The sequence below is a fragment of the Bacillus sp. IT-79MI2 genome (genome assembly GCF_949768135.1).
Taxonomy (GTDB): Bacteria; Bacillota; Bacilli; order Bacillales; family Bacillaceae_G; genus Bacillus_A; species Bacillus_A pseudomycoides.
On sequence record NZ_CATKPV010000062.1, the window covers coordinates 173,015 to 230,685 of the forward strand.

General features: G+C 37.8%; 60 protein-coding genes (1 of these 60 cut by a window edge). 58 read left to right on the forward strand and 2 right to left on the reverse strand.

Annotation, left to right across the window (positions count from 1 at the left end):
- From prfA to ACM6HU_RS14540, 7 genes are all read left to right on the forward strand, one after another.
- On the forward strand, nucleotides 1-498 hold the 3' portion of the coding sequence (gene prfA, locus ACM6HU_RS14510; protein WP_016112697.1) for a peptide chain release factor 1. The gene continues 570 nt to the left of window position 1, outside the view; the window shows 498 of its 1,068 coding nt (coding positions 571-1,068); the start codon falls outside the window, past its left edge; it ends in the stop codon at nucleotides 496-498.
- Entirely contained in the window at nucleotides 498-1,349 is an 852-nt protein-coding gene (prmC, locus tag ACM6HU_RS14515) for a peptide chain release factor N(5)-glutamine methyltransferase (RefSeq protein WP_016112696.1), read from the forward strand. The genes prfA and prmC overlap by 1 nt, the downstream gene beginning before the upstream one ends.
- 309 nt (nucleotides 1,350-1,658) lie before the next feature.
- A complete protein-coding gene (gene spoIIR / locus ACM6HU_RS14520) occupies nucleotides 1,659-2,534 on the forward strand; it encodes a stage II sporulation protein R (protein ID WP_016112695.1) in 876 nt (291 codons plus the stop codon).
- Nucleotides 2,535-2,584: 50 nt separating this feature from the next.
- Complete coding sequence (locus ACM6HU_RS14525) at nucleotides 2,585-3,043, forward strand: hypothetical protein (RefSeq protein WP_016112694.1); 459 nt, start codon at nucleotides 2,585-2,587, stop codon at nucleotides 3,041-3,043.
- A 107-nt stretch (nucleotides 3,044-3,150) separates the two neighbouring features.
- The gene (locus tag ACM6HU_RS14530) at nucleotides 3,151-4,194 is read left to right on the forward strand and encodes an L-threonylcarbamoyladenylate synthase (RefSeq protein WP_016112693.1); all 1,044 of its coding nucleotides are present in this window, start codon (nucleotides 3,151-3,153) and stop codon (nucleotides 4,192-4,194) included.
- Between the two features lie 540 nt (nucleotides 4,195-4,734).
- Complete coding sequence (locus ACM6HU_RS14535) at nucleotides 4,735-5,283, forward strand: manganese efflux pump MntP family protein (protein WP_016112692.1); 549 nt, start codon at nucleotides 4,735-4,737, stop codon at nucleotides 5,281-5,283.
- 245 nt (nucleotides 5,284-5,528) lie between these two features.
- On the forward strand, nucleotides 5,529-5,804 hold the full coding sequence (locus tag ACM6HU_RS14540) for a DUF3935 domain-containing protein (protein ID WP_016112691.1): 276 nt from the start codon (nucleotides 5,529-5,531) through the stop codon (nucleotides 5,802-5,804).
- 306 nt (nucleotides 5,805-6,110) lie between these two features.
- Here ACM6HU_RS14540 and ACM6HU_RS14545 read toward each other — a convergent pair whose 3' ends face one another.
- Together ACM6HU_RS14545 and ACM6HU_RS14550 are read right to left on the reverse strand one after the other, a co-directional pair.
- Nucleotides 6,111-6,722 (reverse strand): flavin reductase family protein, encoded by a 612-nt coding sequence (locus ACM6HU_RS14545; RefSeq protein ID WP_000949053.1) that lies wholly within the window; start codon nucleotides 6,720-6,722, stop codon nucleotides 6,111-6,113.
- 365 nt (nucleotides 6,723-7,087) lie between these two features.
- A complete protein-coding gene (locus ACM6HU_RS14550; RefSeq protein WP_016112690.1) occupies nucleotides 7,088-7,474 on the reverse strand; it encodes a DoxX family protein in 387 nt (128 codons plus the stop codon).
- Between the two features lie 389 nt (nucleotides 7,475-7,863).
- On the opposite strand from ACM6HU_RS14550, the gene ACM6HU_RS14555 reads away from it, so the two are divergent.
- From ACM6HU_RS14555 to ACM6HU_RS14805, 51 genes are all read left to right on the forward strand, one after another.
- Nucleotides 7,864-8,361, forward strand: coding sequence for a PTS glucose transporter subunit IIA (locus ACM6HU_RS14555; protein ID WP_016112689.1), 498 nt, complete (start codon nucleotides 7,864-7,866; stop codon nucleotides 8,359-8,361).
- Nucleotides 8,362-8,625: 264 nt separating this feature from the next.
- A complete protein-coding gene (locus ACM6HU_RS14560) occupies nucleotides 8,626-9,066 on the forward strand; it encodes a low molecular weight protein arginine phosphatase (RefSeq protein WP_016112688.1) in 441 nt (146 codons plus the stop codon).
- Nucleotides 9,067-9,204: 138 nt separating this feature from the next.
- Nucleotides 9,205-9,648, forward strand: a complete 444-nt coding sequence (gene rpiB / locus ACM6HU_RS14565; protein WP_003202270.1) for a ribose 5-phosphate isomerase B — start codon at nucleotides 9,205-9,207, stop codon at nucleotides 9,646-9,648.
- A gap of 57 nt (nucleotides 9,649-9,705) precedes the next feature.
- The gene (locus ACM6HU_RS14570; RefSeq protein WP_016112687.1) at nucleotides 9,706-10,278 is read left to right on the forward strand and encodes a TIGR01440 family protein; all 573 of its coding nucleotides are present in this window, start codon (nucleotides 9,706-9,708) and stop codon (nucleotides 10,276-10,278) included.
- Nucleotides 10,279-10,529: 251 nt separating this feature from the next.
- Nucleotides 10,530-11,771: a serine hydroxymethyltransferase gene (gene glyA, locus ACM6HU_RS14575; RefSeq protein ID WP_016112686.1), complete on the forward strand. Its 1,242-nt coding sequence runs from the start codon at nucleotides 10,530-10,532 to the stop codon at nucleotides 11,769-11,771.
- A gap of 602 nt (nucleotides 11,772-12,373) precedes the next feature.
- Nucleotides 12,374-13,003, forward strand: a complete 630-nt coding sequence (gene upp / locus ACM6HU_RS14580) for a uracil phosphoribosyltransferase (RefSeq protein ID WP_003202275.1) — start codon at nucleotides 12,374-12,376, stop codon at nucleotides 13,001-13,003.
- Nucleotides 13,004-13,376: 373 nt separating this feature from the next.
- Entirely contained in the window at nucleotides 13,377-13,490 is a 114-nt protein-coding gene (locus ACM6HU_RS14585; RefSeq protein ID WP_003202277.1) for a DUF4024 domain-containing protein, read from the forward strand.
- Between the two features lie 26 nt (nucleotides 13,491-13,516).
- Nucleotides 13,517-13,741: an AtpZ/AtpI family protein gene (locus ACM6HU_RS14590; protein WP_016112685.1), complete on the forward strand. Its 225-nt coding sequence runs from the start codon at nucleotides 13,517-13,519 to the stop codon at nucleotides 13,739-13,741.
- Nucleotides 13,741-14,133: an ATP synthase subunit I gene (locus ACM6HU_RS14595; protein WP_016112684.1), complete on the forward strand. Its 393-nt coding sequence runs from the start codon at nucleotides 13,741-13,743 to the stop codon at nucleotides 14,131-14,133. The genes ACM6HU_RS14590 and ACM6HU_RS14595 overlap by 1 nt, the downstream gene beginning before the upstream one ends.
- A gap of 7 nt (nucleotides 14,134-14,140) precedes the next feature.
- A complete protein-coding gene (gene atpB, locus ACM6HU_RS14600; protein WP_016112683.1) occupies nucleotides 14,141-14,860 on the forward strand; it encodes a F0F1 ATP synthase subunit A in 720 nt (239 codons plus the stop codon).
- A gap of 61 nt (nucleotides 14,861-14,921) precedes the next feature.
- Nucleotides 14,922-15,140 (forward strand): F0F1 ATP synthase subunit C, encoded by a 219-nt coding sequence (atpE, locus tag ACM6HU_RS14605; protein WP_000052064.1) that lies wholly within the window; start codon nucleotides 14,922-14,924, stop codon nucleotides 15,138-15,140.
- A gap of 127 nt (nucleotides 15,141-15,267) precedes the next feature.
- On the forward strand, nucleotides 15,268-15,774 hold the full coding sequence (gene atpF / locus ACM6HU_RS14610) for a F0F1 ATP synthase subunit B (RefSeq protein ID WP_016112682.1): 507 nt from the start codon (nucleotides 15,268-15,270) through the stop codon (nucleotides 15,772-15,774).
- Complete coding sequence (locus ACM6HU_RS14615) at nucleotides 15,771-16,313, forward strand: F0F1 ATP synthase subunit delta (protein ID WP_016112681.1); 543 nt, start codon at nucleotides 15,771-15,773, stop codon at nucleotides 16,311-16,313. The genes atpF and ACM6HU_RS14615 overlap by 4 nt, the downstream gene beginning before the upstream one ends.
- Before the next feature lie 11 nt (nucleotides 16,314-16,324).
- Nucleotides 16,325-17,833, forward strand: a complete 1,509-nt coding sequence (atpA, locus tag ACM6HU_RS14620; RefSeq protein WP_016112680.1) for a F0F1 ATP synthase subunit alpha — start codon at nucleotides 16,325-16,327, stop codon at nucleotides 17,831-17,833.
- Between the two features lie 296 nt (nucleotides 17,834-18,129).
- The gene (atpG, locus tag ACM6HU_RS14625) at nucleotides 18,130-18,990 is read left to right on the forward strand and encodes a F0F1 ATP synthase subunit gamma (RefSeq protein ID WP_003202288.1); all 861 of its coding nucleotides are present in this window, start codon (nucleotides 18,130-18,132) and stop codon (nucleotides 18,988-18,990) included.
- A 236-nt stretch (nucleotides 18,991-19,226) separates the two neighbouring features.
- Complete coding sequence (gene atpD, locus ACM6HU_RS14630) at nucleotides 19,227-20,621, forward strand: F0F1 ATP synthase subunit beta (protein ID WP_016112679.1); 1,395 nt, start codon at nucleotides 19,227-19,229, stop codon at nucleotides 20,619-20,621.
- Between the two features lie 20 nt (nucleotides 20,622-20,641).
- The gene (atpC, locus tag ACM6HU_RS14635; RefSeq protein ID WP_016112678.1) at nucleotides 20,642-21,043 is read left to right on the forward strand and encodes a F0F1 ATP synthase subunit epsilon; all 402 of its coding nucleotides are present in this window, start codon (nucleotides 20,642-20,644) and stop codon (nucleotides 21,041-21,043) included.
- 195 nt (nucleotides 21,044-21,238) lie between these two features.
- The gene (locus ACM6HU_RS14640) at nucleotides 21,239-22,027 is read left to right on the forward strand and encodes a DUF975 family protein (RefSeq protein WP_016112677.1); all 789 of its coding nucleotides are present in this window, start codon (nucleotides 21,239-21,241) and stop codon (nucleotides 22,025-22,027) included.
- A gap of 393 nt (nucleotides 22,028-22,420) precedes the next feature.
- Nucleotides 22,421-22,789 (forward strand): NADH-quinone oxidoreductase subunit A, encoded by a 369-nt coding sequence (locus ACM6HU_RS14645; protein WP_003202297.1) that lies wholly within the window; start codon nucleotides 22,421-22,423, stop codon nucleotides 22,787-22,789.
- Nucleotides 22,780-23,298 carry an NADH-quinone oxidoreductase subunit NuoB gene (nuoB, locus tag ACM6HU_RS14650; protein WP_018764931.1) on the forward strand — a complete coding sequence of 173 codons (519 nt, stop codon included), beginning with the start codon at nucleotides 22,780-22,782 and terminating at the stop codon, nucleotides 23,296-23,298. The genes ACM6HU_RS14645 and nuoB overlap by 10 nt, the downstream gene beginning before the upstream one ends.
- Nucleotides 23,295-24,464, forward strand: a complete 1,170-nt coding sequence (locus tag ACM6HU_RS14655) for an NADH-quinone oxidoreductase subunit C (RefSeq protein ID WP_414848243.1) — start codon at nucleotides 23,295-23,297, stop codon at nucleotides 24,462-24,464. Before nuoB ends, ACM6HU_RS14655 begins: the two co-directional genes overlap by 4 nt.
- Before the next feature lie 4 nt (nucleotides 24,465-24,468).
- A complete protein-coding gene (nuoD, locus tag ACM6HU_RS14660; protein WP_016112673.1) occupies nucleotides 24,469-25,569 on the forward strand; it encodes an NADH-quinone oxidoreductase subunit NuoD in 1,101 nt (366 codons plus the stop codon).
- Nucleotides 25,569-26,570 (forward strand): NADH-quinone oxidoreductase subunit NuoH, encoded by a 1,002-nt coding sequence (gene nuoH / locus ACM6HU_RS14665; protein WP_016112672.1) that lies wholly within the window; start codon nucleotides 25,569-25,571, stop codon nucleotides 26,568-26,570. The genes nuoD and nuoH overlap by 1 nt, the downstream gene beginning before the upstream one ends.
- A 25-nt stretch (nucleotides 26,571-26,595) precedes the next feature.
- Nucleotides 26,596-27,015, forward strand: coding sequence for an NADH-quinone oxidoreductase subunit NuoI (gene nuoI, locus ACM6HU_RS14670; protein ID WP_003202066.1), 420 nt, complete (start codon nucleotides 26,596-26,598; stop codon nucleotides 27,013-27,015).
- On the forward strand, nucleotides 27,012-27,536 hold the full coding sequence (locus ACM6HU_RS14675) for an NADH-quinone oxidoreductase subunit J (RefSeq protein WP_016112671.1): 525 nt from the start codon (nucleotides 27,012-27,014) through the stop codon (nucleotides 27,534-27,536). Before nuoI ends, ACM6HU_RS14675 begins: the two co-directional genes overlap by 4 nt.
- Entirely contained in the window at nucleotides 27,529-27,843 is a 315-nt protein-coding gene (nuoK, locus tag ACM6HU_RS14680) for an NADH-quinone oxidoreductase subunit NuoK (protein WP_016112670.1), read from the forward strand. The genes ACM6HU_RS14675 and nuoK overlap by 8 nt, the downstream gene beginning before the upstream one ends.
- A 29-nt stretch (nucleotides 27,844-27,872) precedes the next feature.
- A complete protein-coding gene (gene nuoL / locus ACM6HU_RS14685) occupies nucleotides 27,873-29,735 on the forward strand; it encodes an NADH-quinone oxidoreductase subunit L (RefSeq protein ID WP_016112669.1) in 1,863 nt (620 codons plus the stop codon).
- Nucleotides 29,732-31,234, forward strand: coding sequence for an NADH-quinone oxidoreductase subunit M (locus ACM6HU_RS14690; protein ID WP_016112668.1), 1,503 nt, complete (start codon nucleotides 29,732-29,734; stop codon nucleotides 31,232-31,234). Before nuoL ends, ACM6HU_RS14690 begins: the two co-directional genes overlap by 4 nt.
- Nucleotides 31,235-31,241: 7 nt before the next feature.
- A complete protein-coding gene (nuoN, locus tag ACM6HU_RS14695) occupies nucleotides 31,242-32,756 on the forward strand; it encodes an NADH-quinone oxidoreductase subunit NuoN (RefSeq protein ID WP_016112667.1) in 1,515 nt (504 codons plus the stop codon).
- 262 nt (nucleotides 32,757-33,018) lie between these two features.
- On the forward strand, nucleotides 33,019-33,255 hold the full coding sequence (locus tag ACM6HU_RS14700) for a DUF1146 family protein (protein ID WP_003202077.1): 237 nt from the start codon (nucleotides 33,019-33,021) through the stop codon (nucleotides 33,253-33,255).
- A gap of 52 nt (nucleotides 33,256-33,307) precedes the next feature.
- On the forward strand, nucleotides 33,308-34,015 hold the full coding sequence (locus ACM6HU_RS14705; RefSeq protein WP_016112666.1) for a YwmB family TATA-box binding protein: 708 nt from the start codon (nucleotides 33,308-33,310) through the stop codon (nucleotides 34,013-34,015).
- Nucleotides 34,016-34,050: 35 nt separating this feature from the next.
- Nucleotides 34,051-35,355, forward strand: a complete 1,305-nt coding sequence (gene murA, locus ACM6HU_RS14710; protein ID WP_016112665.1) for a UDP-N-acetylglucosamine 1-carboxyvinyltransferase — start codon at nucleotides 34,051-34,053, stop codon at nucleotides 35,353-35,355.
- Between the two features lie 248 nt (nucleotides 35,356-35,603).
- On the forward strand, nucleotides 35,604-36,617 hold the full coding sequence (gene spoIID, locus ACM6HU_RS14715) for a stage II sporulation protein D (protein ID WP_006096642.1): 1,014 nt from the start codon (nucleotides 35,604-35,606) through the stop codon (nucleotides 36,615-36,617).
- 241 nt (nucleotides 36,618-36,858) lie between these two features.
- Nucleotides 36,859-38,475, forward strand: coding sequence for a long-chain fatty acid--CoA ligase (locus ACM6HU_RS14720; RefSeq protein WP_016112663.1), 1,617 nt, complete (start codon nucleotides 36,859-36,861; stop codon nucleotides 38,473-38,475).
- 169 nt (nucleotides 38,476-38,644) lie between these two features.
- Complete coding sequence (locus ACM6HU_RS14725; protein WP_016112662.1) at nucleotides 38,645-39,652, forward strand: LytTR family transcriptional regulator DNA-binding domain-containing protein; 1,008 nt, start codon at nucleotides 38,645-38,647, stop codon at nucleotides 39,650-39,652.
- Between the two features lie 189 nt (nucleotides 39,653-39,841).
- Nucleotides 39,842-40,684, forward strand: coding sequence for an ATP-binding cassette domain-containing protein (locus ACM6HU_RS14730; RefSeq protein ID WP_016112661.1), 843 nt, complete (start codon nucleotides 39,842-39,844; stop codon nucleotides 40,682-40,684).
- Nucleotides 40,684-41,391, forward strand: coding sequence for an ABC transporter permease (locus ACM6HU_RS14735; protein ID WP_016112660.1), 708 nt, complete (start codon nucleotides 40,684-40,686; stop codon nucleotides 41,389-41,391). Before ACM6HU_RS14730 ends, ACM6HU_RS14735 begins: the two co-directional genes overlap by 1 nt.
- Before the next feature lie 162 nt (nucleotides 41,392-41,553).
- Complete coding sequence (locus ACM6HU_RS14740; protein WP_414848244.1) at nucleotides 41,554-42,657, forward strand: peptidoglycan DD-metalloendopeptidase family protein; 1,104 nt, start codon at nucleotides 41,554-41,556, stop codon at nucleotides 42,655-42,657.
- A gap of 141 nt (nucleotides 42,658-42,798) precedes the next feature.
- Nucleotides 42,799-42,933 carry an ABC transporter ATP-binding protein gene (locus ACM6HU_RS14745; protein ID WP_077294197.1) on the forward strand — a complete coding sequence of 45 codons (135 nt, stop codon included), beginning with the start codon at nucleotides 42,799-42,801 and terminating at the stop codon, nucleotides 42,931-42,933.
- A gap of 328 nt (nucleotides 42,934-43,261) precedes the next feature.
- Nucleotides 43,262-43,534, forward strand: a complete 273-nt coding sequence (gene spoIIID / locus ACM6HU_RS14750) for a sporulation transcriptional regulator SpoIIID (protein ID WP_016112657.1) — start codon at nucleotides 43,262-43,264, stop codon at nucleotides 43,532-43,534.
- Between the two features lie 162 nt (nucleotides 43,535-43,696).
- Nucleotides 43,697-44,698, forward strand: a complete 1,002-nt coding sequence (locus ACM6HU_RS14755) for a rod shape-determining protein (protein ID WP_016112656.1) — start codon at nucleotides 43,697-43,699, stop codon at nucleotides 44,696-44,698.
- A gap of 364 nt (nucleotides 44,699-45,062) precedes the next feature.
- The gene (tagD, locus tag ACM6HU_RS14760) at nucleotides 45,063-45,458 is read left to right on the forward strand and encodes a glycerol-3-phosphate cytidylyltransferase (RefSeq protein ID WP_003202099.1); all 396 of its coding nucleotides are present in this window, start codon (nucleotides 45,063-45,065) and stop codon (nucleotides 45,456-45,458) included.
- A gap of 6 nt (nucleotides 45,459-45,464) precedes the next feature.
- Nucleotides 45,465-46,631 carry a CDP-glycerol glycerophosphotransferase family protein gene (locus tag ACM6HU_RS14765; protein WP_140385959.1) on the forward strand — a complete coding sequence of 389 codons (1,167 nt, stop codon included), beginning with the start codon at nucleotides 45,465-45,467 and terminating at the stop codon, nucleotides 46,629-46,631.
- 132 nt (nucleotides 46,632-46,763) lie between these two features.
- Nucleotides 46,764-49,268 carry a glycosyltransferase gene (locus ACM6HU_RS14770; protein WP_080119020.1) on the forward strand — a complete coding sequence of 835 codons (2,505 nt, stop codon included), beginning with the start codon at nucleotides 46,764-46,766 and terminating at the stop codon, nucleotides 49,266-49,268.
- A 133-nt stretch (nucleotides 49,269-49,401) separates the two neighbouring features.
- On the forward strand, nucleotides 49,402-50,409 hold the full coding sequence (locus tag ACM6HU_RS14775) for an NAD(P)H-dependent glycerol-3-phosphate dehydrogenase (protein WP_016112653.1): 1,008 nt from the start codon (nucleotides 49,402-49,404) through the stop codon (nucleotides 50,407-50,409).
- Between the two features lie 46 nt (nucleotides 50,410-50,455).
- Complete coding sequence (locus ACM6HU_RS14780) at nucleotides 50,456-51,655, forward strand: CDP-glycerol glycerophosphotransferase family protein (RefSeq protein WP_016132442.1); 1,200 nt, start codon at nucleotides 50,456-50,458, stop codon at nucleotides 51,653-51,655.
- Between the two features lie 2 nt (nucleotides 51,656-51,657).
- Nucleotides 51,658-52,461, forward strand: coding sequence for an ABC transporter permease (locus ACM6HU_RS14785; RefSeq protein WP_016112651.1), 804 nt, complete (start codon nucleotides 51,658-51,660; stop codon nucleotides 52,459-52,461).
- Nucleotides 52,462-52,476: 15 nt separating this feature from the next.
- Nucleotides 52,477-54,150, forward strand: a complete 1,674-nt coding sequence (gene tagH / locus ACM6HU_RS14790; RefSeq protein ID WP_016112650.1) for a teichoic acids export ABC transporter ATP-binding subunit TagH — start codon at nucleotides 52,477-52,479, stop codon at nucleotides 54,148-54,150.
- An 86-nt stretch (nucleotides 54,151-54,236) separates the two neighbouring features.
- Complete coding sequence (gene galU, locus ACM6HU_RS14795; protein ID WP_016112649.1) at nucleotides 54,237-55,118, forward strand: UTP--glucose-1-phosphate uridylyltransferase GalU; 882 nt, start codon at nucleotides 54,237-54,239, stop codon at nucleotides 55,116-55,118.
- A gap of 1,010 nt (nucleotides 55,119-56,128) precedes the next feature.
- Nucleotides 56,129-56,827 carry a YveK family protein gene (locus ACM6HU_RS14800; protein WP_016112648.1) on the forward strand — a complete coding sequence of 233 codons (699 nt, stop codon included), beginning with the start codon at nucleotides 56,129-56,131 and terminating at the stop codon, nucleotides 56,825-56,827.
- On the forward strand, nucleotides 56,817-57,476 hold the full coding sequence (locus tag ACM6HU_RS14805; protein WP_088093743.1) for a CpsD/CapB family tyrosine-protein kinase: 660 nt from the start codon (nucleotides 56,817-56,819) through the stop codon (nucleotides 57,474-57,476). Before ACM6HU_RS14800 ends, ACM6HU_RS14805 begins: the two co-directional genes overlap by 11 nt.
- Nucleotides 57,477-57,671 lie beyond the last annotated feature (195 nt).

Below are 57,671 nucleotides of genomic sequence, written 5' to 3' on the forward strand. Positions count from 1 at the left end.
TCTGGAGGACGTATCCATACTTCTACAGCAACTGTAGCTGTATTACCGGAAGCAGAAGAAGTAGAAATCGATATTCATGAAAAAGATGTTCGTGTTGATACATTTGCTTCTAGTGGTCCTGGTGGACAAAGTGTTAATACAACGATGTCAGCGGTACGTTTAACGCATTTACCGACTGGTGTAGTTGTATCTTGTCAGGATGAAAAGTCGCAAATTAAGAACAAAGAAAAAGCAATGAAAGTATTACGTGCACGTGTTTATGATAAATTTAGACAAGAAGCGCAAGCTGAGTACGATCAAAACCGTAAACAAGCTGTTGGTACGGGAGACCGTTCAGAGCGTATTCGTACGTATAACTTCCCGCAAAACCGTGTTACAGACCATCGAATCGGTTTAACGATTCAGAAGCTAGATCAAATCTTACAAGGTAAGTTAGATGATTTCATCAATGCCTTAGTGATGGAAGATCAGGCGCAAAAGATGGAGGCAGCTGAGTAATGCGTGTCTATGAAGCCCTGAAATGGGCTTCTTCTTTTTTACAAGAAAATGGGCGAGATGAAAATGCGGGAGAAATTGTCCTTTGTCATGTATTAAAGACGAATCGAACAGGCTTAATGATGAACATGCGTGAAGAAGTGTCTGAGGAACAACAGAAGACGTTTACGAGCTTTATCCACAAACATGTAGGTGGGATTCCTATTCAATATATGATGGGATATGAAATGTTTTATGGTCGTTCGTTTTTCGTAAATGAAGAAGTATTAATACCAAGACCAGAAACAGAAGAGCTTATAGTAGGTGTATTAGATAGAATCCAGCGTATGTTTGGTAAGCAGGAACTGCATATAGCTGATATTGGTACGGGAAGTGGAGCAATTTCAATTACGCTCGCTTTAGAAAATCAAAATCTTCATATGTATACAGTAGATATCGCACAGGAATCTATTGAAGTTGCGAAAGAAAATGCAAAAGCATTAGGTGCAAATGTAACGTTCTATCATGGTGATTTATTATCACCGTTTTATGAAACGGGGCAAAAATTAGATGTTGTTGTTTCAAATCCCCCATATATTCCAGAAGAAGACTGGAGAGGTCTTTCTCCGGTTGTGAAAGAGCATGAACCGAAGCGTGCGCTTGTTGGCGGGGAAGATGGGCTTGATTTTTATCGCCGTTTTATGGAAGAGTTGCCAAACGTCTTGCAAAGAAAAGCAATTGTTGCTTTTGAAGTAGGCATAGGGCAAGGTGAAGATGTTAAAAGGTTATTGCAGCAGACATTTCCGCATGCCCATGTAGAAGTTGTATTTGATATTAACGGAAAAGATCGTATGGTATTTGCGGAAATGGAGTAAGGATAGAACCTTACTCCATTTTTCTATATAAATCCATTTTGCCTTTTCAACATATAAGTCGCGACTATGAAAAATAAAAGGTGACCTGCCGTTTTCTCCTTCTGTTTTCACGTAGCATGGGGCGAAAAAAGACCCTGACCGCATCTATGCATGGCTAGATGCTCTCTTCCATCCAAAAAGAAAGGTTTTAAATCGTTTTTTTCAATTTGTATTTACATACACTCGAAGGTTTTTCTATAGATTTAGAATTTAATAGTTTAGAAAGAGGTAAGAGTGTCTACACTGTTTACAGAAGGGACGGTGTAGGAGATGAAAAAACAAGCGATTGCCTATTTTCTTTTATTATTAATTGGTGCACAGTTACTTGTGCAGTTTGGATATATGAAAGTTGATGCGAAGGGAAAAACTGTTATTCCGAAAGAAGCTGTTCGATTACGTATTTTAGCAAATAGCGATTCGAAGGAAGATCAGGCGCTAAAACGTAAAGTGCGCGATGAAGTAAAGACGCAAATTGATGGTTGGGTAGCAGATTTGAAATCGTTTGAACACGCACGTCGCGTTATTCAGAGTCACATCCCAGAAATTGAAAAAACGGTTGCTAATACGTTAAAACGCGAAGGAAGTAAAGAATCATTTCAAGTTACATTTGGCAAAAACATTAAATTTCCTACAAAAGTATATGGGAATTTTATTTATCCAGCAGGGGAATATGAAGCAGTACTCATTTCAATTGGAAAAGGTGAAGGGGCAAATTGGTGGTGTGTGTTATTCCCGCCAATGTGTTTTCTAGATTTCTCTAGTGGATCGGCTGTAAAAAAAGAAGAGCATGTTGTAAAAGCAGAATCAATGGATGGGGAAGAACAGCCAGTAAAAATACAGGAAGAAAAAGAAGAGGTATCGGAAAAACAAAATCAAGATGTTCTGTTGAAACAAAAAAAGGGACAAGAAACATCGAAAAAAGAGGTTGTTTCAAAAGTACAAACTACTGTGAAAGAAACAAATGAAAAGATTGCACAAGAAAAAAGCGTAAAACAGGAAGAAAAACAACTTGTGGAAAAAATAGAAAAACCTCTGGAGAAGAAACAAAAACAAACAATTGAAACAGTAGAAACAGAAGAGCAAGAGGAAAAACCGAAAGTGAAATTATTTATTGTAGAAGCATTCACATCGTTATTTTCTAAATAAGTACTATTTTGGAATCCTTCCTCATATATAGAAATGAGGGGGGATTTGTTGTGAAAAAGACTTATTTTGCTACAAGCGCTGATGTTGAGAGATTACATTCTTTTTTCGGACAAGCTAATAAAAAAGATGATAAAATAAATGAGTTATACGAGCAATTTATGATATTGGAAGATGACGGAGAGATACAAGCTGTAATTGGTTATGAACAAAAAGGAGAAAATGCACTCATTCGTTCTTGTTTGTTCACACCCATTGTGGATAACAAGACTTTCTTATATTTTTTTGAAATGTTTTTGCAGTATATGAAAGAGAAAAGTATCGGGCAAGTATATTTACTCACAAATCATCCACAATCTGTGACGGTCTTTCAGTTTTTCAACTTTATAACTGTGGAAAAACATAAAGTTCCAGAGGGTATTCAGCAGTTAGAACATTTTTGTGAAAATATAAAACAGCAGAATGTAATAATACTAAATTGTCAGCTATTCACAAAGTTATCCACTGATTAATCGGGTTTATCCACATTTTGTGGATAAACCTTATTTGTCTTTTGGATAAATCTCATAGTAAACTAAATATAACAAGTATTTCATGGGAAAAAAGGACGTGGGAAAAAATGCATACAAATATGTGGACTGTGGATAATGTTGTGGAAATAAAAAAAGATTATCCACAATTACAAAAAGCAGCAAAATTACTAAGGGAAAATGAAGCGATTGCTTTTCCGACAGAGACGGTATACGGGCTAGGAGCAAATGCGATGAATGATGAAGCAATTGCGAAAATTTTTGAAGCGAAAGGCAGACCGAGTGATAATCCGCTGATTGTCCATATTGGTTCTAAATCGCAGTTAAAAGGAATTGTTAGAGAAATACCAGAGGTTGCAGAAGTCTTAATGAAGCACTTTTGGCCGGGACCATTAACAATTATTTTACCGAAAAAAGAGGGGATTTCTGAAAAGGTTACGGCTGGTTTAGATACAGTTGGAGTTAGAATGCCGGATCATCCAGTGGCGCTAGCTCTTATTGAAGAGGCGAATGTACCTGTTGCAGCACCCAGTGCCAATCGTTCTGGGCGTCCGAGTCCAACACTAGCATCTCACGTATATGAAGATTTAAATGGAAAGATTGCTGGTATTGTTGATGGTGGTGCGACTGGCGTTGGGGTTGAATCAACGGTAATTGATTGTACAAGTGAAGTACCGACGATTTTACGTCCAGGTGGGATTACGAAGGAACAGCTGGAAGAAGTGATCGGAACTGTTTCGTTAGATCCTGCGCTAAAAGATGAGAAAGAAAAACCGAAGGCACCAGGGATGAAATATACACATTATGCACCGAAAGCACCACTTAGTATTGTTGAAGGGTCTCGTGATTTTATTCAACAGCTTGTAGATCAGAAGAAAGACGAAGGGTATACGGTAGGTGTATTAACGACAGAAGAATATCAACATGAATATAAAGCGGATGTTGTATTGTCTTGCGGAGTGCGAAGTGATTTAGCAAGCGTTGCAACTAAATTATACGATGTACTGAGAACATTTGATGCCAGCAAAGTAGATGTGATTTTTAGCGAATCATTTCCGAATGAAGGAATTGGAAATGCAATCATGAACCGTTTAACGAAAGCGGCAGGGCATCATATTATTATTGAAGAGTAGGCGAGTTGAAAAATTAAAGCCTATTTTTTAGGGTGGAAGAGAGGATCCGCTCATGCATAGAAGCGGTCAGTGACTTTTTTGGCCCCATGCCGAGTGAAACCAGAAGGAGAGAACGAGTGTGGGTTACCTTTTGTTTTCATGGCCCTAATGTGAGTGTTGGATAATGAAAATGGGAGTAGGCGGTGAAGGTTTTAGTTTGTGTAAATACAAATTGAAAAACGAGGTATTCCATTTTTTAAGTTGGAAGAGAGGATCCGTTCATGCATAGAAGCGGTCAGTGATTTTTTTGGCCCCATGCCGAGTGAAACCAGAAGGAGAAAACGAGTGTGGGTTACCTTTTGTTTTCATGGCCCTAATGTGAATGTTGGATAATTGAAATGGATGTATCCTGTAAAAGCCCGATTAGTGGGGCTAATAATCAGTCGGGGATGAAGAAAACCCCCACTGATTAAAGTTTCATTTTATATAGAAAAATTTCGTAGATTCTATTTCTCCTCGGATGAGCATATTGTGAAGTAGCAAGTCCGAGGAGGGACATGGATGACGGTTGAACAACTAGTACCTTTGATTATAATGGCATTTGCCTTAGGGATGGATGCATTTTCTGTAAGCCTCGGCATGGGTATGGTAACGCTCAGAATGCGACAAATCATTTATATCGGTATGACAATAGGACTATTTCATATTGTTATGCCGTTTCTCGGTATGATACTAGGTCGTTTTTTATCAGAGAAATTTGGGCATATTGCGACTGTTGCTGGGGCTATTCTGTTAATTGGATTAGGATTTTATATTGTGTACTCTTCCATCTTAGAAAGCGAAGAAACTAGGTCTGCTCCGGTAGGAATTAGCTTATTGGTATTTGCATTTAGTGTAAGTATAGATAGCTTTTCAGTTGGGCTCAGCCTCGGGATTTACGGAGCACAAATGGTTGTAACAATATTGCTGTTTGGATTAGTCAGTATGATATTAGCGTGGGGTGGTTTACTTATTGGAAGACATGCAAAGCATATGCTCGGTACATATGGTGAAGTACTCGGTGGTATCATTCTTGTCGGGTTTGGACTCAGCCTGCTCTTTTCGATATAATCTTGTTATCATGTAAGGAAATGGAAGGCTGGAGAAATGATATATTCGGTTTTTAATGTTTTTTCTAAGATGGTTACGCCGGCTTATTGTTTGGAGAATTATTTTACAAATAGCGGTACTTGACTGGCTGAAGTTAATTCGAGAATGGTAACGGAAGACTCTTTCCTGTACAACCTTACTGTTTCTATCATTGCTTGTCGTACTAAAAACAACTCTAACTCTTATACATAGAAGGGATGGTACAAGTGACAAGAGTAAAACAAATTTTTGGTATTATTATTAGCTTTTTCGTATTTTGGTTTAGTATGCTCGGTGTACAAATGTTTGCTGAGTTTTTAGATATAAGTTCTTTAAAATTTATTGAGGGAAAAACAGAGGCGGCTCGTATGTTTTATTCACCGTATCCATTTTTTATCGTTTTTCTTATTACATTGCTCTCTTTATATTTCTTTGTTGTGAAACTTGGAAAGACGAAGAAGGAAAAGGCGCCTACGCTAGAAGAAAAGCGTGAGGAAATATAAAAAATCCCCCGCTTATAATGGCGGGGGATTTTTTGTTGTGGAATGAACGAGCCGCTTTCGCTTTTGAATATATCCAGCTCCAGCGGCAAGAATGGTCGGTGGCTTCGCATCTTCCTGCAAGGCAAAGAGCGCCTCTACGTCAGAAGCTCCATCCTCCTCCCATTCTGAACGAGCCGCTTCCGCTTTTAGTTGTATCTAGCTCTGCCTCCTAGGCCCTAGAGTCTAAGAACCTTCCCCACAAGAAGGTAAAAAGCACCTTCTGTGGGAAGCACCTTAGCCACCGGGCCTGAACAGTCGGCTCCGCTTTTAAATAGGCCTTACAAGCTCAAATTGTTCGCCTAATTTCGCGTAGTTGTGCCCTGCTAATCGGCTTACTGGTTTTAGTTCTTCTGCATGAATTCGTCCGTTTTCATATAAATGTTCTGCGACGTGGAACCGGACAACGCGGCCGATTAGTAGGTCACATGCTGGAGAGTCTTCTGTTCCACCTAGTGGAATGGCACGTTCTAATATGCACTCCATTCGAATATTCGCTTCTTTTACGCCTGGTACGGAGATGACATCACTTTCGATCGGGGTTAGTTTCGCTAATTCAATTTCACTTTGATTTGGAGGAAGGTTTGCGGCAGTTTCATTGATGGCCTCCACATAGGATTCATCGGAAATATGTACAACAAATTCACCTTTTTCAATGGCGTTTCGAGAAGTATCTTTTCTTTCTCCTCCTTTACGTTGTACGGAAACAGAAATGAGCGGCGGATTAGCAGCAACGATATTAAAATAGCTATATGGAGCCCCGTTTAAAACACCATCTTTTGTTACAGAAGTTACAAATGCTACAGGGCGCGGAATGATACTCCCTGTTAATAATTTGTAATTATCTTTTTCTGTTTGTTCATTTGGATTGATTGAAAGCATATTTGTAATCTCCCTTCCTCTATATGAATACTTCCTTGTTTGTTTACAAGATAATGGAGAGAAACTCCTGCTAAAAAAATATTTTTTTGACGCTTTTTGTAAATGAGAAAAAAGAATAGGAGTAGATTCCAGCTTGGAATCTACTCCTATCACTAATAAATATATAAATACATTTTGATTTTTCAACATATAAGTCGCGGCTATGAAGAATAAAAGATGATCTGCACTCATTTTCTCGCTTTGTTTTCACCTGGCATGGGGCAGGAAAAAGATCTGACCGCTGCTATGCATGGCCGGATGCTCTCTCCCACCTAAAAAAGTTTTTTTCAATTTGCACTTATATATCTTGGAATTGAGATAACTGATTAAAGTAAAACGTAAGCGCCAGGTCCAGTTAATGCAACACCAACTGCAATAGCGATTAAGATCATGTTATATTCAAACCCGTTTTGTGTTACCCAGTAGCCATTTTTTCCGTGTACAGTAAAGATTGCAACTAGCATTGTACCAACGATAAATAATGAGCCAACCCAAGTGAAGATACCTGCAGCGAATAAGAAACCACCTAATAGCTCAGTTGCGCCAGCCATAAATGCCATGAATACGCCAGGGCGTAAGCCGATTGATTCCATCCAGCCGCCTGTTCCTTTCAGGCCGTGACCACCAAACCAGCCAAATAATTTTTGAGTACCGTGACCCATGAATGTAATTCCGATAATAAGACGAATAAGAAGAAGACCGATGTTCATCATTTATAAAACCCCCAAAAAGTTATTTACTTACCTTATGTAAGTTATAATAAATGAGTTACTTACTTTAGTCAAGTAACTTTCTTGTGAAATTTGAAGAAAATTTTACAAATCAATAATAAAAAATAAATATGTAGTAAAGACCTTTAGACGAGTGGGAGAAAAAAAGAGAAAATACAAGTAAGAAGTTAATTCTCATTATTGTTATTCAGACAATCTGAATTGACTGGAATTTTGCAAAGCGATACAATAAGGGTCTATTGGTAATAACGTAATTCTTTTCGAAAGCGTTTTTACAATATAATATTTGAAGTATGAAGTCTTACATGTAGATTAGTTATTACTAGGGATTGCCCTATACATTTTCACCCTAATTATGAGGAGGATATCCTATGTTTAAAAAATTATTTGGCCTTGGCTCAAAAACAAATGCAGAAACAATCTTAGCTCCATTAACTGGAGAAGTGAAAAATATTGAAGAAGTACCAGATCCAGTATTCGCTGGTCGTATGATGGGTAACGGTGTTGCAATCGTTCCAACTGAAGGTGTAGTTGTATCACCAGTAGACGGTGAAATCGTACAATTATTCCATACAAAACACGCTGTTGGAATTAAAGCGAAAAACGGTACAGAAATTTTAATCCACATTGGTTTAGAAACTGTAAAAATGGGAGGCGAAGGTTTCGAAGCTCACGTATCTGAAGGACAAGCTGTGAAAGCTGGCGATAAATTAATTTCTTTCGATTTAGAATTAATTCGCGAAAAAGCAAAAAGTACAATTACTCCAATTGTTATTACAAATACAGATGCAGCTGAATCTATTAATACAACTGTAGGTGTTTCAGCTACAAAAGGTTCAACAGAAGTAATGAAAGTTACAATGAAATAATGATTTTTTGTAAGGAATCCATTTTATATGAAATGGATTCCTTATTTTATTTAGTCGTAAGTTTTTTTCGTGGGATGTTTTAGTGATGTATGATGTTATATTGAAGGTACTTGGGACTAGGGTTTTACATATATGTGGATAAGGCGTATTTCTCTTAGAAAAAATAAAAGGGAAATGCGCCTTTTGTATGTTCACATTTCTTTTGTTCCATTGTAATGTACGTTATGATGAATGTAAGACATTCACCATAAGGAGTGGATTTGGATGAAGCGAGTGTTGTTTGTTTGCACTGGAAATACATGTCGTAGCCCAATGGCAGAAGCGTTGCTTCGTCACTATGGAGAAGGGAAATTTGAGGCGAAGTCTGCGGGTGTTTTTGCCAGTTTTGGAAGTGATGCATCTTTACATGCAAAAGATGCATTAGCAGAAAAGGGGATTAAAGTAGAGCATGCTTCGCAGCAAATAACGGATGGATTACTTGAGTGGGCTGATATGGTACTCACGATGACGGAAAGCCATAAACAACTTGTGGTTGGATATCACCCGAGTGCTAGGGAGAAAGTGCATACATTCTATGAATTTGTAGAGGGTACAAGTAAAGATATTTCAGACCCGTTTGGCGGTTCTCTTTCCATTTATCAATCAACATTAGTAGAGATGGAAAAACTTGTACAAACTTTATTGGAAAAATATTCAGAGGGTTAATGTTTCGTGTATAATACGATATTGGAGATGATCTTGCTTGGAATGAGCAAGTGAGTATCAAACTTTTGCAATCATTCATCAGTGGGGATAAGTAATCCTACTTGATAGAAGTTTCACTAAAATTTTGGAGGGGTCAAAATGAAAGTAGTAGTAGCATCTGATCACGGTGGAATGAATATCCGCAAAGAAATCGTAAGTTTATTAGAAGAATTGAATATTGAATATGTTGATTTAGGATGTGAATGTGAAGCAGGTTCTGTTGATTATCCTGATTTTGCATTTCCAGCGGCAGAAATGGTTGCAAATGGTGAAGTAGACCGTGGTATTTTAATTTGTGGAACAGGCATTGGTATGTCAATTGCAGCAAATAAAGTACACGGTATTCGCTGTGCGTTAGTACATGATACATTTAGTGCAAGAGCAACAAGAGAACATAATGATACGAATATGTTAGCGATGGGTGAGCGGGTAATTGGTGCTGGTTTAGCGCGTGATATCGCAAAAATTTGGCTAACAACTGATTATGAAGGCGGACGTCACGAAAATCGCGTAGGGAAAATTAAAACATACGAAGCGAAGTAATCTTCTATTAGGACATACTATAATTTGTTGAACCAATCTGTGAAAGGAAGAGGCGTCATGACGGAAATAGTAAAAATGAAAGAGCAGCTACAAATATCGCTTTCTGATTTTCAAGAGCAAGCTTCTTTACAAAGCGGGCAAATTTTTGTAGTGGGCTGTAGCACGAGCGAGGTGCTCGGAGAGAGAATTGGGACATCAGGAACGATGGAAGTGGCGGAAGCGATTTTTTTTGAGCTAAAACAATTTCAAGAGCAAACTGGTATAGAGTTGGCATTCCAATGTTGTGAGCATTTAAATCGTGCTTTAGTAGTAGAGAGAGAAGTAGCAATGAAGTATCAATTTGAAATTGTAACTGTTACGCCTGTTAGATCAGCTGGTGGTGCATTAGCAACATATGCCTATCACAATCTAAAGGATCCTGTAGTCGTGGAATTTATAAAAGCAGATGCGGGCATGGATATCGGTGATACATTTATTGGTATGCATCTAAAACATGTTGCGGTTCCAATTCGTACACGTGTAAAAGAGATTGGAAGTGCACACGTAACGATGGCTAAAACACGTGCGAAACTTATTGGTGGGGCACGTGCTGTATATGCGGCAGTAGAAGAAACAGTTACTTGTAGCTAAAAATAAAGAAGAAACAGAAATACTGTATCCTTTATATAACATGTAAAGAGGTATGTAGTCTGACTTTCTATATCATAAAAGAAAAGACCGAACGCGGTCTTTTTTTCTTTTATGATATAGAAAGTCATGTTAGAATGTAGTTGAAAACATGAAGGTTCTAAAGAATTACAACTTGAATTTTCGTTTTTTCTCAACAAATAAGAAAAAACTATCGGGAATCAGTGTAATTCGTTCAGAAAAGGGGGATTTTGGTGGATCATTTAAAACGTCAAGATGAAAAGGTATTTGCTGCAATTGAAGCAGAACTAGGAAGACAACGTTCAAAAATTGAATTAATTGCTTCAGAAAACTTCGTAAGTGAAGCTGTAATGGAAGCACAAGGTTCTGTTTTAACAAACAAGTATGCAGAAGGATATCCTGGTAAACGTTACTATGGCGGTTGTGAGCATGTAGACGTAGCAGAGGATATTGCACGTGATCGCGCAAAAGAAATCTTTGGCGCAGAGCATGTGAACGTTCAACCACACTCTGGTGCACAAGCGAACATGGCTGTATACTTCACGATTTTAGAGCAAGGCGATACAGTACTTGGTATGAATTTATCCCACGGTGGTCACTTAACACACGGAAGCCCTGTTAACTTCAGTGGGGTACAATATAATTTCGTAGAATATGGCGTTGATGCTGAATCACACCGCATCAATTATGATGATGTGTTAGCGAAAGCAAAAGAACATAAGCCAAAATTAATCGTTGCAGGTGCAAGTGCGTACCCTCGTGTTATCGATTTCAAGAGATTCCGTGAAATCGCAGACGAAGTTGGTGCATACTTAATGGTGGATATGGCACATATCGCAGGTTTAGTTGCAGCAGGTTTACATCCAAACCCAGTACCACATGCACATTTCGTTACAACAACAACACATAAAACATTACGTGGCCCACGTGGCGGTATGATTTTATGTGAAGAAAAATTTGCAAAGCAAATTGATAAATCAATCTTCCCTGGTATTCAAGGTGGACCACTAATGCACGTAATTGCTGCAAAAGCTGTTGCATTTGGTGAGGCACTTCAAGAAGACTTTAAAACATATGCACAAAATATCATTAATAATGCACAGCGCTTAGCAGAAGGTCTTCAAAAAGAAGGACTTACACTTGTTTCTGGTGGAACAGACAACCATCTTATCTTAATCGATGTTCGCAACCTAGATATTACAGGTAAAGTTGCAGAGCATGTATTAGATGAAGTTGGTATTACTGTAAACAAGAACACAATCCCATTTGAAACAGCAAGCCCATTTGTAACAAGCGGCGTACGTATTGGTACAGCGGCGGTAACATCTCGTGGCTTCGGATTAGAAGAAATGGATGAAATTGCAGCAATTATTGCTCATACGTTAAAAAATCATGAGGATGAAGTTGCATTAGAAGAAGCACGTAAGCGTGTAGAAGCATTAACAGATAAGTTCCCAATGTATACAGATCTATAATAAATTAGATGAAGACTGCTGAAGCATATATTGTTTCAGCAGTCTTTTTATTTCTAAAAGTATTTTTTAATATATAGTTTTTTAGAATATTGTTTATTTAATATTTTAAAGGAAGAATTATTTCTATTGAAAAAGGAAACACTGAAAATATTGGTTCTTGGTCTGTTGTTCATATAATGGATGATGGTGGACAGTCTTATCAAATTATTATGTTGAAATCAGCCGGAGAAAATGTTTCTGGTGGAACAACAAATGTACAATTCTTTGTTGGTTCTCACGTAGAAAAGTTATAATTTTATATTTTAAAAACTAGAGAGAAAGCAGCCTAAGTAAAAAATGGCTGCTTTTTTTATAAAAAATAATAACAGTGGTTTATAAGGGCACATATCACTTCTTAAGTATGTATACAAATCATGAATAAATTTTGGATATATAATGAAGGATATGACTTCCATAATTGGTAAAGGTATTAGGTGGGTTCATAATGAAATTGAAACTTTTCCAAATTTGCCCTTGAATATTAGTAGCGTTTTCTTTACAATCGTAAATAGTGTAAAACGGCGTGTACGCACGCATGAATATCATCTGAAGGAGAGATTCACATGGGAAAACTGTATGTATTTGATCACCCGTTAATTCAACATAAGATTACATATATTCGCGATAAAAATACAGGCACAAAAGAATTTCGTGAATTAGTGGATGAAGTAGCAAGCTTAATGGCATTTGAAATTACACGCGATCTTCCACTTGAAGAAATCGAAATTGAAACACCTGTAAGCAAAGCGAAAACAAAAGTGATCGCTGGTAAAAAGCTTGGTCTAATTCCGATTTTACGTGCAGGTTTAGGGATGGTAGATGGAATTCTAAAATTAATTCCAGCAGCAAAAGTAGGACACGTTGGTTTATACCGTGACCCGAAAACATTGCAACCGGTAGAATACTATGTGAAACTTCCAACGGATGTAGAAGAACGTGACTTTATCGTACTTGATCCGATGCTAGCAACAGGTGGTTCGGCAGCTGAAGCAATTAACTCTCTGAAAAAACGCGGTGCGAAGCAAATTAAATTAATGTGTATCGTAGCTGCACCAGAAGGAGTAAAAGTAGTACAAGAAGAACATCCTGATGTTGATATTTATGTAGCGGCATTAGATGAGAAATTAAATGACCATGGTTATGTTGTTCCAGGTCTTGGCGATGCTGGTGACCGTTTATTTGGAACGAAGTAAGACAACAGACGAGAGGGAATTCCCCACTCGTCTTTTTTGTGTAAATATTGAGGGTAGGGGAGGAGTGTGGTATTTTTTGTATATGCAACATAACTTGCATATTTTTCACATATAATATAGAAGTCAAACGTCTAATAAGTCCTATATTATAGAAGAAAAACGTTATATCGTAAAAATATAATCGTGACAAACTTGTGAACTTTTTCTTCTATTATAAGGAGAAAACTTGAAGGAATCAGATATCTTTGACCAGTATTTAGAAGGGGAACGTTTTCATTTTTGGCAAGAAATTACTAATACTCAAATTTTTTGATTTTTTACGATTTCTCGTTGACAGTGCTAATACCCTATTGTATGCTAACTACGGGGATGGATGGTAGGGCTTTCAGTGACAAATTTGCATCTATTCCGTGACGAAAAAGTAAACTTTTTATTTTGTATAGAATTTATGCAAGAAAATGAGTTATTATTAACACATCGTGAATGAGGGTTACATATTGGAGGGATGAATCCTTGCAAAAAAACGATCGCAACCCGGTAAAAGCTTATGCTTTAATGTCAGGTATTCTTGCTCAGTTAGTTGGTTCGATTCTTGTTGGAATCTTTGGTGGGCAATGGATTGATAGTAAGGTTGGAACGTTTCCGTTGTTTCTTATTGTAGGCTTATTGCTTGGATTAGGAACAGGGATTTACGCAATGATTCGACTCATTCGACATTACTATTCGGGAGAGCAATGATGATAGACGTACATGGACTTGTCCAAAGACAAAAGAAATATATGTACTACTTGCTTGCGCTTCTTGTGCTAGGATGGGGATTTACCTCTTACAAGGATGTATTTCTTGGGCTGATTATCGGAACGATTTTCAGTTTTCTTAGTTTGCGCATCATTGCACGTAGAACAGACAAGCTATTAGATCGCGTTACAAATGGAGAAAACGTGAAATTTAAAGCAACGGCTGTAAGTACATATTCGAGATTTGCTACGATTGGGTTATTAATTTTATTTGCAGCGAAATATCAGCATTTAATTGCGATGTGGAGCTTAGGTGTGGGATTGCTGACAGGATATCTTGTCATGATCATAGATTATCTTTATTTAGAGTATAAGAGCAGGGAAGAGAGGTGAATTACTAGTGGAACACGGTAAATTAGTTGAATTTCTAGGTTTAACGTTCGATTTATCCTCAGTCATGATGGTTACTGTGGCAGCAGTTATTGTTTTCTTAATCGCTGTTATCGGGACTCGCAGCTTAGCTCTTCGTCCGACAGGAATGCAAAACTTCCTTGAATGGGTGTTAGACTTTGCGAAAGGGATTATTAACAGTACGATGGACTGGAAAACAGGTGGACGCTTCTTAACATTGGGCGTGACACTTATGATGTTTATTTTCGTATCAAACATGCTCGGTCTACCATTCATGTACTCAACAACTGAGGCTGGCGAACACATTGCATGGTGGAGATCACCAACGTCTGACCCAGCAGTTACATTAACATTAGCCGTGATGGTAGTTACCCTCACCCATTATTATGGAATTAAAATGAAGGGTACGAAAGAATACTTAAAAGGGTTTTTCCAACCTATGAAATTCTTGTTTCCTTTAAAGGTTATTGAGGAATTTGCGAACACATTAACGTTAGGTCTTCGTTTATTCGGTAACATTTATGCAGGTGAGATTTTATTAGGATTACTTGCTAAATTAGGCGGAAGTACAGTACTTGGAGCATTCGGTGCTATTGTACCAATGTTAGCATGGATGGGATTCAGTGTGTTCGTTGGTTCAATCCAAGCATTTATCTTTACAATGTTAACGATGGTTTATATGGCTCATAAAGTAAGTCATGACCATTAATATACTTTAATAAGTAAGTAAAAAAATCTATTTTTTTATAATACAAAGGAGGACAAATTAAATGAGTTTAGGTGTAATCGCAGCTGCAATTGCAATTGGTTTATCAGCATTAGGTGCAGGTATTGGTAACGGTCTTATCGTATCACGTACAATCGAAGGTGTTGCTCGTCAACCAGAATTAAAAGGCGCACTTCAAACAATTATGTTCATCGGGGTTGCATTAGTTGAGGCACTTCCAATCATCGGTGTAGTTATTGCATTCATCGTAATGAACAAATAAGGGAGACTCCCCTTACATAGATGGCGAAGAGTGTTTTTGGACTTTCTTCGCCATTGCTTTATGAACGAAATGGTTGTCTTTTTTTTTCATATAGTAAATTTAGATATCACGAAGGGAGTGAATCCTTGTGCCAACTTTAATTTTAGGAGCTGCCATTCCATTTGGAACGATTGCTTATACATTGTTAGTTTTCCTAATTTTATTAATCATGCTACGTAAATTTGCTTGGGGTCCTTTGATGGGAATTATGAAGGAACGTGAAGAGCATGTTGCTAGTGAAATCGACGCTGCAGAAAAGAACAACGTAGAGGCGAAAAAATTAGTGGAAGAACAACGTGAAATGTTAAAACAATCACGTGTTGAAGCACAAGAGTTAATCGAAAGAGCGAAAAAGCAAGCAGAAGATCAAAAAGATGTTATTGTTGCTGCTGCAAAAGAAGAAGCAGAATCTATTAAAGCATCTGCTGTACAAGAAATTCAACGCGAAAAAGAGCATGCGATTGCTGCTCTGCAAGAACAAGTTGCTTCTTTATCTGTTCAAATTGCTTCTAAAGTAATTGAGAAAGAATTAAAAGAAGAAGACCAAGTGAAGTTAATTCGCGAGTATATTAAAGAAGTAGGAGAAGCGCGATGAGCAATGAGATTGTAGCAAAACGTTATGCTGTCGCTCTTTTTCAAATTGCAAAAGAAAAACACGTATTAGAAATGTTTGAAGAGGAATTACGCCTTGTACAAAACGTTTTTGTAAAGAACGGAGAACTACATAGCTTTTTAACACAACCAAACATTTCAAAGGAACAGAAAAAAACGTTTCTTTCTAACGTGTTTGCTTCTGTTTCTGAATCAATTTTAAATACGCTATATATTTTAGTTGATAACAAACGTATTGAAATTCTACCTGAAATTGCAAATGAATATGTTGTTCTTGCTAATGAAGAACGCAACGTTGCTGATGCGACTGTATATTCAGTTCGTCCTCTATCAGAAGATGAAAAGCTTAGCATTGCAGAGTCATTTGCAAAGAGAACAGGAAAAGATGCAATTCGTATTAAAAATGTTGTAGATGAAGATTTACTAGGCGGCATTAAAGTACGCATTGGAAATCGCATTTATGATGGCAGTTTACAAGGAAAGTTAGCACGTATTCAGCGTGAACTTATGAAGAATAGATAGGGGTGAAGCACATGAGCATCAGAGCTGAAGAAATTAGCGCACTGATAAAGCAACAAATCGAGAACTATCAGTCTGAAATCGAAGTTAGTGATGTTGGTACAGTTATCCAAGTTGGTGATGGTATCGCACGTGCTCATGGTCTTGATAGCGTTATGGCTGGTGAACTTGTAGAGTTCTCTAACGGCGTTATGGGGCTAGCACAAAACTTAGAGGAAAACAACGTAGGTATCATTATTTTAGGACCTTACACAGAAATCCGTGAAGGTGACGAAGTTCGTCGTACTGGCCGCATCATGCAAGTACCAGTAGGGAAAGAACTAATCGGTCGTGTTGTAAACCCATTAGGTCAACCAGTAGATGGTTTAGGCCCAATTAATACAACAAACACTCGTCCAATCGAAAGTCCAGCACCAGGTGTAATGGATCGTAAATCTGTTCATGAACCACTTCAAACAGGTATTAAAGCGATCGATGCGCTTGTACCAATTGGCCGTGGTCAACGTGAGTTAATCATTGGTGACCGCCAAACTGGTAAAACAGCAGTTGCACTTGATACAATCTTGAATCAAAAAGATGAAGATATGATTTGTATCTACGTTGCAATTGGACAAAAAGAATCTACAGTACGTAACGTAGTAGAAACACTACGTAAGCATGGTGCATTAGAATACACAATCGTTGTAACAGCATCAGCTTCTCAACCAGCTCCATTATTATACTTAGCTGCTTACGCTGGTGTAACAATGGGTGAAGAGTTCATGTACAACGGAAAACACGTATTAGTAGTATATGATGACTTATCAAAACAAGCAGCTGCTTACCGTGAGCTGTCATTACTATTACGTCGTCCTCCAGGTCGTGAAGCATATCCAGGGGATGTATTCTACTTACATTCTCGTTTACTAGAACGTGCAGCAAAATTAAGCGATGCAAAAGGCGGCGGTTCTTTAACAGCTCTACCTTTCATCGAAACACAAGCAGGGGACGTATCAGCTTACATCCCAACAAACGTAATCTCTATCACAGATGGACAAATCTTCTTACAATCTGATTTATTCTTCTCTGGCGTACGTCCAGCAATCGATGCAGGTACTTCAGTATCTCGTGTTGGTGGATCTGCTCAGATTAAAGCGATGAGTAAAGTATCAGGTACACTTCGTCTTGACCTTGCATCTTATCGTGAGTTAGAAGCGTTCGCTCAGTTCGGTTCTGACCTTGATAAAGCAACACAAGCGAAATTAAACCGTGGTGCTCGCACAGTTGAAGTATTAAAACAAGGATTACACAAACCGTTACGAGTAGAGAAGCAAGTTATCATTCTTTACGCTCTAACACGTGGATTCCTAGATGATATCCCAGTAGCAGATATCACTCGTTTTGAAGAAGAATTCCATGCTTGGTTAGATTCAAATGCAGCTGAATTATTAAGCGAAATTCGCACAACAAAGAAACTTGCGGATGACGACAAATTTGCAGCAGCAATCAACGGATTCAAAAAAGTATTCGTAGCTTCTGAATAATAAAAAGCGGAGCCGACTGTTTAGCCCCGCCGGCTAAGGTTCTTTCCCACAGAAGGTGCTTTTCACCTTCTTGTGGGGAAGGTTCTTAGACGAAATGGGCTAGGAGGCAGAGCTAGATTATATAAAAAGGCAACTCTTACAGGAATTGCTGACGGTTATGTAGAGGAAAAGAGTAGGTGCACCTATTCTTTTCCTTCAATCATGAGCAAGAATATCTTGCAACGTAGATTAGGAAGATGAATCAAAAGGATTCTTACTAATCGTGCCAACTTCCGGAAAAAAGGTGGTGAAAACCTGTGGCATCTTTACGCGATATAAAAGCGAAAATTAACTCGACAAAGAAAACGAGTCAAATTACGAAAGCGATGGAGATGGTATCTGCATCGAAGTTAAGTCGTGCAGAGCAAAATGCTAAATCTTTCGTTCCGTATATGGAAAAGATTCAAGAAGTGGTAGCGAGCATTGCGCAAGGTAGCAAAGGGATCAATCATCCAATGCTAACAGCGCGTCCTGTAAAACGTACAGGATACATCGTTATTACATCTGATCGCGGACTAGCAGGTGGTTATAACAGTAACGTATTACGTACGGTAAGTAATGTAATTCGTGAACGTCATAATATGGATTCAAACCAATATTCAATTATTGTGCTTGGACGACTAGGACGTGATTATTTAAAACGTCGCGGCTTTAACATTATTGATGAAGTAGTTGGATTATCTGATCACCCATCATTTACAGATGTTAAAGACCTTGCTTCTCGAGCAATTGCGATGTTCGCAGATGGTGCTTATGATGAGTTGTATATTTACTACAACCATTTTGTAAGTAAAATTTCACAAGAAGTAACGGAAAATAAAATTTTACCGCTTACGGAAGTGACGTCGGACAAACCGACGACAGCTTATGAATTCGAACCTTCTGAAGAAGATATCTTAAAAGTATTATTGCCACAATACGCAGAAAGCTTAGTGTACGGTGCATTACTAGATGGTAAAGCAAGTGAACACGCAGCGCGTATGACAGCAATGAAAAGTGCTACAGACAACGCAATGGAAGTTATCGATTCACTTACACTTTCATTCAACCGTGCTCGTCAAGCAGCGATTACGCAAGAAATTACGGAAATCGTTGGTGGCGCAGCAGCGTTAGAATAGTAATAAAAGGCGGAAGCGGTTTGTTCAGAATGAGAGGGGGATGGAGCTTTTGACGTAGAGGCGTTTTGTGCCTCGCAGGAAAAAGCGAAGCCACCGATCCTTCTAGCCGCTGCAGCTAGAGTAATAAAAGGCGGAAGCGGCTCTTTCGGAAGAGTCGCTCAAGCTACACTAATAAAAAATGAAAGCCGACTCTCATAGAAAGTTGGCTAATTTAAAGAAAGCTAGGAGGGAACCCGATGAATAAAGGGCGCGTTACGCAAATCATGGGTCCGGTTGTAGACGTTAAGTTTGACGGCGGAAAGCTACCTGAAATCTACAATGCCCTTAGAATTAAACAAGACGCAGTTAACTTAACTTTAGAAGTTGCGCTTCACTTAGGTGATGATACAGTTCGTACAGTTGCGATGTCTTCCACAGACGGACTTGTTCGTGGTACAGAAGTAGAAGATACTGGTAAACCAATCTCTGTTCCGGTTGGTGATGCAACACTTGGTCGTGTATTTAACGTATTAGGTGATGCAATTGACTTAGATGGTGAAGTTGCAGCGGATGTACGCCGTGATCCAATTCACCGTCAAGCACCTGCATTCGAAGAGTTATCTACGAAAGTAGAAATTCTTGAAACTGGTATTAAAGTAGTAGACTTACTTGCACCATACATTAAAGGTGGTAAAATCGGTCTATTTGGTGGTGCCGGTGTAGGTAAAACAGTATTAATTCAGGAATTAATTAACAACATCGCACAAGAGCACGGTGGTATCTCTGTATTCGCTGGTGTAGGTGAGCGTACTCGTGAAGGTAACGACTTATACCATGAAATGAGCGATTCTGGCGTAATCAAGAAAACTGCGATGGTATTCGGACAAATGAACGAGCCACCTGGTGCACGTCAACGTGTTGCATTAACAGGTTTAACAATGGCTGAACATTTCCGTGATGAGCAAGGACAAGACGTACTATTGTTCATCGATAACATCTTCCGTTTCACGCAAGCGGGTTCTGAAGTATCTGCCCTTCTTGGTCGTATGCCATCTGCGGTAGGTTACCAGCCAACACTTGCAACAGAAATGGGTCAATTACAAGAGCGTATTACATCTACAAATAAAGGGTCTATCACGTCTATCCAAGCGGTATATGTACCAGCCGATGACTATACTGACCCAGCACCAGCTACAACGTTCGCTCACTTAGATGCAACAACAAACTTAGAGCGTCGTTTAACACAAATGGGTATTTACCCAGCGGTAGATCCATTAGCATCTACATCTCGTGCACTTTCTCCAGAAATCGTAGGAGAAGAGCATTATGAAGTAGCTCGTAAAGTACAGCAAACTCTTCAACGTTATAAAGAGCTTCAAGATATCATCGCTATCTTAGGTATGGATGAGATCTCTGAAGAAGATAAGTTAGTTGTACAACGTGCCCGTCGCATTCAGTTCTTCTTATCACAGAACTTCCACGTAGCAGAGCAATTTACAGGTCAAAAAGGTTCTTACGTACCTGTAAAAGAAACAGTTCGTGGTTTCAAAGAAATTCTAGAAGGAAAATATGATGACCTTCCAGAAGATGCATTCCGTCTTGTTGGTAGTATCGAAGAAGTTATTGAAAACGCGAAGAAAATGATGGCGTAAGGCCTTAGGAGGGACGAATTATGAAGACATTTCCAGTCAGTATTGTAACTCCTGATGGACCGGTTTACGAAAAAGAAGTAGAAATGGTAAGTGTAAAAGCAGAGAGCGGGGAAATGGGGATCTTACCAGGTCACATTCCAACTGTTGCACCGCTGAAAATTAGTGCGATTCGTTTGAAGAATGGCGGTCACACTGATTATATAGCAGTAAGCGGTGGCTTTATCGAAGTTCGTCCAGATAAAGTAACAGTATTAGCACCATCTGCTGAAGAAGCAAACCATATCGATATTCATCGTGCAAACGAATCGAAGCGCCGTGCTGAGCAACGTATGCAAGATAAACAAGTACATGTTGACTTCAAGCGTGCAGAACTGGCGCTGCAGCGTGCAGTAAACCGTTTGAACGTTTCCGATATGAAATAAGAAAATCCGTAAAGGTTCATTCCTTTACGGATTTTTTTGTTTTATAACTTATGGGTAACAACACTTTCTTTTTTTAGACATTGTTGATTCGTTGTATAATTATATAACGAAAAAATATTTCCAAAAATGGTATAATTATTCTGATTCTATCTAGGAAAAAGCTTTACAAGTTTGATTAGAAAAGGAGATGAGAAAGTGATTAGTGAAATGAAACGAGAAGCTTTACAATCATTAAGGGGAAAATGGGGGCTTGGCGTAGGTTCAACACTCTTATATGTTATTTTAAGTTATATTATATCAACAGTTGCAACTCTTATTGTCATTATTCCTTTTGTTCTTTTATTTATGTCACTTGGTAGTTCTATCGATTTATTTGAAGTGGAAACGGCGACAATCGGTTTTATTGTTACTTTCGTTATTTTGTATGGGCTTATAATGGTTATGAATCTTGGAACATATGGTATTACAGCGTATGGTTACACGAATGTGTTTTTAAATATTAGCAGGAGAAAAGGTGCTACAATAGATGCTTTATTTGAAGGTTTTCGTGGTTTTAGAAGAATGATGAATGCTGCAAAGGCGATGCTTTTAATCTTTTTATATTCTGGAATATGGATTCCCTTCGTGCTAATGATTATTGTTGGTTTGTTAGGAGATGAGACAGGGGGTGCTGGGGAAGGGTCAGCAATCGCATTTTTTGTTTTATTACTTGTTTCATTTATTGTCATTATTATTGCGTACTTTTCATATACGATGACTTATTATGTTATGATAGACAATCCGGAATATGGTGTTTTACAAGCGATGAAAGAAAGTAAAAAAATAATGAAAGGACATAAAATGGATTTATTCCTTTTATGGCTTAGTTTCATTGGTTGGGGAATATTAGCGATGATTCCTTTCGGGTTTGGGTTGCTTTGGCTCTGTCCATATATTAGTACAACGACTGCTCATTTTTATCAGTATGTATCAGAGAAAGCATAGCATCTTTATTTAGGAATTGGTTTTCTATGGTTAGCTCCATATTTTTACACGACATTTGCTGCGTTTTATAAGGAAATTTCAAAGAAATATTATAAAAAAGAAGATACTACTTTTTAAAAAACCGACTAGCATGAAATTAATCATTCATGCTAGTTTTTTTATGAGAATGAAATTAGTTACAATTGCTGTACACCAAGTAACATAGGGGGGGAAGTCATCCTCTAGTTACTTGGTTTTTCTTTTTCCCAATATATCGACATAGGAATTTGAAGTTTGTTATAATGAGAATAATAGTCTCATTATTTAGAAAAATTTAAAAATAATAAATAATGCAGGTTAGACATATTGTTTACTAAGTGAACTTGTTCTTAATTTAGGGGGGAGGGTTTCAGGGTGGCGAATGTATATGAAAATAGTTATATGATTGTTGGGATCTTTTTACTATTGGGCATATTACTACCGGTGGTGGCCCTTACATTAGGCAAGCTGCTGCGCCCACATAAACCAAGTGCAGCAAAGGCAACGACGTACGAAAGCGGAATTGAACCCTATCATGATGCAAATGTTCGTTTTCATGCTCGTTATTATATTTTTGCATTATTGTTTGTCATTTTTGATGTGGAAACTGTATTTTTATATCCGTGGGCTGTCGCATATGACAAGCTTGGTTTGTTCGCGCTTATTGAAATGTTGATCTTTGTCATTATGTTGCTCATTGGTTTGGCCTATGCTTGGAAAAAGAAGGTGTTACAATGGTTATAAATTTTGAAGATTTACATCCAGGGGAACGAGCGGAATTAGAGAGAAATATCTTTTTTACAACACTTGAACAGATAAAAGGATGGGCGCGTAGTAATTCTTTATGGCCGATGACATTTGGACTTGCATGCTGCGCGATTGAAATGATGGGAGTTGGCTCATCGCATTATGATCTAGACCGGTTTGGGTCATTTTTCCGGACATCGCCGAGGCAATCAGATGTCATGATTGTTTCAGGAACAGTAACAAAGAAAATGGCCCCAATTGTGCGTCGCTTATACGATCAAATGCCAGAACCGAAATGGGTTATTGCAATGGGTTCTTGTGCAACAGCTGGTGGCCCGTATGTGAACTCGTATGCTGTTGTGAAAGGGGTAGACCAAATCGTACCGGTAGATGTGTACATTCCAGGATGTCCCCCGAACCCAGCTGCTTTAATTTATGGGATTAATAAATTAAAAGAGAAGATTCGTTACGAAGCAAAGACTGGAAAGCAGGTGACGAATAGATGAGCGATCCGAATAAAGAGATAGAGGACATGAAAAAAGAGGCGGCAAGACATGCGAAAGAAGAAGCGCGGAAACGGCTTGCTGCAAGGCATGAGGCGGAAATGTCTAAGGATGAGGTACAAGGAGAAGAAAAAGAGAAAGCGCTACCAAAAGATGCGGAGATAAATATAGAGGAAGCAAAACGACTTGCCGCGGCAGCAGCGTTAGCGAAGCAGAAAGAAACAGAAGGCAAAGCGATATCGGAAGAGGAAAGGGCAAAAGCGGCAGCGCTAGCAAAGCAGAAAGGAGCAGAAGGCGAAGCGATATCGGAAGAGGAAAAAGCAAAAGCGGCAGCGTTAGCAAAACAGAAAGCGACAGAAGGCGGAGCGATATCGGAAGAGGAAAAAGCAAAAGCGAAGGCGAAAGCCGCGGCAGCAGCAAAGGCAAAAGCGGCAGCGTTAGCAAAACAGAAAGCGACAGAAGGCGGAGCGATATCGGAAGAGGAAAAAGCAAAAGCGAAGGCGAAAGCCGCGGCGGCAGCAAAGGCAAAAGCGGCAGCGCTAGCAAAGCAGAAAGGAGCAAAAGGCGGAGCGCCATCTAACGATGAAAAGGCAAAGGCAATTGCAGTGGCGAAAGCAAAGGCAGCAGCTGCTGCCAAGGCAAAAGGTGCTGCGGGTAAGAAGGAAGAAGAGCCGAAGCAGGAAGAACCATCACCGAATCAGCCATATTTAGATGCTTATGTAAAGATTATTAAGGAGAAGACAGGCGAACATTCATTAGTAGACTACTATATTAATAAACTTTCAAAAGATGTACCAACGCTTGTTGTTGAGCTGAAGAATTACTATGAAGTGATGGAATTATTAAAGTGTCATGAAGGACTTGCCTTTGATTATATGTCGGAGTTACATGCGACGGATTTCGTTACACATATGGAAGTGTATGTCCATTTGTTTTCATATGGAAAGCGTCAATCTGTAGCAGTGAAGGTGAAGGTAGATAGGGGGGCGCCGCGGGTAGCATCGATTGCGCCGCTATGGCACGGGGCGAACTGGCCAGAGCGAGAAGCGTATGATTTGCTTGGTGTTATCTTTGAAGGTCATCCCAATTTAACGCGTATTTTAATGCCGGATGATTGGGCGGGTTATCCGCTTCGAAAAGATTATGAGCCTTTGGATGTGGAGGTGTAGCAGTATGATCCGTACAGAAGAAATGCTTTTAAATGTAGGACCGCAGCACCCAAGTACGCACGGTGTATTTAGGCTTGTTATTAAAATTGATGGGGAAATTATTAAGGAGGCTACACCTGTCATTGGGTATTTACACCGTGGAACAGAGAAAATCGCAGAGAGCTTGCAGTATACACAAATTATTCCTTATACAGATCGAATGGACTATTTATCAGCGATGACGAATAACTATGTGATTTGTCACGCTGTTGAGACAATGATGGGCCTTGAAATTCCAGAGCGTGCAGAATATTTGCGAGTACTTGCAATGGAGCTTGGCCGCGTTGCGAGTCACCTCGTTTGGTGGGGAACAAACCTTCTTGATATTGGAGCGGTTAGTCCGTTTCTATATGCATTCCGGGAGAGGGAGATGATTATTAATCTCTTAAATGAACTCTGTGGTGCGCGGCTAACGTTTAATTACATGCGAGTGGGCGGTGTAAAATGGGATGCTCCAGATGGCTGGACCCGAAAGGTTCGCGAGTTTGTTCCATATATGAGGGAGCAATTGAAAGGCTATCACGACCTTGTGAGCGGAAACGAAATTTTCTTGAATCGTGTGAAGGGCGTTGGAATATATAGTGCGGAAGATGCGCTTTCTTATTCGCTTAGCGGGGCAAATTTACGCTGCACAGGTGTGAAGTGGGATCTTCGCAAGGATGAACCGTACTCTATTTATGATCGCTTTGATTTTGATATTCCGGTAGGAAACGTTGGGGATGCTTGGGATCGTTACGTTTGTCGGATGGAGGAGATTGAGGAGTCTCTCAAAATTATTGAGCAGGCAGCTGAGCAATTCCCATCAGAAGGGCCAGTGTTGGCGAAAGTGCCGAAAATTATTAAGGCACCAAAGGGCGAGGCATTTGTCCGGATCGAGTCACCGCGCGGAGAAATTGGCTGTTATATTGCTAGTGAAGGAAAGAAAGAGCCGTATCGCTTAAAGTTCCGCAGGCCCTCTTTCTACAACCTTCAAATTTTACCGAAGCTTTTGAAGGGCGAAAATATCGCGAACTTAATTACGATTTTAGGTGGCGTTGATATTGTGCTTGGGGAGGTTGATGGGTGATGATAGAGCGCCTCTTAGAGTCATCGGCAAGCTGGACAAATTTTTTCATCTTTTTTGGGTTAGCGGTGCTTCTTTTATTTGCTGTCCTTGGATTTGTTACATATGGGATTTTAGCAGAGCGAAAAGTGATGGGATTTATGCAAGGGCGGATTGGTCCGAACCAGGTCGGCGGCAGATTCGGTTTACTGCAAACAGTTGCTGACGTTTTAAAGCTTTTATTAAAAGAAGATAGCATTCCGAAAGCCGCAGATAAGCCGCTGTTTATATTGGCACCTGTTATTGCATTTGCACCAGCTTTTATGGTGCTTGCAGTCATTCCATTTACGGATAAATTTCAGTTTGCAGATATTGGAGTCGGGCTTCTTTACTATATCGCTGTATCAGGGATTACAACGATTGGTGTTGTGACCGGGGGATGGGCATCAAACAATAAATATTCACTTTTAGGCGGGATGCGTGCGGCGGCGCAAATGATTTCCTATGAAATTCCGCTTGTAATGAGCGTCATTGGTGTTGTCTTATTAGCTGGCAGTCTTAATTTAAATGAAATTGTAGCGGCGCAGGAGAAGGTTTGGTACATTTTCGCACAGCCAATCGGTTTTGTAATTTTCTTAATCGCAGCGGTTGCAGAGTTGAACCGGACGCCGTTTGACTTACCAGAGGCGGAATCGGAACTTGTTTCTGGATATCATACAGAGTATTCGGGGTTTCGCTGGGCATTCTTTATGCTTTCTGAATATGTATACTTCTTTGGAATGGCTTCGCTCATTACGGTGCTCTTCCTAGGAGGATGGAATCCAATTATGTTCCTTGGTTTTATTCCTGGAGCTGTATGGTTTGCCTTAAAGTTTAGCGCGGTGGTCTTTCTCTTAATTTGGTTCCGCGTTACGTTTCCACGTATCAGGGGCGATCAATTAATGGAGTTTGGCTGGAAGGTATTATTGCCAATCGCACTTGCGAACATTTTCTTAACGGCATTGATTAAGGAGTTGTTCTTCTAATCCATGAGGGGGGTGCCACTAAGATATGAAAGGACTATTTAAAGGATTAAAGTATACGCTTAGCAATTTAAGTAAGAAAAAAGTAACGTACGATTATCCCAATCAACCATTGCCACTACCAGATCGCTTTCGAGGGATTCAAAAATTTTATCCAGAAAAGTGTATTGTTTGTAACCAATGTGCCAACATCTGCCCAACTGACTGTATTCAACTAACAGGGAAGAAGCATCCGGATCCGGCGAAAAAAGGAAAAATCATTGATACGTACGATATTAACTTTGAAATTTGTATTCTGTGCGATTTATGTACAGAGGTTTGTCCAACAGAGGCAATCGTTATGACAAACAATTTTGAGCTAGCGGAGTATACGCGTGATGATTTGTTTAAAAATTTGCAGTGGCTAGATGAAAATGATGAGAACGTCAGAAAGGAGAATAAAGCATGAACGGCGAGTTGATAGCGTTTTTTTTACTATCCTTAACGGCGATTATCGGTGGTATTCTTATGCTGAACTTAACGAAAGTCATGCATATGATGCTCGCCCTTGTGTTTACGTTTCTTAGCATTGCGGGATTGTATTTTCTATTATCGGCAGAGTTTGTTGGAGTAGCGCAAATTTTAATTTATTCCGGGGCGATTACGATTATTATGATTTTCGGCATTATGTTAACGAAACATGACGCTGAAAATGAATCTAGTTTTAGTTTTCGTAAATGGCTCATCTTCTTCGCAGTAGTAGTGTTTGGCGGGGTGATGTATTTCGCTGTTAATAATATAGATTTTACAAATCGAAGTGTACAAGGAAGTGTACCACTTCATGAACAAAACACACTTCAAATTGGCACACTCTTATATTCGAAATATGTCATTCCATTTGAATTAACGTCGGTTATTTTACTTGTTGCACTTGTTGGGGCAATTGTACTTGCGAAGAAGGATGAGAAAGAGGGGGATTCCAATGAGTAGTGTTCCAGCTTCCGCCTACTTAGCTCTTGCCATTATTCTGTTTTGCATCGGTTTATTCGGGGCTTTAACAAAGCGGAATACGGTCATTGTTTTAGTTTGTATTGAACTGATGTTAAATGCGGCGAATTTAAACCTAGTCGCCTTTAGTAAATTAGGTTTTTTTCCGAACTTAACAGGACAAATCTTTTCACTGTTTACGATGTCTGTTGCCGCAGCTGAGGCAGCAGTTGGACTTGCAATATTAATTGCGTTATATCGTAAACATGCAACAGTTAACGTAGATGAAATGGATTCGCTTAAGGGTTAGCATTGTGACCGAAAAGGGGGAAGGAAACAATGATCGATTATGCATGGCTCATACCGCTTTTCCCACTTACCTCGTTTTTTTTGCTCGTTATGTTTGGGGGAAAATTGAGAGAAGGAAGCAGCTTACTTGGTATCTTTCTCACATTTCTTTCCTTTGTGGGTGCGGCGACTGTATTAATAGAACGGTTTTCATCAGAAACAGTAAAGCATCAGTGGTTATGGCTCCGAATTGGTGATGTGGATCTTTCGTTTGGTTTTGAGATTAACGCATTAAATGCTTTGATGCTTTTTATTGTGACACTCGTTAGCTTCCTTGTACATGTGTATTCAAAAGGGTATATGCATGGTGATGAGAGGTTGCCCGTATTTTATGCGTATTTAGGGCTCTTTACATTTGCGATGCTCGGGCTTGTTATCTCGACGAATTTACTACAGCTTTATATATTTTGGGAATTAGTTGGACTTGGCTCGTTTTTACTAATTGGTTTCTATTTCTTTAAAGAGGAAGCGAAGGCTGCTGCGAAAAAAGCATTTATTATGACGCGTATTGGAGATGTAGGCTTATTTATCGGGATGATTTTACTCTTCTGGCAGGCTGGTAGCTTTGAATATGAAGTAATCTTTAAAGCGATGAAAATGGGGGACATATCACCTACTATGATAACGCTCACGGCAATCTTGATCTTTATTGGTGCCATGGGGAAATCAGGTCAGTTTCCGCTTCATACGTGGCTACCAGATGCGATGGAAGGGCCAACGCCTGTATCTGCACTCATTCACGCGGCAACGATGGTTGCAGCAGGTGTGTACTTAGTGGCAACGATGTTTCCGCTATTCTCTGCAAGTCCTGCAGCGATGCAAACAGTCGCGGTCGTTGGCGCCTTTACTGCAATCTTTGCTGCGTCCATTGGCCTCGTACAAACGGATATAAAAAGAGTCCTCGCATATTCAACAGTGAGCCAGCTCGGCTATATGATGCTCGCGCTTGGCTCGGCAGGATACGTTGCTGGAGTCTTTCATTTAACGACACATGCTTTCTTTAAAGCATTGCTTTTCTTAGCGGCAGGAAGCGTCATTCATGCGGTGCATACGCAAAACATTAATGAAATGGGCGGATTGCAGAAGAAAATGAAAGTGACGGGGCTGCTCTTCTTAATCGGCACGCTAGCAATTAGTGGTGTCCCGCTCTTCTCAGGTTTTTTTAGTAAGGATGAAATTTTGGCGGCGACGTGGATGCACGGCAATTATGTTTTGTTTGTCCTTGCGGTTCTCGCAGCATTTTTAACGGCGTTTTACATGTTCCGGTTATACTTTCTCGTTTTTACAGGAGAGGCGAAGAAAGAAGAGGGTGTGCATGAATCTCCGCGCGTCATGACATTTCCGATGATTGTCCTTGGTATTCTTGCAGTTTTGGCAGGGTATATCAATACGCCTTGGTTTGGCACGTTTCTTGGGGACTGGCTTACAAAGAATGTCCCGTTCCAAGTAGAGCAAAGTCATGGTCCGGTGTGGATTATGATTGTTGCGACATTCGTTTCGTTCGCGGGCATTCTCGCGGCATATCTCATCTATGGGAAACGATCCATTTCTAGAGATCGGGATGGCGGAAAAGAGACAGTTCTATATAGCCTCCTTAAGGAAAAATATTATGTAGATGAAATGTATAGTGTGACTGTGCTCCCGCTCGTAAAAGGAATCGCTTATGTGCTTCACTTATGTGAGGTCTATATTGTGGAAGGAATCGCCCAGTTAATCAGAGGTATTGTGAGAGGAGCAAGCATTGTTGGTTCTAAACTTCAAAACGGAAACGTACAAGTATACGGAACCGCAGTGGCTGTTTCCGTGGCGACATTAGTTGTCATTCTGTTATATACGGGGGGGTATTGGCAATGAATGCATTATTATTATCATTCTTCATTTTCTCCCCGCTTCTAGGGATTCTTTTACTTATGTTAACACCGAAAACGGAAGTGCGTGCAGTGCGAGGTCTCGGTTTGTTCGGAACAATTCTTCCGCTTGGCATCGCGATTGTTCTGGCTAGTACATATGCTTCCGGAAAGAGCTTAACGATGTTTGCTGAAAAGGTGAAATGGATTCAATTCGGACATTTCCCGGGCGTAGATGAAAAGTTGTTTTCTATTTACTATGAGCTTGGTATCGATGGCTTTTCGCTTGTGATGATGATACTCACGGCGCTTTTAGCGACACTTGCGGCGATTACTGCCTTTTCCATTCAAAAAAATATAAAAGGTTTTTACATGCTTTTATTAACACTTGAAATTGGAATGCTCGGTGTCTTTGCAGCAGAAAATTTACTTCTATTCTTTGTCTTCTTTGAAATTACATTACCACCGATGTTTTTGCTTATTGGAAAGTGGGGGAAATTGAACAGTGAAAAAGCTGCCTATAGTTATTTGATTTATAACGGAATTGGATCGGCGATTCTACTCATTGTGTTTTCTATCCTCTTTGCAAAAACGGGTACAACAAATATTACAGAGTTAAAAGATATTTTGACTGGGGCGGACACGGCGCTCCTAGGCGATATTTCAAATGCATTGCAGCTCAACTTATTCATTGCTCTTATGATTGCCTTTGCCATTAAGCTGCCGGTATTTCCTTTGCATCGCTGGATGGTGAATGTGCATGTCGAGGCCCATCCTGCTGCGGTGATGCTCCATGCGGGTGTTCTGCTCAAGATTGGAGCATACGGCATCGTTCGCTTTGGGAAGGGGCTATTCCCGGAGCAGTTTCAAGACTTTGCGATGCTACTGGCGATTTTAGGGGTAATCAACTTGCTATACGGTGCTTTTCTAGCGATCATTCAAACAGATTTTCGAAAGGTACTCGCTTATTCCAGTATTTCGCATATGGGAATCGTTTTAATGGGACTTGGGGCACTGAATGCAGCCGGTATGAAGGGAGCACTATTTCAAGTCGTATCTCACGGTTTAATTGCAGCGCTACTATTTTGCTTGCTCGGCATGATTGAGGGGCGTTTTGGCACGTCTGACATTACGAAGCTTGGTGGCCTCGCAAAACAAGTTCCTGTGTTAAGTGGTTTCTTATTAGCAGGAAGCATGGCTTCGCTTGGCCTTCCGGGCATGTCTGGGTTTGTTAGTGAGTTTCTTGCATTCCTCGGGCTATTTCAAGGGAAGCCAATGCTCGCGGCGATCGGTGCGCTTGGCATCATTTTAACAGCGGTATATGTACTAAGGGCTACGCTTCAAGTGACATTTGGAAAGAAGGAATTAGCAGCGAGGCCGGATGTCCGCGGCTGGGAATACGTTCCGATTGTACTCTTGCTCACTTGTATTCTTGCAATTGGTGTTATGCCAGAACTGTTAGGAACGCCGCTGCAATACACAGTGAAAATATTGGGGGTGAGGTAGGATGGATATGAATACATTACTTAGCTTATCTTGGCATTTAATGGTACCGGAGTTCATCATTCTTGGAGCGGCCATCCTTCTCTCGCTTCTTGACTTATTTCTAAAGTTTGATCGTAAGTATTTAGGGCTTGGGGCGATTGGAGCGGCAGTGCTATCGCTAATCGCATTAATTACATTGTATGGTGAACCGGCTGGAGACATTTTAAGTGGTTCGTTTGTACTAGATGGATTTTCAAAAGGGTTTAAAACGTTACTATTAATTGCAGCCATCCTCGTTTTATGTATGGCGATGAGCGATGATAAAAAAGAGCCGATTCAAGATAAAGGGGAATACTATTATTTATTTTTAATGGCAGTTCTCGGGGCGATGTTTATGGCGTCTAGCGTCGACTTTATTACGCTCTTTATTGGCCTAGAATTGTTATCACTGTCTTCGTACATTTTAGTTGGGATTCGAAAGACAAATCGTGCTTCGAATGAAGCGGCGATGAAATATGTTATTAATGGCGGAATTGGGACGGCTATTACGCTCTTTGGAATGAGTTACTTATACGGCATTACGGGGGCTACTAATATTATTGGTATGCAGGAAGTTCTCATGCAAGGTGTGGATGGCAGCATCGGGCTTTTGTTATCGCTTGCTTTCTTGCTTCTGTTTGTTGGGCTGTCCTTTAAAATTGCGACGGTGCCGTTTCATATGTGGGCACCAGACGTATATGAAGGGGCCGTGACACCTGTTACAACTTTCCTCGGGACAATTTCTAAAATCGCCGGCTTTATTATGATGATAAGATTGTTCCTTATGGTATTCGGTGCTATACCTGTTCATGGAAGTGAGCAAACAGTATTTGCTAATATGAGCGTATATATTGCCGTGCTCGCTATTATTACAATGATCATTGGTAACGTCGTGGCACTCAAGCAATACAGCGTAAAGCGTCTATTCGCCTATTCTGGCATAGCGCACGCTGGATATTTACTCGTTCCGCTTGTAGCGTTATCACCATTTACAATGGATAGTATGTGGTTTTATATGTTGGCATACGTGTTAATGAATATAGGAGCTTTTGCAGTCATCCATGGATTAATCTTACAAAGCGGAAAGGGAAATTTAACAATTTTCTCTGGTTTACACAAACGCTCTCCGTTTGCCTCTGCAGCGATGACCATTTTCATTCTGTCTTTGGCAGGAATTCCAGGAACAGCTGGTTTTATCGGAAAGGTTAATATTTTCTTAAGTGCCTTCACTGCTAGTCCAGCCCATTACGTGCTGGCATCAGTCATGATGGGCACAACGGTTATCTCGTTTGTATATTATTTCCGTATTTTGCAGCAAATGTTCTTTCGAAAGAGTGATGAAGAAGAGCCGGTACACTTACCGATCAATTTGAAAGTCGTCATTAGTTTTTGTGCAATTGCAACTGTATTACTCGGGATTCTGCCGGCAATTGGCTACAATTTCTTTTATGAATATTTTCCATTGATGAAAGATTTCTTCTTCACAGGGAACGTGGTACAATAGTGAAAACAAAAAGTGTAGAGTCATCGCTCTACGCTTTTTATTGTGGAGCAATGAGAGGGGTAAAGTGAAACTTTCGTTAGCGTGAGACCTTATCCTTCACGAATGTGATGCTCGAACAAAGTGAACTCTAATAGGTAGTGCCCCTTCTTTCGGAGGGATACTTTATACTGCCTGTTTGGGCGGGAAAAAGTGTGGTTTCCATTTATATGGGATTGTTTTGTATCCTAGGTGATGGTAAGCCAAACAAAAGGAGTCGATTTTTTTGGCGCAACTTTTAGGGCAACAAGCACTGATTGCGATTGTTTCGCATTTATTGTTTATTACCATTACGTGGTGGGCCTTACAAGGTATCCATATCGAACGCCTGATGAAATCTGGAAAGGTATTGCAGACGAGGATTTTACTCATTCTTGTTACGATTGCCATTGGGACATCTGTCAGCAACTTTTTTCTTGATTATTTAGGGTATTCGAAGAGTTTAACGTATTTAGTCAAGTAAGTGTATAGAACCTCATATCTCCGTTAACAATGGGGATAGGAGGGGATGAAACTTGAAAAGCTTAAAAACAATTCTTATTGTTGTCGTAAGTATTGTCGTATTCTTGGTCGGGTATAAAGAGATAAAGCCCGTAAGTGACGAAGAGAAAATGGGGAGTATGATCGCAGCTCTTGAAAAAAATGGAGCAGAAGTAGAGCGGTGGTCATGGTTAGCACGGGAAACCAAAACCATTTCTAATATACATACGTTTCAAAAATTGTTAAATGAAGTGAAAGAAAAAGCGAATATTCAAAAATGGGAATTGGAAACATCTCATGATGGATATAAAGCAACAGCATACAAAAAATTTTCTTCTTATGAAGAACGAATAGTAGTAACTTGGAGTAAGGAAAATACTAAAGAAAACACTTTCATTATCTTTGAAGTAAGCGGGTCAAAATGGGACCCTGGAAACATTCGGGAAATGGATAAAATTTTTAGTACAAAACCTACAATTTACACTTGTGTTCAAGGTGTACTGAATGATAAGATTGAAGGTGTTTTGCAAAATAAAACCAATCAGGTTTTGAAAGATCTTTCAGCAAGAGCGATCGAGAAGATAGAAGAAAGAGCATTTGTGTCAGTCTCCGCATATAATAAAAAGTGGAATGACGCTCTTTCAACAAATAGAGAGAAAATCAATGTGCAAATAGCAATACGTTCTACAGACAACAAAGATACAATTGTGGTTGGCACACCGATCATAACTTCTGAGTATTGAATAGATATTGAAAAAAGGACACGGAGGGGAATAAATTGGAAAAAATCATCGTCCGTGGCGGAAAGCGGTTGAATGGCACAGTGCGTGTTGAGGGCGCAAAAAATGCTGTATTACCTATAATCGCTGCAGCCCTATTAGCAAGTGACGGAAAGAATGTACTATCTGAAGTACCAGTTTTGTCTGATGTATACACAATTAATGAGGTATTACGTCATTTAAATGCTGAAGTTGTATTTGAAAATAACCAAGTAACAATTGATGCTTCAAAGGAGTTAAATATTGAAGCACCATTTGAATATGTACGTAAAATGCGTGCGTCCGTTCAAGTAATGGGGCCACTATTAGCACGTAATGGTCGTGCTCGTATTGCACTTCCTGGTGGATGTGCAATTGGTTCACGTCCAATTGACCAACATTTAAAAGGCTTCGAAGCAATGGGAGCGAAAGTAAAAGTTGGTAATGGCTTTGTTGAAGCTTATGTAGATGGACAATTACAAGGCGCGAAAATTTACTTAGACTTCCCAAGTGTAGGTGCAACAGAAAACATTATGTCTGCTGCTACATTAGCAAAAGGGACAACAGTACTTGAAAACGCAGCAAAAGAACCAGAAATCGTTGACTTAGCTAACTTCTTAAATGCAATGGGAGCAAAAGTACGCGGAGCTGGAACTGGAACGATTCGTATCGAAGGCGTTGATAAATTATATGGTGCACACCATTCTATTATTCCTGACCGTATTGAAGCAGGAACGTTTATGGTTGCAGCAGCAATTACTGGTGGAGACATCTTAATTGAAAATGCTGTACCAGAACATTTACGTTCTATCACAGCGAAAATGGAAGAAATGGGTGTTAAGGTTATTGAGGAAAACGAAGGCGTACGTGTTATCGGCCCAAGTAAATTAAAAGCCGTTGATATTAAAACAATGCCTCATCCAGGTTTCCCAACAGACATGCAATCGCAAATGATGGCATTGTTATTACATGCGGATGGAACAAGCATGATTACAGAAACGGTATTTGAAAACCGCTTCATGCATGTGGAAGAATTCCGTCGTATGAATGCAGACATCAAAATTGAAGGTCGTTCTGTTATTATGAATGGACCTAACAACTTACAAGGTGCAGAAGTAGGAGCAACTGACTTACGTGCTGCAGCGGCATTAATTCTAGCTGGTTTAGTATCAGATGGTTACACACGTGTAACAGAATTAAAACACCTTGATCGTGGATATGTAAACTTCCATGAGAAACTAGCTGCATTAGGTGCAACAATTGAACGTGTAAATGAAAAAGTAGAAGAAGTGACGAAGCAACAAGTTTCTGACCTTCACGCTTAAGTTTGAGTAGTCTCTATGTCTTTTTGACATAGAGGCTATTTTTATTGGGCTATTATTGTTATAGTCAAAAAATTCCTTTTTTATGCCTATCCACCTGAAAAATTTAGAAAATTCTTTCCTTTGAGATTGCATCCTGTCATATCAGTACTTTATATTTTCCCTTTGCAGAAGTTCCTCCCGATATGTTCTAAAAGCTCGCCACGTTCCATAAGAATGAAATGAGTCTAATTTCATAGCGGGGGAAAAAGATGAAAATTTCAAAGCCACTTTTCATTACAATGGCGCTCTTAGTGGCGCTCGTCATTATTGTACCGACCGTACTTGTTATTCCGTTTACGAAAGCGAAAGTAAGTCAGCCGCCCGAACATCCTCCAGCCATGCAAAGTGTGCCAGCTCCTAAAAAGGTAAATACTGCTGTCCAAGTTACTGTGTATCGTAATGCACAAAAGAAGGTAGAAACGATGCCGATGGAAGAGTATGTTACAGGTGTAGTAGCTTCCGAGATGAATGCTAGCTTTGAAATGGAGGCATTAAAAGCACAGGCATTGGCAGCGAGAACATTTATTGTACAGCGTATGCTAGGCGGAAGTAAGAAAAACAATGCGGATGTGACAGATACGGTTAATGATCAAGTGTACAACAGTAAAGAAGAGCTAAAGAAGACATGGGGCAAAGATTATGAGAAAAATTTGAAGAAGATTGAAGAAGCTGTGTCTAAAACAGCCGGACAAGTTTTAACTTATGATGGTAGTCCCATTACGGCCTCCTTCTTCTCAACAAGTAACGGTTATACAGAAAATGCTGCAGACTACTGGGGGAGTGACTTACCATATTTAAAAAGCGTAGACAGTCCATGGGATCAAGCTTCTCCAAAATTTGCGAGTGAGCAAACTTTTACTGTAGATGATTTTCAAAAGCGTCTTGGCGTAAAGGTGCTTGCAAATGGGAAAGTCGGTAATATTAAAGACCGTACAGAAGGAAAACGGGTGAAGGATGTAGAGTTTCAAGGAAAGGTATTAACAGGGAAAGAAGTACGAACAAAACTTGGATTACGCTCCTCTGACTTTACATGGAAACAACAAGGAAAGAGCATTGTCGTCACAACGAAAGGTTTCGGCCATGGCGTGGGCATGAGCCAGTATGGTGCCAATGGAATGGCGAAAGAAGGAAAAGGATATACGGATATCGTTGCTCATTACTATAAAGGTATCGAAATTAAAACGCTAAACGAGTATGAAGGAAAGTTAATGGCGAAGAACTGATGCTTAAGGGTTACTGACAGTTGGGTGCTGCTCGTTTGAAAATATATCGGCGCTTTTTGGAATATATCGACCGTTCGACAAAACTTAGTGATTATTTGACAACAAAGGAGCTCATCCCAATGAGCTCCTTTTGTCATTATTTGTAGAAAACGAAAGAAATGTTAACGGCTTTTGTCTCGTTTTGTTGTGTTATAATACAGTTGTATGTGTATATATAAAATAATAACAGGGGGCATGAAATATGATGATGGATGTACCACTTCTTATTCCAGCAATGATGGAACGGGCGGAGAAATATTTTGCAAAAAAGGAAGTTGTTTCGCGCACTGCATCGCGTATTCAAACATTAACATACGGAGAGATTGCGAAGCGGACAAGACGGCTTGCTAGTGTACTAAATAAAATGGGGATTGATAGAGGAGACAAAGTTGGAACAATCGCTTGGAACCATCACCGCCATTTGGAAGCATATTTTGCAATTCCAGGAATTGGGGCGGTGTTACATACGATTAACTTACGGCTCTCCGCAGAGCATATTTCTTATATCATTAACCACGCCGAAGATAAAATCATTCTCGTTGATGAAGATATGGTTCCTGTATTAGAAAGTATTCAACACGAAATTCCTCATGTGAAAGCATTTATTATTATGACAGATGATCACGAATTACCTCACACAACACTATCACCAGCATATCATTACGAAAAACTACTCGAAGAAGGCGACGAAACATTCCCATTCATAACAGATTTAGATGAAAAAGAACCTGCGGGTATGTGTTACACTTCCGCAACGACAGGAAAACCGAAAGGCGTTGTGTACACGCACCGTAGTATTGCGCTCCACAGTTATACGCTCGGCCTTGTAGACGGCGGGAATCTATCAGAAGTAGACACTTGTATGCCTGTCGTTCCAATGTTCCATGTAAACGCATGGGGGCTTCCTTTTGCCGGTACATGGTTCGGCACAAAGCTCGTCTTACCAGGACCACACTTTACACCGGAAATTTTAGCGCAGCTTATTGAACGCGAGAAGGTGACAATTACTGCTGGTGTACCAACAATTTGGATTGGGTTACTGCAAGAGCTTGAAAAGTATCCGTATGATATTAGTAGTATTCGTACGATATGGTCAGGTGGATCAGCAGCGCCAGGAAGTATGATCCGCACATATGAGGAGAAATATGGAATTGCTTTTAGGCAAATATATGGAATGACAGAAACAAGCCCAGCTGTTGTAATTAACTGTCCAAAGTCATATCAGCGCGATTTACCGAAAGAAGAATATTATGAGTTACGCTCCCGCCAAGGTTACTTATTCCCAGGGCTTGAAATGAAGGTTATTGGTCAAGACGGGGAGATCAAATGGGATGGTGAAGAAATGGGAGAACTTTGCCTGCGCGGACCGTGGATTGCGGGTAGTTATTATAACGATGAACGTACAGCAGATTCCATGAAGGATGGCTGGTTACATACAGGAGATATTGTAACTGTTGATCCGGAAGGGTTTATGAAAATTGCTGACCGTACGAAAGATTTAATTAAAAGCGGCGGTGAATGGATTTCCTCCGTTGATTTAGAGAACGCTTTAATGGCACATGACAAAGTACTAGAGGCATCTGTCGTTGCCGTGCCGCATGAAAAATGGCAAGAACGCCCTGTGGCCTGCGTTGTCTTAAAAGAAGGACAAACAGTAGAACAAGAAGAGCTCTATGCATTACTAGAAGACCAGTTCCCAAAATGGTGGATGCCAGATGACATCTTATTTGTCGAGGAAATCCCAAAAACATCCGTCGGGAAATTTTTGAAAAGGGCGCTTCGTGATCAGCTGAAGAGTTATTTGGTGAAGCAGAAGTAATAGTTGTATGCTGCTCGTTTGAAGATATATCGACCATTCGATAAAATACATGATACAAATTAATCAAAAAGGAGCTGATTTAGCTCCTTTTTATTTTCGGAATAAATATCATAATTTTCCATTAACTGTTTGGTATAATAAGATAAAAAACTTACCTGGAGGAGAAAACATGGCGTTATTGGAGCTAAAACAATTGGGTAAGACGAACCAGTTGCAGGCGATTCAGCTTGAAATTGAAAAAGGGCAATGTGTTGTGCTGCAATGTAACAATCATACGGCGAAGGTTTTGCACCGCATTATAATTGGTGAAGAAGAGGCATCAACAGGAAGCGTTTTATTTGATGGGGAGCCGATTCGAAAGCAATTCTACTCACGCATTGGTTTTTGTTTTTTAAAAGATGAAGCGTATGATCGTTTGAAAGTGAAAGAATATTTCGCTTTTTTATTTGGATTGTATGGCTCGAATATTAGCATAAAGGAAGTTGTTCAGTATGTTGGTTTGCTCGATAAGATGAACGTCAAAATAGAGAAACTATCATTTTCTGAAAAACGTCGTCTTCATATTGGCCGGGTCATGATTCATAATCCGGATTTAATTATTTTCGAAGAGCCAGAACAAAATGTAGATATAGAAAGTACAATTATCATTCGAAAAGCGATTATGAAGATGAAAGAACAAGGGAAGGCCATCTTTATTACATCATCCTTTTTGTCGGATGCACTCTCTTTAACGGAAGATGTGTATATACTTCATCAAGATGGTGTTAAAAAAGTGGAAATTGAACAGGAAGAAGACGAAGAGATAGATTCAGAAAACGTCGTTCAAATGATTCCGCAAATGAAGCTCGAGAGAATTCCTGCAAAAGTAAATGATAAAATCATTTTGCTTGATCCGATGGAGATTCACTTTATTGAAACGCAAAATGGAACGACGCATATTCATGTTCGTGAGGGGGACTTTGTTTGTGCGTTAACATTAAGTGAATTAGAAGAGAGATTAAAAGGTTTCGGGTTCTTTAGGTGTCATCGTTCTTACCTTGTTAACTTGCAGCGTGTACGAGAAGTGATTACTTGGACTCGTAATAGCTTTAGCTTAATTTTAGATGATGAACGAAAAAGCTCCATTCCACTTTCGAAAGGAAGAATGGATGAATTAAAGGGCGTGATTGGACTATAAAAACGCTCCAGTGAGACAAAAATAGGATTCATTCACCGGTAAAAATACTCCTTTTACCGGTATTTTACTGCACGGCCTCTTTGTTTTTCATATGATTGAATCAAGAAAAGCGAATACAACAAGCGGAGGCGACAAACGAGTCGCTAAAGCCAATTTTATCTATAAAAGAAAAACAAAGGGGATGACAAAATGACATTGGCAATTGAAATGAAGGATGTAATGAAAACCTTTAATGAAAAAACAGCACTTCGTAATGTAAGTATTGAAGTAAAGCAAGGAGAAATCTTCGGGTTTCTAGGACCAAGTGGATCAGGGAAAACAACAACAGTGAAAATTTTAACTTCCCAATTGCTTCACAGTGTTGGAAAAGTGAAAGTACTAGGAAAAGATATTACAGGTCCAAACAGCATCGATTACAAACGAATTGGTATTTTAACAGATAACAGCGGTTTATATGAAAGACTTAGCATTTATGATAATTTACTATTATTTTGCGACTTATACGATTGTAAAAAAGAACGAATTGATGAAGTGTTGTCGCAAGTGAATTTATTAGAAGATAAAAAAACACCTGTCAAAAAATTATCAAAAGGGATGAAGCAGCGCGTTACGCTAGCACGAGCAATTCTGCATAAACCGGATATTCTCTTCTTAGATGAACCAACATCAGCACTTGATCCAGTCAACGTCCAAAACATTCATAACATCTTAAAGGACCTAAATAGAGAAGGAACAACAATTTTCTTAACGACGCACAATATGGATGAAGCAGAAACGCTTTGTGACCGCATTGCCTTCTTATGTGGCGGGGAAATTGTAGCGCTTGATACACCAGAGAACTTAAGGCTTAAATATGCGAAAGACAAAATTGAAGTTGTTTTAAAAGATAAGAAAAAAGAAACCGTACAAAAAGATGAATTAGGAGCAAAACGTATTTCAGAATGGATGAAAAAAGGAGAACTTTTATCAATTCATTCTTATGAGCCAACTTTAGGGGATATCTTTATTGAAGTAACTGGGAGGGGATTATAATGACATTTTCAATGAGGCGTGTATCGGCGATTTTACGGAAAGAGATGCAGGATTTGAAGAATAACGCACAAATATTATTAATGGCGATTTTACCACTTGGATTGGCGTTGTTTTATAAGCAAATGGGACAAGGGAAGGAGTTTATGGGGGGCTTTGTAATCGTCATGATATTATGTATGGTTACAACAATTTCACAGGCAACTCTTATTGCGGAAGAGAAGGAGAAACATACGTTACGAGTGCTTATGCTATCTCCTGCCTCTCCATTTGAAATCATTATTGGAAAAGCACTACCAATCATTGTTTTAACGTTTGCGATAAGTTTTCTTAATTTATTTATACTAGATGTTTTACAAGGGAATATGTTGTTCATGTTTCTGTTAATGCTATTAGGAACATTAGTGTTTATCATATTTGGGACAATTATTGCTCTTTTAGCTAAAAATTTAGTGCAAGTTTCTGTTATTGCATCACCGGTTGCAATGGTCTTGCTCATGACTCCAGTTTTAAGTAATGTTATAAAAAATGACATTTTGAAAAACATACTATCGTATTTACCGACTAATCATATTTTTGAAGCGTTCGTAAGTATTGTAGAGGGGAAAGACTTCTCTGCAATTGCCGCAGATCTAATCAATGTCTCTATTTGGTTAGTCATTTCAATTATTGTTTGCCTCTTCGTTTACAAAAAGAAACAACTAGACTAAAAAACTGAGTCAATCCGCTCAGTTTTTTCTTTTTTCTATCATTTCCTCGGAAATTTCGCAATCCCTATACATATTCTTACAGATTTTGTCGAAAAGTAATTAGTTATAGGTTGTATAGGATGAATGAATATTGTTCAAAATGATTGCTGAGGTGATGATAGAATGCGAGGAAGGAATAATAAAAAGTCGCAAAAGGTAGTTCATTTATTTCAAAAACGGTGGGTATTTCCGGCAATCTATATTGCATGTGCAGCGGTAATCTTGACGGTTGCTCTATGGTTCCAGGCAGCTAATCCAAAGAAAGCGCCTAATAAAGAGCAAAGTGCGCCGTATGGTCAAACGGAAAATCCAGCAGTACCAGCAACAAAGTCTTCAGAAGTTGTGAAAATGCCAGCTGCAAAGAATGTAGATGTTGTTGTGAAGAAGAAGTTTTATGAAGATGGAGCAGCAGAAGAGGAGCAAGAACAAGCACTTGTCTTTTATAACAACACATATTCTCCTAATAAAGGAATCGATGTTGCTGCGAAAAATGGAAAAGAATTCGATGTTACAGCTGCTTTAAGCGGTACAGTAACAAAAGCTGAAAAAGATTCGCTTCTCGGTTATGTTGTAACAGTGGATAACGGAAATGGTCTTGCAACATCTTATCAAAGCTTAGGCAGTGTAAAAGTAGAAAAAGGTGCAAAAGTTGCACAAGGTGAAGTATTAGGAAAATCCGGTCTAAGTGCAATGAATAAGGAAGCAGGCTCTCATGTACACTTTGAAGTTCGTAAAGATAATGTAGCTGTCAATCCAGAGCGTTACCTTAACAAACTTGCGACAGATGTAAAGGCAGAAGCAGGATCAGCAAAAGAAACAAATGGTTCAGCTGATGAAAAAGGTAAAAAAGAAGAGAAATCAACAAGCGGTTCAGCTGATGAAAAAGGTAAAAAAGAAGAGAAATCAACAAATGGCGCAGCTGACGAAAAAGGTAAAAAAGAAGAGAAATCAACAAGCGGTTCAGCTGACGAAAAAGGTAAAAAAGAAGAGAAATCAACAAATGGCGCAGCTGACGAAAAAGGTAAAAAAGAAGAGAAATCAACAAATGGCACAGCTGACGAAAAAGGTAAAAAAGAAGAGAAATCAACAAGCGGTTCAGCTGATGAAAAAGGGCAAAAAGAAGAGAAATCAACAAATGGCGCAGCTGATGAAAAAAGTAAAAAAGAAGAAAAATCAACAAACGGTTCTACGGAATCATCTAACGACTCTTCTTCTACACAAGAATAATAAAACGAAAAAATCAGCTCTCACTAGGGAGTTGATTTTTTTATTTTTATATAAAAATGATCCATTTCGAGAGGGAAATAGCAATAACAAGGAAATTTGACGGAATTCTCGAATATATATTAAGAAAAGGAGGGGATTACTCTGTCATTTGTATTTGTTCTGTCGATTGCCCTTATTTTGTTGTTTATTTTATTTACTTTATATTATTACATTGCCAGTAAGAAAGAAGTTCCCCACCATCAATTATTAGAAGAAGAATGTGATCGGGAAGAATGACGCCTTTGACAAGAGGCGTCATTCTTTGTTTTTGTATGGAAGTTCATCAAGTGAAAATTGTCATTGTTAACGTATTTCTCACACGAAATTGTAATTTTTTTAAACTTAGTCCGCAAAAATACCGAACTTATAGCATATATCAGTAGTGCAGGCAATACAATGATATAAACCAAAGCAAAGAGAGTGTTTGAGGTGAGAAATCGTGAATCATTTCATTATAAATTCCAGAATGTTTAACGCTTACAAACAGCACTCGAATTTACTTCTTAGTCATATGCAGCGAGTCTCATTTCACACTTCTCACATCCAATTTAGGGAGGCGAGTGGTGTGCACGATTACATCAAAGAGAGAACTATCAAGATTGGCAAGTATATCGTGGAGACAAGAAAGACAGTGCGTGTAATCGCAAAAGAGTTTGGGGTATCAAAGAGTACAGTTCATAAAGATTTGACAGAACGTTTACCAGAAATTAATCCAGAGCTCGCAAATGAAGTGAAAGAAATTCTTGATTATCATAAGTCGATTCGTCACCTAAGAGGCGGGGAAGCGACGAAGCAGAAGTACCGAAAAGAAGATACAGAAAAAATCGTGCGGCAATAATTCATTATACGGCAAACATTCCTTGATCATGACGGAACATTTTTCAGAAGAATTATCTTTTCAAATATTACGTTTCCGTTAAATTTATGATAAAATCAGAAATTAGGTGTAAAAGAATTCGGGTACAACCTGATTTTGAATATCAAGGAGGAAAAAACAGGAATGTTTGCGAGAGATATCGGAATTGACCTAGGCACGGCTAACGTATTAATTCATGTAAAGGGTAAAGGGATCGTTTTAAACGAACCGTCTGTTGTAGCAATTGATCGCAATACTGGAAAAGTATTAGCGGTAGGTGAAGAAGCAAGAAGTATGGTAGGACGTACACCTGGTAATATTGTAGCGATTCGTCCACTTAAAGATGGTGTAATTGCAGATTTCGAAATTACAGAAGCGATGTTAAAGCATTTCATCAACAAACTGGACGTGAAGAGCTTCTTTTCAAAACCTCGCATTTTAATTTGTTGTCCAACAAACATCACATCTGTAGAACAAAAAGCAATTCGTGAAGCTGCTGAACGCTCAGGTGGTAAAACAGTATTCTTAGAAGAAGAACCAAAAGTAGCTGCTGTTGGTGCCGGTATGGAAATCTTCCAACCGAGCGGAAATATGGTTGTTGATATCGGTGGAGGTACAACAGATATCGCCGTACTTTCAATGGGTGATATTGTTACCTCCTCCTCTATCAAAATGGCTGGCGACAAGTTCGATATGGAGATCTTAAACTATATTAAACGTAAGTATAAGCTATTAATCGGAGAACGTACATCAGAAGATATTAAAATTAAAGTCGGTACAGTATTCCCAGGTGCACGTAGTGAAGAACTTGAAATTCGCGGACGTGACATGGTAACGGGCTTACCACGTACAATTACAGTATGTTCAGAAGAGATTACAGAAGCATTAAAAGAAAATGCAGCTGTCATTGTACAAGCTGCAAAAGGTGTATTAGAGCGTACACCACCAGAACTATCTGCAGACATCATTGACCGCGGTGTAATCTTAACAGGCGGAGGCGCATTATTACATGGTATCGACATGCTTCTAGCAGAAGAATTAAAAGTACCAGTACTAATCGCTGAAAACCCAATGCACTGCGTTGCAGTTGGTACAGGCATTATGTTAGAGAACATTGATAAATTACCACGTCGTATGTTGAAATAGTCATATAAAGGGTAGTAAAAAGTGCGAAGGAAATAGGTTCCTTCGCGCTTTTTTTTTTTGTAAATAAAAGAAAGTAAGAGGTGGTTTGTAATACCAGACAAGAAAGTGCTTTCTTAGACAAGATATGACAATAGTTGTTAGGTTATTGTCATAGTTTGTAAATAAAAATTATGTTATAATCGTCTTTGTGAATTTCGTGTGAACTTGATGTAAAATCTATGTAAAATCTATGTAAATTTGTTTTATATTTACATAGGGGATTTGAGTTCTTCTTACCATTCATAGGTGTAGGGGAAGCTCTAATTTAAATATATTTCTCGACTAAATAATTATAAAATAAGAGCATTTCGCAGGGGGCGCGATTATGAAAAAGGTTATTACATATGGAACTTTCGATTTATTGCACTGGGGACATATTAACTTATTGAAGAGAGCGAAAGATTTAGGAGATTATTTAATTGTTGCTGTTTCTTCAGATGAATTTAACAAATTAAAAAATAAGAAATCTTATCATAGTTATGAGAATCGTAAAATGATTCTAGAAGCGGTTCGGTATGTGGATGAAGTAATTCCTGAACATAATTGGGAGCAGAAAGTAAAAGACGTACAAAGCCGTGATGTGGATGTTTTCGTAATGGGCGATGACTGGAAAGGTGAGTTTGATTTCTTAGAGGAGCATTGCGAAGTTGTATATTTACCACGTACAGCCGGGATTTCTACAACAAAAATAAAAAAGGAACTAGTACGAGTTGCTAGATAAGTGTACATGATTAGAGAATTGATGGTAGAAATCTACCTAATTTTATTTAGAATTTTACATAATATGATGCAAGTGTTTCCGATTAAAAAGAAAGTAACTTTTATTATGTCTTATGGTGAAAATTTATTTTTTATTTATGAGGAAATACAGCGTCAAGGTATAAATTACGAGGTGGTTTTTTTATACAAACCTACATGTAAATATGAGGTGGATAGCTACTCGAATGTGAAATCTTATAAATTTGAAACAAAGAACATACTTCACACTATTAAATCTATCTATCATTTATCCACTTCTCAATACGTCATTGTTGATAATTATTTTGGGTCATTAGCAAAAGTTAAATTTAAAAAAGGCGTAGAGTGTATTCAAATATGGCATGCAGCAGGTGCTTTTAAAAAATTCGGATTATTAGCTCCTTCTTTTAAAAAAAGAAGTTTACGAGCCCAAAACAGATTTATGAATGTTTATAAAAACTTCCATAAAATTGTTGTAGGATCAGAAGCGCTTTCTGACATTTATAAGAAAGCTTTTGCTCTATCTGATAATAATATATTAAAAACAGGTATTCCAAGAACGGATTTGTTTTTTGATGAACAGAGACAACAGAAAGTTAAAGATAATATTTTTATAGTAAATCCAAATCTAAAAGATAAAAAGGTTATTTTATATGCGCCAACCTTTAGAGATAAAGAGCTAGTAGATTTTGATTTACATCTAGATATCGATGAGATGTATAAGCAATTGAAAGATGAGTATATCCTTATAGTTAAGTTGCACCCAGCGATACGAAATACATGTAATTACGAAGAAAAGTATGAAGGGTTTTTATATGATTATTCCCTTTACCCAAATATAAATGATTTATTTTTAGTGACGGATATATTAGTTACTGATTATTCCTCTATACCATTTGAATTTTGCTTATTAAATAAACCGATAATCTTTTTTGCATATGATTTAAAACAATATATGAAAAAAAGAGGGATTATTGGTGACTATGTATCTGATGTTCCAGGCCCAGTCGTTTATACAACTGAAGAAGTGGTACGGGTGATAACAGATGGTAGGTTCAAAATAGATAGTATAAATAATTTTACTTTGAAATGGAATGAGTATTCGATAGGTGATTCAAGTAGGAACTTTGTAAATATGCTTTTTAAAGAGGAATAGTAAGGTAGTCATGCGTTCCTATAATAATGATGAGTTCGAAAGAAAGGCACAAGGTTTGTTTATAGGAAGTATGCTTTATAAATGAATTAAAGAGAGGTTTTAATATTGCAAATCAAGAAGAAGATCAACAGAATGAAAAATCGTATTAATTTTTTATCAGGTCCACTGAAAAAATATTCGAATGACCAAGGGTTTAAGAGAACTGTTAGGTATACGGATTTTTATGTGAAATTAGACTTGGATGAGAAAGTTATATTATATGAATCTTTCCATGGTAAAGGTATGACAGATAGTCCATACGCAATTTTTAAAAAAATTATCGATAATCCAGAGTATAAGGATTATACACATGTTTGGGCATTGAATGATGGAAATAATTTTTATGCTAAACGTTATGAAAATAAAAAAAATGTTAAGTTTGTTAAAGTTCATAGTGAAGAGTATTTGAAATATTTAACAACGGCGAAATATTTAATTAACAATACGACATTTCCACCTTATTTCCAGAAAAAAGAAGGGCAAATCTATGTGAATACATGGCATGGAACGCCTATTAAAACATTAGGGAAAGATATGAAGGGAGAAATAGGACAACATAAAAATATTCAAAGAAACTTTATGCATTGTGACTATATATTAAATCCTAATAAATTTACTGCAGATACTATTGTAAATTCACATGATTTAGAAGGACTATACAGTGGTTATGTTGTTGATGAAGGTTATCCTAGAATTGACCTTACTCTACAAGTAAGTCCAGAAGAAGTGAAGGGATATTTAAAAGAATTTGTAGAAATTGATGAAACGAAAAAAATAGTTTTATATGCACCGACCTGGAGAGGCGGAGTAAACCAGGTAAATAATATTAAGGATGAAATTAATAATATTGTCAAAAAAATGTATTCCCAAATACCTAGTGATTATCAACTTCTGTTAAAAGTCCATACATTGACATATAAATTTATTAAAGATGACGAAAGTTTACGAGAAATTTGTATACCAGATTGGGTAGATCCTAATGAGTTGATGTCAATAGTAGATGTTTTAGTGACAGATTATTCTAGTATATTCTTTGATTACATGGTAACAGAAAAACCGATCATTTTCTTAGCGTATGATAAGAAAGAGTATGAAGAACAACGAGGTTTATACGTTCAATTAGAAGATATGCCAGGTCCAATATGCCATACGGTAGACGAAGTTATTCATAGTATTGAAAATATTGATAGTGTAAAAAATGATTACAGTGTTAAATATCAAGAAACGTTGAAAAAATATTGCTATCATGACGATGGGAATGCTACAGAAAGAGCAATTGACATTATTTTCAGAGGAAAGCACACAGCTAATGTATATAAAGTTACAAATGAAAATAAGAAAAATATCCTGATGTATTGTGGCGGATTTTTGAATAATGGAATTACTACATCAGTCATAAACCTTTTAAATAATATTGATTACTCAAGATATAATGTGGCAGTTATTGATAAAGGGAAACATGATTCAATTTCAAGGGATAATTTTCTACAAATTAATCCAAATGTGAAAAAGTTTTATCGAGTAGGTAGTTTAAATACGACTTTAAAAGAGTCCTATCAAAATAATTATGTTATGAAAATGGGATTAAAGAATGAAAAAGCTCAGAAGGCGTTACCAAAGCAACTATATAAACGTGAAGTTTCAAGGTTATTTGGAAATGCAGAATTTGATATAGTCATTGATTTTAGTGGATATGTTCCATTTTGGACGCTGTTGTTTGCATTTGGAGATTTTAAAAAGAGAAGTATTTATCAACATAACGATATGTGGGCTGAATACTCTAAAAAAATTAATGGGAAATTTAAACATAAAGCTAATTTAAATATCATTTTTCCTCTCTACAAAGAGTTTGATAAGATAGTAGCTGTTGCAGAGCATACAAGAAACTTGAATAGGAAAAATTTAAAAGATTATATTACGCTAAAACAAGGTGTTTATGTCCATAATGCTATCGATCCTAATAAGGTACTTAAGCAGATTGAAGAAGGTGACATATATAAATTCGAAGGTAAAGAATATTTATTAAAAGAAAATATCCATGAGAACGGTAGACTTGAAATTAAAGGAATTGAAATGCCAAATAAAGAGGATATTAACTTTGTTAATATGGGAAGATTATCTCCTGAAAAGGACCAAAAAAAGCTAATACATGCTTTTTCAAAAGTCGCAGAGCTTTATGACAACGTTAAACTGTATATTATTGGAGATGGAGTTTTAAAAGAAGAGTTAGGGAATTTAGTGAGGGCAAAGAATTTAGAGGGTAAGGTGTTTTTTACTGGCCAAATGAGTAATCCATTCTTACTTATTAACCAATGTGATTGTTTTGTTCTCTCATCTAACCACGAGGGACAACCAATGGTATTGTTAGAGGCTTTAATACTGGGTAAACCAATTGTTGCTACTGATATTGCAGGATCAAGAAGTATTTTAGAAGATGGTTATGGGGAGTTAGTTGAAAATAATATAGCTGGTCTGGTAATTGGATTGCAGAAGTTTATATTAAACCAAACTTCTTTTAAAGAATTTGATTTTCAAAAGTATAATGAGCATGCTTTTGAAATGTTTTACGATGAAGTATGCGCTCTTGAAGAGAAATAGGATGTAATCAAAGTGAAAAATGTAATGGAATAATGAAGTGTGGAAGCTAAGTGATTTACAATATAAATCACTTAGCTTCTTACGTAAATAGTGATGTTTCTAACGTTTTTAAGGTGGTAAGAGGGGGATTGTTTTGAAAAAGATTACAGTCATAGGTGCAGGAAGCTGGGGAACAGCGTTATCTATGGTTCTTGCAGATAACGGGCATGAAGTAAGGATTTGGGGGAATAAGGCGGAACAAATCCATGAAATTAATGAAAAGCATACGAATGAAGCATATTTACCGGGGATTCAGCTTTCTGAAAAAATAAAAGGGTATGAATCCCTAGAGGAAGCAATAGATGGGATAGATACTGTATTATTAGTTGTCCCAACGAAAGCGATTCGTAATGTAATGCAACAATTAAAGAACGTCTTAAAACAACCAATAACCGTTATCCACGCGAGTAAAGGAATTGAACCGGGATCATTTAAACGTATCTCGGAAATGATTGAAGAAGAGATGCCGAAAGAGTTAATAGAAAGTGTTGTTGTTCTTTCAGGGCCAAGCCATGCAGAAGAGGTGAGTCTTCGTCATCCTACTACTGTAACTGCTGCGTCATATCATCTACAGGCTGCTGAAAAAACACAAAAGCTATTTATGAATACAAATTTCCGTGTTTATACAAATCGAGATGTGATTGGTGTTGAATTAGGTGGGGCACTAAAAAACATTATTGCCCTTGGTGCAGGAATTTCAGATGGTCTTGGTTACGGAGATAATGCGAAGGCAGCGTTAATTTCCAGGGGACTAACGGAAATTACACGATTAGGGTGTGAGATGGGAGCAAATCCGCTTACTTTTGCGGGATTAACAGGTGTCGGTGATTTAATTGTGACTTGTACAAGTGTTCATAGTCGCAATTGGCGAGCTGGAAATTTACTTGGTAAGGGTCATAATCTAGAAGAAGTATTAGAGAATATGGGCATGGTGGTAGAAGGTGTTCGTACAGCTGAGGCAGCATATCATTTAGCTGAAAAAATGAGTATTGAAATGCCGATTACGACTGCGATATATAATGTTTTATTTAATGGAAAAAATGCAAAAGAAGAAGTAGACGCATTAATGGGAAGAACGGGAAAAGGTGAGGTTTCGCGTTAATGTATCGTAAGTATGAAGCGACTGAATTAGAAGGTGTGTAAATAACATGGGATTTATAAGAAGAATAAAAAATCACCGTATTGTAAAAAAACTATGTAAGGCAGTATTTCTTTTCTGTAGTTGTTTGCCTCCCAAAAAGAAGTTAATTTTATTTGAGAGTTATTCCGGAAAACAATATAGTTGTAATCCACGAGCTATGTATGAATACATGTTACAAAATGACATGGACTTTCAAATGGTTTGGAGTGTAAATAAAAATTACACAGCGCAGTTTGACAAAGGAAATATCCCATATGTAAAAAAATTTTCAATTCGTTGGTTTATTTTATTGGCACGCGCGCAGTATTGGGTAACGAATAGTAGAATGCCGCTTTGGCTTCCTAAGCCAAGGCATACTATTTATATACAAACTTGGCACGGTACACCTCTTAAGAAATTAGCGGGTGATATGAAAGAAGTTCATATGCCAGGTACAACAACTGAAAAGTATAAGGACAGCTTTCATCGTGAAGCACAAAACTGGGATTATTTACTTTCCCCTAATGTATATTCGACTGAAATATTTAAGAGGGCTTTTCAATTTCAAAAAACTGTTGTTGAAGCAGGATATCCTCGTAACGATTTCTTATATGTAAATAATAATTCTAAGGCAATCGATACATTAAAGAAACAGAATGGATTACCTATAGATAAAAAAATTATTTTATATGCCCCAACGTGGCGAGACGATCAGTTTTATAGTAAAGGTCGATATAAATTAGATTTACAATTAGATTTAAATCTTTTGCAGAAACAATTAGGTTCAGACTATATTATTTTGTTACGTATGCATTACTTAGTTGCAGAACAGTTTGATTTAGAACCGTATAAAGGGTTTGTGTATGATTTCTCTAAGCATGTCGATATAAATGATCTGTATTTACTATCTGACTTGTTAATTACAGATTACTCTTCAGTCTTTTTTGACTATGCGAATTTGAAACGACCAATCATTTTCTACACGTATGATATTGACTCGTATCGTGATAAGTTAAGAGGTTTTTATTTTGACTTAGAGACAGAAGCTCCTGGTCCAGTTGTGATGAATACGGAAGAAGTGCTTGAGGAAATATTAAGATTCGAAACTCTAGGTTTAGGTGAATTTGCAGGGAAATATAATACCTTCTATAATAATTATTGTTATTTAGAAGATGGTTTTGCTTCTAAACGAGTAGTAGAGAAAATATTCTTCGGAGAGGCACAGTAAAGATGAACTCAATGATTATGGTATTAAAAGAACAGATAAATAGTCTGTATTTAATTAAACGTTTATCTATTTATCAAGTAAAAAGTACAAATAATAATAATTATTTAGGACTTGCGTGGGAAGTTTTGAATCCTCTCATACAGATGAGTATTTATTGGTTTGTATTCGGCTTTGGGATTCGGGGTGGTCAAGGAGTAAATGGAGTACCATTTGTTTATTGGTTATCTGCAGGGCTTGTTGTATGGTTTTTTGTACAACCAGCAATGCTACAAGCATCTAAGTCTATTTATACAAGGTTAAATATGATTTCGAAGATGAGTTTTCCAATGAGTGTTATCCCAAGCTTTGTAATTATGTCTAATCTGTATCAGCATTTGATACTTATTGGTATTGTGACAATTTTATTTTTAGTAACGGGTCAAGGTATTTCTATTCATTATATTCAGCTTGTTTATTATATGTTTGCTACCCTTATGTTAATATTTTCACTCTCCTTAATTACGTCAACGTTAGCAACAATTGTGAGAGATGTTCAAATGATTGTTCAATCAATTATGCGAATGTTGCTATACTTAACGCCTATATTATGGACACCTGAGAAATTACCATCGTTTCTTCAAAAAATTATGCAGTTAAATCCATTTTGCTATATTGTAGATGGATATCGGGCTTCCTTACTAGGAACAAGCTGGTTTTATCAAGATCTAAATTATGCATTATATTTTTGGTCGTTTGTCCTTGTTACGTTGTTAATTGGTGCAACGCTACATGTAAAATTTAGAAAGCACTTTGCAGATTATCTATGATGAGGGTTGTAAAAAATGAATGAATCAGTGAGGTTTCATAATGTAACAAAAAAATATAAAATGCATAGCAAAAACTCTGAGAAATTAAAGGATATTCTGTATCCTGGAGGATTTGGTGAAGACTTTTATGCATTAAGAAACTTAACATTTGAGGCTCAAAAAGGCGATGTTATTGGTATTGTTGGGGTAAATGGTTCTGGAAAATCTACAATGTCTAATTTGATTGCTGGAATTACACCGCCTACAATTGGAAGTATCGACATAAAAGGGAAAGTCGCACTTATTGCAATCGCAGCTGGTCTTAATAATCAATTGTCAGGTAGAGAAAACATTGAGCTTAAATGCTTAATGATGGGAATGAGTAAAGCACAAATTGAAAAGTTAACACCTGAAATTATTGATTTTGCTGATATAGGTAAGTTTATTGATATGCCAGTAAAAAAATATTCTAGCGGGATGAAATCGCGTTTAGGATTCGCGATTTCAGTTAGTATTAATCCAGATGTACTCGTAATTGATGAAGCTTTATCAGTAGGTGATCAAACATTTGCCGATAAATGCTTAAACCGTATGAATGAATTTAAAGAACAAGGAAAAACAATATTTTTTGTTAGCCATTCTTTAGGACAAGTGAAAAAATTCTGTACAAAGGCTCTATGGCTTGAATACGGTGAAATTAGAGACTATGGTCCTATTGAGGAAGTAATGCCGAAGTATGAAAGTTTCTTAAAAGAATATAAGGAAATGAGTAAAGAAGAGCAGCAAAACTTCAAAAAAGAAGCAATGGAGAAACAGGCAGGAAAAGGGTTGGCAGAGGTAAATATTGCTTCAAAAGAGGTTCCAAAAGAAGCTTCCAATTATGCACCTAGATTAAGTGGAGCGCATGTTCACAGTAAGAATAATCGAATCAAACGTAAGTATATTGCTGGCTTAATTGGTGTATTACTAATTACAACTATAAGTGGATTGGCTTATTGGCAAAGGGATAATATCCTTTCTCCTTTACACGCTAAAGAACAAAAGAAAGAACAATCTAGACATGCAAAAGTTGTTAAACAAGAGAAGAATCCATTAGCTGATTTAGATGTTCGGTATGTAAGTTCTGCTAAAGCTCGTGTGAGAAGTGTGCCAGCGTTAGAGGGACAAGCAATTGCTACTATGGTATTTGGAACACCTTTTGTGGTAAAGGATCAGAAAAAAGATGAAAAATCTGGGGTCAATTGGTTGAAGACTATTTATGATAATGGGGAAGAAGGATGGGTTAGTGAAGAGATAGTAAGCTCAATTCCATTTACTCAGGCATTATCTTATGAGGATGTTGTAAATAAAATAAAAAAATTAGAAGGTACTTCTCAAAATCTGGAACAAGCTCTTACTTTTCTAGGTAAGCGTAAAGAGGATGTAACTAGTATAATAGGTATTCCTCAAAATGAAGAAAAAATACCAGAAGGAGTACTAACAAAATATAAAGAAATTGATGTTTTATATAATAATCAATTGACTGTTAAACAGGTAAGTCTTAAGAACGTAAATATATTGAAGGCAACGTTGTTAGAACAATTGGGTGAAGCACAATTGAAAAACGAAGATAGTTCTTTATTAATTTATCGATCTGATAAGTTTGATTTTAAGTTTGCTTCTAATGGTTCAACAATTGAGCAAATATCCATCTCCGATCTGTTAAAATGAGGAAAATTATTGTTATAATAAGTGTGTTTGTTAATTGTTCAATCAAGTAAATATAAAAAAATTATATAATACTAGGAGGAATATCATTGAAAAAAGTAAGAAAAGCTATTATTCCAGCAGCTGGATTAGGGACTCGCTTCCTACCAGCAACAAAAGCAATGCCAAAAGAAATGTTACCAATTGTTGATAAACCAACAATTCAATATATCGTGGAAGAGGCAATTGCGTCTGGAATTGAAGATATTATTATCGTAACAGGAAAAGGAAAACGTGCGATTGAAGATCATTTCGATCATTCCTTTGAATTAGAGCAAAACTTATTATCAAAAGGAAAGTATGAAACTCTTGAAAAAGTACAAGAATCTTCAAAGATCAATATTCATTATATTCGCCAAAAAGAGCCTAAAGGTTTAGGACATGCTGTTTGGTGTGCTCGTAAATTTATTGGAAATGAGCCATTTGCGGTACTACTTGGTGATGATATTGTTCAAGCGGATACGCCGTGCTTACGCCAATTAATGAATCAATATGAGAATACACAATCATCGGTAATTGGTGTTCAAACTGTTCCAGAGAATGAAACGCATCGCTATGGTATTATTGATCCGTTAGAGCGAAAGGATCGCAGTTATCAAGTGAGTAAATTTGTTGAAAAACCTGCTAAAGGAACAGCACCATCTAATTTAGCGATTATGGGACGTTACGTGTTAACGCCAGAAATCTTTATGTTCTTAGAAAATCAACAAACAGGGGCAGGCGGAGAAATTCAGTTAACAGATGCGATTCAGCGTTTAAATGAAATTCAACGTGTATTTGCATATGATTTCGAAGGAAAACGCTATGATGTCGGAGAAAAGCTTGGATTCATTCAAACAACTGTTGAAATGGCGCTACAACATGAAGAGTTAAAGAAAGAGCTATTAGATTATATGAAAAAGTTAGTGGAAAGCGAAATGGTTTGTAACTAAGCCTTAACGATACAAAAAAGAACTTAAGTCTATTTCATTAGAAATAAGTTTTTTGTAGATTTCAGCCAATATGTTGGGGAAAAGTTAAGTCTATGTTAGTTTTGGAATGGGACTTTCTAATGTTATTTCTCTTTCATTAATCGTCAAAAGAGGATAATATTGTTTCATTTATTTATAAATGGTTATCGGCTACTTATAGTATGCTACTATTTTGCTTCATTTTTTAATAAGAGGACCTCAACCCTATAATTCAACAATTGTTTTTAAACTCTTTTATAAGCGGTTGTTGGACATATAGATACTGTCACAAGAATTTAATTGGATAATATGCATATGACTATACGATCTTTACTTCCTTGAAATAATTATTTATGAGATTATGTGTGAATTTATATGAAGATAATTGAATGGGATATTCTAGGTAGAGAGTGAATCGGACGTATAAATTTATATTGACGGGGGTATTATCAAGAACTAAAATGAATAATACATGAGTATATTATGATTAATGAAACGAAACGTTTGTTTTGTTAATCAAATCTATACTTGAAAAGTTCAATTTTCTTATCTTGCATTAAATTACATTGAATATATAAATGTTAATTTAAATTTAAATATACGTGTTAACGCTAGGATAAATATGTATAATTTTGATTGATTTCCCCTGACTATGAAAAGTAAATATACATAGGTATATAGTTAAAACCTTACAGAGTAAGGCTTTGTTTAAAAGACTGTGCAATGTTCTATGTGAAGGATACTAACACTAATTCCTTTGTAGTGTTACATGAAATAATGTAACACTATAAAGGAATTTTTGAGGATGTATTCATGCTTTAGGGTCAGTCATTGTAATAAAAACTAGGAGTGATTTTGTACATCTTTGAGCAAGTGGAAATGTGTATATTCGGATGGTGATTTGTAAATATATTCAGATGTGAATTAAATGATGTTGTTCAATATATATTTAACTTCATTTTTAATCAATTAAATAATAGTGGAGGGGAAGTATGGAGAAGGAAATAAATTTAAAAAGCTTGTTTAATGTTATAAAAAGAAGGTTTTGGATTATTGCAGTAATCACAATATTGGCCGGATTAGTTGGTGGGATATACAGTTTTTTTATGAAAACGCCTTTATATTCATCTTCCGCAAGGATCCTTATTCCGGCAAATCCTGAAGCAATGGGTACACTTAAAGTGATGATTAAAGAACCTGTTGTTTTAGAGAAAGTAGCTCAGCAACTAAATTTGAAAAAATCAGCAGGTGCATTAAGCGGACAGATAAGTGTTGGAAAGGTGGAAGAATCACAGATTGTCACTATAACAGCTATAGATACTAATCCAGTGCAGGCTGCCCAAATTGCTAATGTTACAGCAAATGTTTATAAAGAAGAAGCAAAATCTGTTATGAATTTCGGAAGTGTTCGTATCTTAACAGAAGCAAACGCCCAAGGAAACCCTTCGCCAATAAACTTAAATCATGCAGGTACGATAGAGCTGGCCATGGCTGCCGCATTTATATTGAGTATAGGAATCGTTTTCTTATTGGATTCTCTTGATGAAACAATTAAATCGGAACGTGATATTGAAAAGTTACTACCGATCCCTGTTTTAGGAAGTGTTTCCCAAATGAAAAAAAATAATATAGTAGATAAAAACAGTAAGAAAGAAAGTGTAATGGTAGGAGGAAAAACATTTGATTCTTAATAAAAAACAAAGTCGTCCTCTTGATAATAGTAATTTAATTGCGCATACAGCTCCGAATTCGAAGGTTGCTGAGGAATATCGAACAATTCGTACTAATCTTCAGTTTGTATCTGAAGCAGATAAAAAAAGAACTATAATAATTACTTCTCCTGGATATGGGGAAGGGAAAACCATTACTGTGGCAAATTTGGCGGTTTCTATGGCTCAGCAGGATGAAAGGGTCTTAGTCATTGATGCGGATTTAAGAACTTCAGAACTACATAAAATTTTTGGAATAGAAAATAGATCGGGATTAACAAATATCCTAGAGGGAAAAGCAACGCTAGAGAAGGCGGTAATTCAGACGGAAATCAAAAATGTACATGTTTTAACAAGTGGTTCTGAAGTTAACAATCCAGCTGAGCTGCTTAGCTTACCATCCATGCAAGATTTAATTAACAAAGTAATAGAACAATATGACGTCATTTTATTTGACTCTTCACCTCTTCTGGAAGTAACAGACACGAGTATACTAGCTAGTCAGTGTGATGGCGTATTGTTGGTATTAAGTTGCAATCAAACTGCTAGTGAAGCGGTAGTTGAAGCAGAAAAAGTGTTAGGTTTAAGCAACAGTAGGTTTCTAGGAGCTATTTTGAATAAAAAGGTATAAGAGATTTATTCAAATCAGTTATGCGGGCGATGCTCATGCAGTACTTTTTAGCTCATAGGGTAAGGAGGAAGGACATTCTTCGCTAGAGAATGAAAGGTTACCTAAAAAAAAGTATATGGTACGGTGATGTCTCCTTACCGCTATCAATGGAGGCACTCGATTATGCTGTGGGTTAAAACACCTTAGACGTTAGTC

Bases quoted from the DNA above. Each gene is read 5' to 3' on its own strand.
- prmC (WP_016112696.1), top strand. From the start codon at position 498: ATGCGTGTCTATGAAGCCCTGAAATGGGCTTCTTCTTTTTTACAAGAA.
- spoIIR (WP_016112695.1), top strand. From the start codon at position 1,659: ATGAAAAAACAAGCGATTGCCTATTTTCTTTTATTATTAATTGGTGCA.
- ACM6HU_RS14530 (WP_016112693.1), top strand. From the start codon at position 3,151: ATGCATACAAATATGTGGACTGTGGATAATGTTGTGGAAATAAAAAAA.
- ACM6HU_RS14535 (WP_016112692.1), top strand. From the start codon at position 4,735: ATGACGGTTGAACAACTAGTACCTTTGATTATAATGGCATTTGCCTTA.
- ACM6HU_RS14545 (WP_000949053.1), bottom strand. From the start codon at position 6,722: ATGCTTTCAATCAATCCAAATGAACAAACAGAAAAAGATAATTACAAA.
- ACM6HU_RS14550 (WP_016112690.1), bottom strand. From the start codon at position 7,474: ATGATGAACATCGGTCTTCTTCTTATTCGTCTTATTATCGGAATTACA.
- ACM6HU_RS14555 (WP_016112689.1), top strand. From the start codon at position 7,864: ATGTTTAAAAAATTATTTGGCCTTGGCTCAAAAACAAATGCAGAAACA.
- ACM6HU_RS14560 (WP_016112688.1), top strand. From the start codon at position 8,626: ATGAAGCGAGTGTTGTTTGTTTGCACTGGAAATACATGTCGTAGCCCA.
- rpiB (WP_003202270.1), top strand. From the start codon at position 9,205: ATGAAAGTAGTAGTAGCATCTGATCACGGTGGAATGAATATCCGCAAA.
- ACM6HU_RS14570 (WP_016112687.1), top strand. From the start codon at position 9,706: ATGACGGAAATAGTAAAAATGAAAGAGCAGCTACAAATATCGCTTTCT.
- upp (WP_003202275.1), top strand. From the start codon at position 12,374: ATGGGAAAACTGTATGTATTTGATCACCCGTTAATTCAACATAAGATT.
- ACM6HU_RS14585 (WP_003202277.1), top strand. From the start codon at position 13,377: ATGGTAGGGCTTTCAGTGACAAATTTGCATCTATTCCGTGACGAAAAA.
- ACM6HU_RS14595 (WP_016112684.1), top strand. From the start codon at position 13,741: ATGATAGACGTACATGGACTTGTCCAAAGACAAAAGAAATATATGTAC.
- atpE (WP_000052064.1), top strand. From the start codon at position 14,922: ATGAGTTTAGGTGTAATCGCAGCTGCAATTGCAATTGGTTTATCAGCA.
- ACM6HU_RS14615 (WP_016112681.1), top strand. From the start codon at position 15,771: ATGAGCAATGAGATTGTAGCAAAACGTTATGCTGTCGCTCTTTTTCAA.
- atpA (WP_016112680.1), top strand. From the start codon at position 16,325: ATGAGCATCAGAGCTGAAGAAATTAGCGCACTGATAAAGCAACAAATC.
- atpD (WP_016112679.1), top strand. From the start codon at position 19,227: ATGAATAAAGGGCGCGTTACGCAAATCATGGGTCCGGTTGTAGACGTT.
- atpC (WP_016112678.1), top strand. From the start codon at position 20,642: ATGAAGACATTTCCAGTCAGTATTGTAACTCCTGATGGACCGGTTTAC.
- nuoB (WP_018764931.1), top strand. From the start codon at position 22,780: ATGGTTATAAATTTTGAAGATTTACATCCAGGGGAACGAGCGGAATTA.
- ACM6HU_RS14655 (WP_414848243.1), top strand. From the start codon at position 23,295: ATGAGCGATCCGAATAAAGAGATAGAGGACATGAAAAAAGAGGCGGCA.
- nuoD (WP_016112673.1), top strand. From the start codon at position 24,469: ATGATCCGTACAGAAGAAATGCTTTTAAATGTAGGACCGCAGCACCCA.
- nuoH (WP_016112672.1), top strand. From the start codon at position 25,569: ATGATAGAGCGCCTCTTAGAGTCATCGGCAAGCTGGACAAATTTTTTC.
- nuoI (WP_003202066.1), top strand. From the start codon at position 26,596: ATGAAAGGACTATTTAAAGGATTAAAGTATACGCTTAGCAATTTAAGT.
- ACM6HU_RS14675 (WP_016112671.1), top strand. From the start codon at position 27,012: ATGAACGGCGAGTTGATAGCGTTTTTTTTACTATCCTTAACGGCGATT.
- nuoK (WP_016112670.1), top strand. From the start codon at position 27,529: ATGAGTAGTGTTCCAGCTTCCGCCTACTTAGCTCTTGCCATTATTCTG.
- nuoL (WP_016112669.1), top strand. From the start codon at position 27,873: ATGATCGATTATGCATGGCTCATACCGCTTTTCCCACTTACCTCGTTT.
- ACM6HU_RS14690 (WP_016112668.1), top strand. From the start codon at position 29,732: ATGAATGCATTATTATTATCATTCTTCATTTTCTCCCCGCTTCTAGGG.
- nuoN (WP_016112667.1), top strand. From the start codon at position 31,242: ATGAATACATTACTTAGCTTATCTTGGCATTTAATGGTACCGGAGTTC.
- spoIID (WP_006096642.1), top strand. From the start codon at position 35,604: ATGAAAATTTCAAAGCCACTTTTCATTACAATGGCGCTCTTAGTGGCG.
- ACM6HU_RS14720 (WP_016112663.1), top strand. From the start codon at position 36,859: ATGATGATGGATGTACCACTTCTTATTCCAGCAATGATGGAACGGGCG.
- ACM6HU_RS14725 (WP_016112662.1), top strand. From the start codon at position 38,645: ATGGCGTTATTGGAGCTAAAACAATTGGGTAAGACGAACCAGTTGCAG.
- ACM6HU_RS14730 (WP_016112661.1), top strand. From the start codon at position 39,842: ATGACATTGGCAATTGAAATGAAGGATGTAATGAAAACCTTTAATGAA.
- ACM6HU_RS14735 (WP_016112660.1), top strand. From the start codon at position 40,684: ATGACATTTTCAATGAGGCGTGTATCGGCGATTTTACGGAAAGAGATG.
- ACM6HU_RS14740 (WP_414848244.1), top strand. From the start codon at position 41,554: ATGCGAGGAAGGAATAATAAAAAGTCGCAAAAGGTAGTTCATTTATTT.
- ACM6HU_RS14755 (WP_016112656.1), top strand. From the start codon at position 43,697: ATGTTTGCGAGAGATATCGGAATTGACCTAGGCACGGCTAACGTATTA.
- tagD (WP_003202099.1), top strand. From the start codon at position 45,063: ATGAAAAAGGTTATTACATATGGAACTTTCGATTTATTGCACTGGGGA.
- ACM6HU_RS14765 (WP_140385959.1), top strand. From the start codon at position 45,465: ATGATTAGAGAATTGATGGTAGAAATCTACCTAATTTTATTTAGAATT.
- ACM6HU_RS14770 (WP_080119020.1), top strand. From the start codon at position 46,764: ATGAAAAATCGTATTAATTTTTTATCAGGTCCACTGAAAAAATATTCG.
- ACM6HU_RS14780 (WP_016132442.1), top strand. From the start codon at position 50,456: ATGGGATTTATAAGAAGAATAAAAAATCACCGTATTGTAAAAAAACTA.
- ACM6HU_RS14785 (WP_016112651.1), top strand. From the start codon at position 51,658: ATGAACTCAATGATTATGGTATTAAAAGAACAGATAAATAGTCTGTAT.
- tagH (WP_016112650.1), top strand. From the start codon at position 52,477: ATGAATGAATCAGTGAGGTTTCATAATGTAACAAAAAAATATAAAATG.
- ACM6HU_RS14800 (WP_016112648.1), top strand. From the start codon at position 56,129: ATGGAGAAGGAAATAAATTTAAAAAGCTTGTTTAATGTTATAAAAAGA.